A 56,110-nucleotide genomic window follows, 5' to 3' on the forward strand; every position below is an offset into this window, starting at 1 on the left:
CAGCAGTAACGCAGTGCTTTGCCCCCGTTGTGTAGCGGCCTAGCACGCCGCCCTCTCAAGGCGGTAGCGCCGGTTCGAATCCGGTCGGGGGTACAGATCCTTCCCGCAAGACCTCCACTGGGTAGCTCCCGGACGTCTTGATGCAGGATCGCTAGGGCCCCCGTTGTGTAGCGGCCTAGCACGCCGCCCTCTCAAGGCGGTAGCGCCGGTTCGAATCCGGTCGGGGGTACTATGTCTAGCTTGGTCTAGACCACTATGGGCTATAGTGTAATTGGCAACACGAGGGTTTCTGGTTCCCTTATTCTAGGTTCGAGTCCTGGTAGCCCAGCGCAGTGCAGCAGTAACGCAGTGCTTTGCCCCCGTTGTGTAGCGGCCTAGCACGCCGCCCTCTCAAGGCGGTAGCGCCGGTTCGAATCCGGTCGGGGGTACATGTGGGAGAGGCCCTCCGCGATCATCGCGGAGGGCCTCTTCGTCATGTCCGGGCCGAGCGGCGGGGCCGGCGCGCGGGCAGAAGTGCGGGCCCGGAGGCGCGTGTTCGGACGTGTGCGGCGTCGTACGCGCCCCCGGGCCCGGAAGGGAAGGGGGAAGGGCGGGGCGGGGTCAGCCGGTGCGGCGCAGGGCCTCGCTCAGCCGGCCGGCGGCGTCGATGACCGCCTGGGCGTGCATCCGTCCGGGATGCCGGGTCAGCCGCTCGATCGGGCCGGAGACCGACACGGCGGCCACCACCCGGTTCGACGGTCCGCGCACCGGCGCCGAGACGGAGGCCACGCCGGGCTCCCGCTCGCCGATCGACTGGGCCCAGCCGCGGCGCCGTACGCCCGACAGGGCGGTCGCCGTGAAGCGCGCACCCTGGAGCCCGCGGTGGAGCCGCTCGGGCTCCTCCCAGGCCATCAGGATCTGCGCGGCCGAGCCGGCCTTCATCGGGAGCGTGGAGCCCACCGGGACGGTGTCCCGCAGACCCGACAGCCGCTCGGCCGCGGCCACGCAGATGCGCATGTCGCCTTGACGCCGGTAGAGCTGCGCGCTCTCGCCCGTCACGTCGCGGAGGTGGGTGAGCACCGGTCCGGCCGTGGCCAGCAGGCGGTCCTCGCCGGCCGCGGCGGCAAGTTCTGCCAGCCGCGGGCCGAGGATGAACCGGCCCTGCATGTCCCTCGCCACCATCCGGTGGTGTTCCAGTGCCACGGCAAGGCGATGTGCCGTGGGTCGTGCGAGCCCTGTCGCCGCGACCAGCCCGGCGAGGGTGGCCGGACCGGACTCCAGTGCGCTCAGTACCAGAGCTGCCTTGTCGAGAACGCCGACGCCGCTAGAGTTGTCCATGAAACGATATTCACGTCTCACACTGTGAAACGCAAGTTCAATTTTTCCAAGAACGAGCGAGTCTGTATGTGCGGGTCCACGAACCACTGGGTCCGAGCCGTCGTCCGGGACGTGGGGTACGGGCGATACAGGCGCACGAAATCTCTATGAAGCGCCGGCACAACCGGCCGGCCGGAGGGAAAGCGATGGGTAGGACACTCGCGGAGAAGGTCTGGGACGACCATGTCGTCCGGCGCGCCGAGGGCGAGCCCGATCTCCTCTTCATCGATCTGCACCTGCTGCACGAGGTGACCAGCCCCCAGGCCTTCGAGGGTCTGCGCCAGGCCGGCCGCAAGGTCCGCCGCCTGGACCTCACCATCGCGACCGAGGACCACAACACCCCCACCATCGACATCGACAAGCCGATCGCGGACCCGGTCTCCCGGGCCCAGCTGGAGACGCTGCGCAGCAACTGCGCCGAGTTCGGGGTCCGCCTGCACTCGCTGGGCGACGTCGAGCAGGGTGTCGTCCACGTGGTGGGACCGCAGCTGGGACTGACCCAGCCCGGCACCACCGTGGTCTGCGGCGACTCGCACACCTCCACGCACGGCGCCTTCGGCGCGCTGGCCTTCGGCATCGGCACCAGCCAGGTCGAGCACGTGCTGGCCACCCAGACGCTGCCGCTGGCCCGCCCCAAGACGATGGCGATCACCGTCACCGGCGCGCTGGCCGAGGGCGTGACCGCCAAGGACCTCATCCTGGCGATCATTGCCAAGATCGGCACCGGCGGCGGCCAGGGCTACATCCTGGAATACCGCGGCGACGCCATCGAGAAGCTGTCGATGGAAGCGCGCATGACCATCTGCAACATGTCGATCGAGGCCGGCGCCCGCGCGGGCATGATCGCCCCCGACCAGACCACCTTCGACTACCTCCAGGGCCGCGACCACGCCCCCGAGGGCGAGGACTGGGACGCGGCGGTCGCCTACTGGAAGACGCTGCGCACCGACGACGACGCCGTCTTCGACGCCGAGGTCGTCATCGACGGCGCCGCGCTGTCCCCGTTCGTCACCTGGGGCACCAACCCGGGCCAGGGCGCGCCGCTGTCGGCCAGCGTCCCCGACCCGGCTTCGTACGAGGACGCTTCGGAGCGCCTGGCCGCAGAAAAGGCCCTGGAGTACATGGGGTTGACGGCCGGGCAGCCGCTGCGCGACATCAAGGTCGACACCGTCTTCGTAGGTTCCTGCACCAACGGCCGGATCGAGGACCTGCGCGCCGTGGCGGGCATCGTCGAGGGCCGCAAAGTCGCCGACGGCGTACGGATGCTGGTCGTCCCCGGTTCCGTCCGGGTCGCGCTCCAGGCCGTGGAGGAGGGCCTGGACAAGGTCTTCAAGGAGGCCGGGGCCGAATGGCGGCACGCGGGCTGCTCGATGTGCCTGGGCATGAACCCCGACCAACTGGCCCCCGGTGAGCGCTCCGCGTCCACCTCCAACCGCAACTTCGAGGGCCGTCAGGGCAAGGGCGGGCGCACCCACCTGGTCTCCCCGCAGGTGGCCGCCGCGACCGCGGTCCTGGGCCACCTGGCCTCGCCCACCGACCTGTCCGACGTCACCGCCCCCGCCGGAGTCTGAATCATGGAAGCTTTCACCACCCACACCGGCCGGGCCGTCCCGCTGCGCCGCAGCAACGTCGACACCGACCAGATCATCCCGGCCCACTGGCTGAAGAAGATCACCCGCGACGGATTCGAGGACGGGCTCTTCGAGGCCTGGCGCAAGGACCCGGAGTTCGTCACCAACCGTCCGGAGCGGGCCGGCGCGACCGTGCTGGTCGCCGGCCCCGACTTCGGCACCGGCTCCTCGCGCGAGCACGCCGTCTGGGCCCTGCAGAACTTCGGCTTCAAGACCGTCATCTCCTCGCGCTTCGCCGACATCTTCCGCGGCAACTCGCTGAAGAACGGTCTGCTGACCGTCGTGCTGCCGCAGGAGACCGTGGAGCGGCTGTGGCAGCTGACCGAGGCGGACCCCACGGCCGAGATCACGGTCGACCTGGTGGACCGCAAGGTCCGAGCAGAAGGCGTCGAGGCTGAGTTCGAACTCGACGACAACGCCCGCTGGCGTCTCCTGGAGGGCCTGGACGACATCTCCCTCACCCTTCAGAACGAAGCGGACATCGCCACGTACGAAAGCACCCGGCCCACCTTCAAGCCGCGCACGATTCGGCTGTGATTCCAGCCTGATCAGCGCTTATCCGCCCACGGGTGATCACGTCGCCCACACTGTGCCCTCCGCCTTCCGGCGGGGGGCACAGCCGTGTGTTGAGGCCCCGTGAGGCGACAACTCGCCCCAGATGGCACAATCTGTGCATGGAACGCGACAGTCAACTTGAGCTCTACGAAGTGGTCGCGAACCGATTGAAAGAAGCACACGCAAGAGTGCGCACGCTGCAAGTCCCGGAGGGCGTAAGGATGGCGCTGTCCCGGAAGCTGTTGGTCGTCACGGCCGCGGCGAAGCATGATCTCGCCGATGCGGCAAGGCGCCTGGACAGGTTGATGAAGGACCTCGACGAGGGTCGATTCCCTGAAGGCGACTGATGCGAAGGAACTCCGTAACGGCTTACAACGTTGCGGCACTAGGGTGATTAGCCCGTTTCGTGTTTGATTTGCGGTATATATCCGCCTAACGTGCGAAATAAGCTTGAACACATTCGTTCTGGCGAAGTCTCCGAAGGGGAAGACGTGAACAAGGCGCAGCTCGTAGAAGCGATTGCCGACAAGCTCGGCGGCCGCCAGCAGGCCGCGGACGCGGTCGACGCGGTACTGGACGCCATGGTCCGCGCGGTCGTCGCGGGCGACCGGGTCTCGGTCACCGGCTTCGGCTCGTTCGAGAAGGTCGACCGTCCGGCCCGCTACGCCCGTAACCCGCAGACGGGTGAGCGCGTCCGGGTCAAGAAGACCTCGGTTCCCCGGTTCCGTGCGGGCCAGGGCTTCAAGGACCTGGTCAGCGGCACCAAGAAGCTCCCCAAGGGCGGAGAGGTCGCCGTCAAGAAGGCGCCCAAGGGCAGCCTTTCGGGCCCGCCGCCCACCATCGCCAAGGCCGTCGGCAAGAAGGCCACCGCGAAGAAGACGGCGGCCAAGTCGACCTCCGCGCGCAAGACCACCACCGCCGCCGCCACCAAGAAGGCCGTCAGCAAGAAGACGACCGCGGCCGCCAAGAAGACCACCCCCGCGAAGAAGACGGCGGCGGGTCCCTCCACCTCCGCGGCGAAGAAGACCACCGCCAAGAAGGCCACGTCCACGGCCAAGAAGACGGCTCCGGCGGCCAAGAAGACCACCGCGAAGACCACCGCGCCCGCCAAGAAGACGACGGCGCGCAAGACCACCGCGAAGAAGACCACCGCCCGCAAGAAGTAATCGGGGCGCGAGTCACACACGCCGGGCCGGCTTCCCCACGGCGGGGAAGCCGGCCCGCGGTGCGTTCACGCGGCGGATCCCCGCAGGTGGGGGCGGTGCACAGGCCGCACCGACCCCGTCAGAAGGTCTGCAGGGTGACCAGGGTGATGCGCAGGTCCGCGCCCGAACCCTCCGTCTCGATCCGCACGCGCTGCCCGGGACGCAGCAGCCGCAGGCCGCCCGCGTCGAACGCCGCGGCCTCGAAGGGCACCGGGGTGCCGTCGTCCAGCAGCACACTGCCGCTGCGGGTCCGGGAGTCGTACGTGTACGCGGTCGCCTGCATACCGGCACTGTATCGGGCCGTGTGACGGCCCACCCCGAGCGCGAGCGCCGTGCGCAGATCGGCGCCCGTGTCCACGTCCCGGCGGACGCTGTCGACGCCGGTCAGGGCGATTTCCACCGCCCCGGACGCCGAATGCCTGGCCCGCGACGGGCCGCCGAACGAGGGCGCCAATTCCATGTCCGGACCAGCGGAAAGCAGGGTCGTCCCGATTCCCGCCGCATCGGCCAGAAAAGCCCGCGGAAATACCGAAGCGGTATCGAGCACGCGTAGCAATTCGGGCGGCCGCAGTGCGGGCAGGTCCGCGTTCAGCGCGGCCACCGCCGACCCGGGCCGACCCGACCGTACGGCCCGCGCACCGTGGGCCAGCGCCGCGTTGAGGCCCGCGCCCGGCGCGTCCGGAACGATCCGTGCCCCCAGCCGCGCCAGTTCCGCACCCGCCACGGCGTCGTCCGTGACGACCACCACATCCGCCACCGCCGCGCAGGCCAGCGCCCCCGCCACGGTGTCCTGGGCGAAGGCCAGCGCGAGCCCCGGGCGGGAGCCGCCGACGGCCGCGGCCAGCCGGCTCTTGGCCAGTGCCAGCGGCTTCAACGGGATCACCAGCGTCCAGACGGCGTTCGTCGCGGCCCCCTTCCCTCCGGTGCGCCCCCGCACGCGTTCGGGCCGTGGTCAGGTCACGGCCCGGTCGTCAGTGGGCCCATTGTCCCCTCCGCCCGGGCACGGGTGGGTCCCGCGGTCTGAGCGGGGCGTACGGTGTTCTCGACAGAGACCGGACCTGGGGCGACACTTGTCCGGCCCACGAGGCGCCCACGCCGTGCCCCCGGTCCTAGAGGAAGGTGTCCGAGTGTCCCGCCGCAGAATCGGCTTCTGGTACCGCCTGGCGGCGGTCATCGCGAAACCGCCGCTGGTAGTGCTCTTCAAGCGGGACTGGCGGGGAATGCACCACATTCCGGCCGACGGCGGGTTTATCACCGCCGTCAATCACAACTCGTATCTGGACCCGCTGTCCTACGCGCACTTCCAGTACAACACCGGCCGGGTCCCGCGGCTGCTCGCGAAGGCAGGCCTGTTCAAGGTGCCTTTCGTCGGCATGATCCTGCGCGGTTCGGGACAGATCCCCGTCTACCGGGAGACCACCAACGCCCTGGACGCGTTCCGGGCGGCCGTCGCCGCCATCGAACGCGGGGAATGCGTGGCCTTTTACCCGGAGGGCACCCTCACCCGGGACCCGGGGATGTGGCCCATGGCCGGCAAGACCGGCGTGGCCAGGGTGGCGCTGGTCACCAAGGCGCCCGTCATCCCGGTGGCCCAGTGGGGCGCGAACCTCGCGATGCCGCCCTACGCCAAGGAGAACAAGGTCAGCCTGTTCCCCCGCAAGACCCTCCAGGTGCTCGCCGGACCGCCCGTGGACCTCTCCGAGTTCTACGACCGGGAACCCACCCCCGAGGTGCTCAAGGCGGCCACCGAGACCATCATGGCGGCCGTCACCGGGCTGCTGGAGGAGCTGCGCGGCGAGAAGGCGCCCGAGCAGCCGTACGACCACCGCAAGGCCAGGGCGGAACAGCGGCGCAAGGCCGCGGGGGAGGGCATGAAGTGACACGTCCCGTGAAGGCGGCCGTCTACGGAACCGGCTCCTGGGGCACGGCGTTCGCCATGGTCCTCGCCGACGCCGGCTGCGAGGTGACCCTCTGGGGCCGCCGCAAGGAGCTGGCCGACGCCGTCAACAGCGGCCGGACCAACCCGGACTACCTGCCCGGCGTCGAACTCCCCGCGAACGTCCGGGCCACCACGGACGCGGCCGAAGCCGCCGAGGGGGCCGACTTCACGGTCCTCGCCGTCCCCTCCCAGACCCTGCGCGGCAACCTGGCGGCCTGGGCGCCCCTGCTGGCCCCCGACACCGTGCTCGTCTCCTTGATGAAGGGCATCGAACTCGGCACCGCCAAGCGGATGAGCGAGGTCATCGAGGAAGTCGCCGGCGTCCCGGCCGAGCGCGTCGCCGTCGTCACCGGCCCCAACCTGGCCCGTGAGATCGCCGCCCGCCAGCCCGCCGCCTCCGTGGTCGCCTGCGTGGACGAGGGCGTCGCCCAGCGCCTCCAGGCCGCCTGCCACACCCCGTACTTCCGCCCGTACACCAACACCGACGTCGTCGGCTGCGAGCTCGGCGGAGCCGTCAAGAACGTCATCGGCCTCGCCGTGGGCATCGCGGACGGCATGGGCCTGGGCGACAACACCAAGGGCTCGCTCATCACCCGCGGCCTCGCCGAGACCACCCGCCTCGGCCTCGCCATGGGCGCGGACCCGCTCACCTTCTCCGGCCTCGCGGGCCTCGGCGACCTGGTCGCCACCTGCTCCTCGCCGCTCTCCCGGAACCACACCTTCGGCACGAACCTCGGCCGCGGGATGACCCTGGAGGAGACCATCGCGGTCACCAAGCAGACCGCGGAAGGGGTCAAGTCCTGCCAGTCGGTGGCAGATCTGGCCCACCGGCACGGAGTGGACATGCCGATCACCGAGACGGTCGTCGACATCGTGCACCACGGCAAGCCCACGCTGGTCGCATTGAAGGAACTGATGAGCCGCAGCGCCAAACCGGAACGCCGCTGAGTCCTTTCCGGACGTCCGAGCGGGTACTCTCGTGGCGATATGAGCAGCGAGAACCTCCCCCAGACCCCTGAGCAGCAGGGCCGCAAGCCCCGCGTGGCCGTCGTGTTCGGCGGCCGCAGCTCGGAACACGCCATCTCGGTCGTCACCGCGGGCGCCGTGCTGCGCTCCATCGACCGGTCCAAGTACGAGGTGCTGCCCATCGGCATCACCACGGACGGCCGGTGGGCGCTGACCGCCGACGAGCCCGCCCGGATGGCCATCGCCGACCGGAAGCTCCCGAACGTCGACGAGCTCGCGGACTCCGAGGAGGGCGCCGTCGTCCTCTCCGTCGACCCCGCCAACCGCGAGGTGGTCTACACCGAGCCGGGCGCCGTTCCCAAGGCCCTGGGCGAGGTCGACGTCGTCTTCCCCGTGCTGCACGGCCCGTACGGCGAGGACGGCACCCTCCAGGGGCTGCTGGAACTCGCCGGCGTCCCGTACGTCGGTTCGGGCGTCCTCGCCTCGGCCGTCGGCCAGGACAAGGACTACATGAAGCGGGTGTTCACCTCCTTCGGGCTGAACGTCGGCCCGTACGTGACCGTCCGGCCCCGCGAGTGGGCCGACCCGGACGCCGCCCGCGGGAAGATCCTGGACTTCGCCGCCGAACACGGCTGGCCGCTGTTCATCAAGCCCGCCCGGGCCGGCTCCTCCATCGGCATCACCAAGGTCGACGACGCCTCCGCCCTGGACGCGGCCGTCGCCGAGGCCCAGCGCCACGACCCGAAGATCATCGTGGAGGCGCTGCTGCGCGGCCGCGAGATCGAGTGCGGCGTGCTGGAATTCGAGGACGGCCCCCGCGCGAGCGCCCCGGCCGAGATCCCGCCGGTATCCAGCCACGACTTCTACGACTTCGAGGCGAAGTACATCGACTCGGCCTCCGGGATCGTGCCCGCCCCGCTCACCCCCGAGCAGACCGCCGAGGTGCAGCGGCTCGCCGTCGAGGCCTTCGAGGCCGCTTCGTGCGAGGGCCTGGTGCGCGCCGACTTCTTCCTCACCGAGGACGGCACCTTCGTCATCAACGAGATCAACACCATGCCGGGCTTCACCCCCATCTCCATGTACCCGCGCATGTGGCAGGAGTCGGGCGTCGAGTACCCGGAGCTGGTCGACCTGCTGATCCAGGCCGCCCTGCGCCGCTCCACCGGGCTGCGCTGAGCCCGACGGGGCCGCACACACGAAAGGACCGCCCGCCGGAACTCCGGCGGGCGGTCCTCGTGGAAACGGGGGCCGGGCGGCCCCTCAGTAGGAGGAGATGCCCTCGGGCACGGTCTTGGCGACCGCCGCGGACAGCCCGACCAGCATCTGCGCGTCGGTGGCGTGCTCCTTGTCCACCCGGACCTCGGTGTACGCCAGCCGCAGCCCGGTCGTGAACCGGTAGCCGCCGCCCTCGCCGTCGGGCACCCGCTCCACCAGCCAGCCCACCCCGTTGACGTCGACGCCGTCCGCCTTCGGATCGGACATCTTCGGGGGCTTGGGGATACCGCACCGCAGTACGATCGCCGAGCCGCCCCACGCGGCGGTCAGCGGCGACTCGGGTGTGGTGCCGGTCCGCTCCAGGCCGGCCACCGTGTCGGGGAGCTCCTCGTGCAGTGCCGCACAGAGTCCCGCGACGTCGGCGGGCGGCGTGGGCGGTGGGTCCAGCCGGGCCCGGGAACCGTCCGGGGCGCAGCCCGCGAGGGCCAGCAGGGCGGTACAGGCGGACAGGGCCAGCAGACGCAGCGGCCGGTGGTGGACAGACATCACCGGCCAAGACTAGACGGGGCTACAGATGGACCACCGGGCAGGTCAAGGTGCGGGTGATCCCCTCCACCTGCTGGACCTTGGCGACCACCATGCGGCCGAGATCGTCGACGGTGTCGGCCTGGGCGCGCACGATCACGTCGTACGGGCCCGTGACGTCCTCGGCTTGGATCACCCCCGCGATCTGGCCGATGGACTCGGCGACGGACGACGCCTTGCCCACCTCGGTCTGGATAAGGATGTACGCCTGTACCACGGAACCTCCAGGGCGGCCACGAGGATCATTTCCCCTAACCTTCGGTTGGGCCCTGGAACTGCGGGTGGGCCCGGGGAAGAAGGGACGCCACGGTACCGCGTCGCCGAGCGCCGCGGGGAGACCCGCGAGCCCGGCACCGCGCACGGCGGGGCGCACATGGAGCAGAAGTTGACGTATCTGTTGACGGTACCCAGAGCTGTGACGGCTCGCGACCGCAAGCGGACTGGGCAAGAAGGGGCACAGCGATGAAGGGCACTGTGGGCGAGCTGGGGGAGTTCGGGCTCATTCGGGAGCTCACCTCACGGCTCACCACCACCCCGGCGGTCCGGCTCGGACCCGGGGACGACGCCGCGGTGGTGTCGGCCCCCGACCGGCGGGTCGTGGCGAGTACGGACATCCTGCTGGAGGGCCGGCACTTCCGGCGCGACTGGTCCACGGCGTACGACGTCGGCCGCAAGGCCGCCGCCCAGAACCTCGCCGACATCGCCGCCATGGGCGCGGTGCCGACCGCGCTCCTGCTGGGCCTCGTCGTACCGGCGGAACTGCCGGTGACCTGGCCCACCGAGCTGATGGACGGCATCCGCGACGAGTGCCAGGTCGCCGGCGCGGCCGTGGTCGGCGGCGACGTCGTACGCGGTGACACCATCACCGTCGCCATCACCGCCCTGGGTGACCTGCGCAACCACGAACCGGTGCTGCGCTCCGGCGCCCGGCCCGGCGACGTGGTGGCCGTCACCGGCTGGCTGGGCTGGTCCGCGGCCGGTTTCGCCGTGCTCTCGCGCGGCTTCCGCTCCCCGCGGGCCTTCGTGGAGGCACACCGTCGCCCCGAACCGCCCTACCACGCGGGCCCCGCCGCGGCCGGACTCGGCGCCACCGCCATGACCGACGTCAGCGACGGCCTCGTCGCCGACCTCGGGCACATCGCCGAGGCCAGCAAGGTACGGATCGACCTGCGCTCGGCGGCCGTCGACATCCCGAGCCAGATGTACGACATCGGCCAGGCCGTCGGAGTGGACCCGCTCCAGTGGGTGCTCACCGGCGGCGAGGACCACGCCATCGTGGCGACCTTCCCGCCCGACGTGAAGCTGCCCGCCCGCTGGAAGGTCATCGGCGAGGTGCAGAACCGCTCCGCGCTGCCCCAGGTGACCGTCGACGGCGCCCCCTGGACCAGCACCGGCGGCTGGGACCACTTCGGCACCGACCCGACCGCCGAGGAGCCCTCGCGGTGAGCCGTCCGCCGCTGTGCCTGACCGTCGCCGGATCAGACTCCGGGGGCGGCGCCGGCATCCAGGCCGACCTCAAGACGATGCTGGCCCTCGGCGTGCACGGGATGAGCGTCGTCACGGCCGTGACCGCGCAGAACTCGCTCGGCGTGCAGGGAGCCTGGGAACTGCCCGCCGAAGCCGTCAGGGCCCAGTACCGGGCCGTGGTGGACGACATCGGGGTGCAGGCGGTCAAGACCGGAATGCTGTCCTCGGCGGTCCTCGTGGAGACGGTGGCCGAACTCCTCGCCGGCACCGCGGCCCCGGCGGTCGTCGACCCGGTGGGCGTCTCCAAACACGGCGACGCGCTGCTCGCCGTCTCCGCGCTGGACGCCGTACGCGAGGAGCTGCTGCCCCGGGCCACGGTGGCGACCCCGAACCTCGACGAGGTGGCGCAGCTCACCGGGGTCGTGGTCGGGAGCGAGGACGACATGCGGCGGGCCGCCGACGCGGTCCTCGGCTTCGGGCCCCGCTGGGCCCTGATCAAGGGCGGCCACCTGGCGGCGTCCGGCGACCAAGCCGTGGACCTGCTGACCGACGGCGCCGCGGAACACTGGCTGCGCGCGCCCCGCTACGACAACCGGCACACCCACGGCACGGGATGCACCCTGGCCAGCGCCGTCGCGGCGGGCCTCGCCGGGGGCCTGGACGTGCCCGCCGCCGTCACGGCGGCCAAGGAGTACGTCACCGGTGCCATCGCGGCCGGCTTCGCCCTCGGCGCGGGCATCGGCCCCGTGGACCACGCCTGGCGGTGGCGGGCCTAGGACCGGGCCCGCATACGGGTAAGGGGGCGGGGCCGGTGACCGCACCGGCGCCGCCCCCTTACCGCGGGGCAAGGCAAAAGGCCGGTCCACGAGGTGGACCGGCCTTCTTGGCAACCGGAAAGGGCTGCGCTACGACGACGAGAGGCGTCAGCGCGAGACCTTGCCGGCCTTGATGCACGAGGTGCAGGCGTTGAGGCGCTTCGGCGTCCCATTGACCACGGCACGGACGCGCTGGATGTTCGGGTTCCAGCGACGCGAGGTGCGGCGGTGCGAGTGGGAGATGTTGTTGCCGAAGCTCGGCCCCTTGGCGCAAACGTCGCAGTTGGCAGCCACAGGTCACTCCAAAGACTTCAGGTGCACTTACAGTGAATCCGGCGCACCGGAATCAGAGATCCGAAGTGGTTTGCCGGGGGAAATGGCCCGACTCTCATCGGGCAACCGGAGCAGCATACAACGACTGCGCCCGTCCAAGAAAACTACCATGGGCTCCGCCGGCCCCGCCCCGGGCGGCCGGCCTTCGTTACCCTGCGGTGAACCCTGGCCCGCACAAGGAGGAACGCCCGGTGCCGCACGAGCCCCAGCCGCAGCCCGCCGACGAGCTCGACGCCGAAGCGGTGCGCACCTGGAGTTCGCTGGCCCTGGCCGCCCTGGACCGGGCCCGCGAGGACATCGACGCCATCAACGTCTACCCCGTCGCGGACGCCGACACCGGCACCAACCTCTACCTCACCGCCGAGTCGGCCGACCGCGAGCTGGCCGCGGCCTTCGAGGACGTGACCCCGGCCGCGCCCGCCCCCTCGCTCCCCGAAGCCGTACGGGCCTACGCGCACGGCGCCCTCATAGGCGCCCGGGGCAACTCCGGGACGATCCTCGCGCAGCTGCTGCGCGGGGTGGCCGACGTACTCGGCACCGAACCGGGGGGACGGGCACCCGGCCCGATGCTCGCGCAGGCCCTGACCCGGGCCGCGGAAGAGGCGTACCAGGCCGTCGCGCACCCCGTCGAGGGCACCATGCTCACCGTCGCCACCGCCGCGGCGCGGGCGGCCGGGGCCGCCGCGGGGACCGCCGCGGACGTGGCCCGGGCCGCCTACGACGGGGCCCGCGCCGCCCTGGCCGAGACCCCGGGACAGCTGGCGGCGCTCGGCCGGGCCGGGGTGGTCGACGCCGGGGGCTGCGGGGTGGTCGCCGTACTCGGGGCGCTGTGGCAGGCGCTGTCCGGCCAGGAGCCGGCCCCGGAGCCGGTCCGGGGCCGGGCCGTGCCCGTACCGCAGTCGCCGCAGCCCTGCGACGCGACGGAGCTGGGCGGGCCCGGGTACGAGGTGATCTACCTGCTGGAGGCCACCGAAGCCGCGGTGGCGACCCTGCGGGCCCGGCTCGACGGACTCGGCGACTCGCTGGTCGTGGTCGGCGGCGAGGGGCTCTGGAACGTCCACGTCCACGTCGACGACCCCGGGGCGGCCGTGGAGGCCGGAGTGGTCGCCGGGCGGCCCTACCGCATCCGCATCACCCACTTCGGCGACGAGCGGCGCCGCGCGCGGACCGAGCGCGCCCAGCGGGCCGTGGTCGCCGTGGTCCCCGGCGAGGGGCTGGCCGGCCTCTGCGCGGACGCGGGCGCGACCACCGTCCTGGCCCGGCCCGGGGAGACACCGGCGGTCGCCGAACTCGCCGACGCGATCCGGCGGGCCCACGCCCGCGAGGTGGTGGTGCTGCCCAGCGGCACCGAGTGGCGCGCGGCGGCCGCCGCGGCCGCCGAGGAGGCCAGGGCCGATGGCGTGCGCGTGGCCGTGATCCCCGCCCGCTCGGCGGTCCAGGGCCTGGCCGCCCTCGCCGTGCACGACCCGGACGCCACCTTCGACGAGGACGTGGTGGCCATGACGGCGGCCGCGGGCGCCACCCGCTACGGGGAACTGGCCGTCGCCGAACGGCAGTCCTTCACCTCCGCCGGCATCTGCCAGGCCGGGGACGTCCTCGGCCTGATCGACGGCGACATCGCCGTCATCGGAACCGGTCTGCCGGAGACCGCGGAGGCCGTCCTGGCGCGGATGCTCGGCTCCGGTGGCGAACTCGTCACCCTCGTCCTCGGACCGGAGGTCCCCGACGCGCTCGCCGCGCGCCTGGAGGCGTACGTCCAGCACGGACACCTGGCCGTCGACACCGTCACCTACCGCGGCGGCCGCTACTCGGCGCCGCTGCTCATCGGGGTCGAATAGCCGCGTTGTCGGCGCCATGGTGTGCAATGGAACACGTGCCCGCGCTCGACGAAGACCTCAAGAAGACCCTCGGCCCCGCCACCGCCAAGGTGCTGGCCGAGCAGCTCGGCCTGCACACGGCCCTGGACCTGCTCCACCACTACCCGCGGCGGTACGCGGAGCGCGGGGAGCTCACGCCCCTCGCCGGCCTCGCCGACCAGCTCGACGAGCACGTGACGGTCGTCGCGCAGGTCGCGGACGCGAGACTCCTCACCTACCAGGGCAGCCGGGGCGGCGGGAAGCGCCTCGAAGTCACCATCACCGACGGCAGCGGCCGGCTCCAGCTGGTCTTCTTCGGCTCGGGTGTCCACAAACCGCACAAGGACCTGCTGCCCGGCAGCCGCGCCATGTTCGCGGGCAAGGTCTCCAAGTTCAACCACAAGCTCCAGCTCGCCCACCCCGCGTACGAGCCGCTCGGCAAGGAGGCGGAGGACGCCGGCGGGGCCGCGGCCGCCTTCGCGAACCAGCTCATCCCGATCTACCCGGCCTGCAAGCAGCTGGAGTCGTGGAAGATCGCCAAATGCGTGGACGCGGTGCTGCCCAGGGTCCGGGAGACCGTGGACCCGCTGCCCCCCGCGCTGCGCGAGGGGCGCGGGCTGATCCCGCTCCCCGAAGCACTGGTGAAGATCCACCGGCCGGCCGCCAAGGCCGACATCGAGGACGCCCGCCAACGCCTCAAGTGGGACGAGGCCTTCGTCCTCCAAGTCGCCCTCGCCCGGCGCCGGCACGCCGACTCCCAGCTCCCGGCCGTCCCCCGCCGCCCCGCCCCGGGCGGCCTGCTCGACGCCTTCGACGGGAAGCTGCCCTTCACCCTCACCGAGGGCCAGCAGACCGTCTCGAAGGAGATCTTCGACGACCTCGCCACCGAACACCCCATGCACCGCCTGCTCCAGGGCGAGGTCGGCTCCGGCAAGACGATGGTCGCGCTGCGGGCCATGCTCGCCGTCGTGGACTGCGGCGGGCAGGCCGCGATGCTCGCGCCCACCGAGGTGCTCGCCCAGCAGCACCACCGCTCCATCACCGAGATGATGGGCGAGCTGGCCGAGGGCGGGATGCTCGGCGGCTCCGACCGGGGTACCAAGGTCGTACTGCTCACCGGCTCCATGGGGATGCCCGCGCGGCGCCAGGCGCTCCTGGACCTGGTCACCGGCGAGGCCGGCATCGTCATCGGCACGCACGCCCTGATCGAGGACAAGGTGCGCTTCCACGACCTCGGCCTGGTCGTGGTCGACGAACAGCACCGCTTCGGCGTCGAACAGCGCGACGCGCTGCGCTCCAAGGGCAAACAGCCGCCCCACCTGCTGGTCATGACCGCCACCCCGATCCCGCGCACCGTCGCCATGACCGTCTTCGGCGACCTGGAGACCTCCGTCCTCGACCAGCTGCCCGCCGGCCGCTCCCCGATCGCGACGCACGTGGTCCCCGCGAAGGACAAGCCGCACTTCCTCGCCCGCGCCTGGGAGCGGGTCCGCGAGGAAGTCGGGAACGGCCACCAGGCGTACGTGGTCTGCCCGCGCATCGGTGACGCGGAGGACGACGCCAAGAAGAAGTCCGCCGAGGACGAGAGCGAGAAGCGGCCGCCGCTGGCCGTCCTGGAGATCGCCGAACAGCTGGTCAAGGGGCCGCTCGCCGGGCTGTCGGTCGAGGTGCTGCACGGCCGGATGGACCCCGCCGACAAGGACGACGTCATGCGGCGCTTCGCCGCGGGCGAGGTCGAGGTGCTCGTGGCCACCACCGTCATCGAGGTCGGGGTGAACGTGCCGAACTCCACCGTGATGGTGATCATGGATGCCGACCGGTTCGGCGTCTCCCAGCTGCACCAGCTGCGCGGCCGCGTCGGCCGCGGCTCCGCGCCCGGACTGTGCCTGCTGGTCAGCGAGATGCACGAGGCCAGCCCCGCCCGCGCCCGGCTCGCCGCCGTCGCCGCCACCCTGGACGGCTTCGAGCTGTCCCGGATCGACCTGGAGCAGCGCCGCGAGGGCGACGTGCTCGGCCAGGCCCAGTCGGGCGTGCGCTCCTCGCTGCGGATGCTCGCGGTCATCGAGGACGAGGAGGTCATCGCCCAGGCCCGCGAGGAAGCCACCCGCGTGGTCGCCGAGGACCCCGAGCTGACCCGGCTGCCCGGACTGCGTACGGCGCTGGACGCCCTGCTGGACACCGAGCGCGAGCAGTACCTGGAGAAGGGCTGACCGGTACGACATATCGTTGGAGCCCCCGAGCACCCCCGCCCTCTCCACCGCCCCCTGCACCCCGAAGGACCCAGATGACCCGCGTGATCGCCGGCAGCGCCGGCGGGCGACGGCTGGCCGTGCCGCCCGGCACCGGCACCCGCCCGACCTCGGACCGGATGCGCGAAGGGCTCTTCTCCACCTGGGAGTCCCTGCACGGCGTGCCGGGCTCCCGCGTGCTGGACCTGTACGCCGGCTCCGGCGCGGTCGGTCTGGAGGCGCTCTCGCGCGGCGCGGACCACGCCCTGCTGGTCGAGCCCGACGCGAAGGCCGCCAAGGCGATCCGCGACAACATCAAGGCGGTCGGTCTGCCGGGCGCCGAATTCCGGGCCGGGAAAGCGGAACAGATCGTCGCGGCCGCCGCGCACGCGGAGCCGTACGACATCGTGTTCCTGGACCCGCCGTACGCCGTCGGACACGACGATCTTGGAGAGATCCTGCTCACACTCCGGTCCAATGGCTGGCTCACGGACGACGCACTGGTCACCGTGGAACGCAGCACCAGGAGCGGTGCCTTCCCCTGGCCCGACGGGTTCGAGCCGCTCCGGTCGCGGAAGTACGGCGAAGGCACCCTTTGGTACGGTCGCGCCGCCTTCACCAGCGAAGAATCATGATGCCCGCACCGGAGAGCGAGGGACTTCACTTGCGCCGCGCCGTCTGTCCCGGGTCGTTCGACCCCATCACCAACGGACACCTCGACATCATCGGCCGGGCCTCCCGGCTCTACGACGTCGTCCACGTGGCCGTGATGATCAACCAGTCCAAGAAGGGACTGTTCACCGTCGAGGAGCGGATCGAGCTGATCCGCGAGGCGACGGCCGACTACGGCAACGTGGAGGTCGAGTCCTTCCACGGGCTGCTCGTCGACTTCTGCAAGCAGCGGGACATCCCGGCGATCGTCAAGGGCCTGCGCGCCGTCAGCGACTTCGACTACGAACTCCAGATGGCCCAGATGAACATGGGCCTCTCCGGCGTCGAAACGCTGTTCGTGCCGACCAATCCCACCTACAGCTTCCTGTCGTCCTCCCTGGTCAAGGAGGTCGCGGCCTGGGGCGGTGACGTCGCCCACCTGCTGCCCGCCCACGTGCACGCGGCGCTCCTCGCCCGGCTCGCGGAGCGCTGACCGCCGGGCGTTGCGACAGCCGGTCCCGCGCGGTCACCCGGCGGCCTTACAGTCGTCCCGTCCGACTCGGGAACCGCCCGAGGCCGAGAGAGTGCGAGCCCCCATGGACGTGCAGAAGAAGCTCGACGAGACCGTCGCGGCCGTCAGCGGCGCCCGGTCCATGCCCATGTCGGCCTCCTGCGTGATCAACCGCGCGGAGCTGCTCGCCGGGCTGGAAGAGGTCCGCAAGGCGCTCCCCGGCTCGCTCGCGCAGGCACAGGAGCTCATCGGCGGCCGGGACCAGATGGTCGAGGAGGCCCGCCGGGAGGCGGACCGCATCATCGAGTCCGCGCACGCCCAGCGCGGTTCGCTCATCTCCGACACCGAGATCGCCCGGCGCGCGCAGGCCGAGGCCGACCGGATCCTGGCGGACGCCCGCCGGGAGGCCGGGGAGATCCGGGCCGAGGCGGACGACTACGTCGACAGCAAGCTCGCGAACTTCGAGGTCGTGCTCAGCAAGACCATCGGCTCCGTGGACCGGGGCCGCGAGAAACTGCTGGGGCGCGGCCCGGGGCTGGACGAGCACGGGTACCCCGAGACGGACGCCCCCGAGCGCAGCGGCGACCCGCAGACGCAGCGCGAGCAGGCGGACGCGTACGTGGACACCAAGCTGGCCACCTTCGAAGCGGTGCTCTCCAAGACCCTGGAGGCCGTCGGCCGGGGCCGCCAGAAGCTGTTGGGCCGGGCGCCGACGGACGACCTCGGCGCGCACATGGCCGCCCAGGACGCGGCGGGCTCCTCGCAGTCCCGCTCGGCGAGCGACGCGGACTTCCTGGCGGGCCTCGCCGAACCCGCGCCCGAGATGGTCCCGGTGTCCGTCCCGGCCCAGGCCCGGCAGGAACCGGTCTACGACGCGTACGCCTACGGGCAGCAGCCGCAGGCGCAGCAGGAGCCGCAGCACGATCCGTACCCCGGTTACCAGGACCCGTACGGCTACCAGCAGCAGGGCCAGCAGCCGGACCCGTACGGCATGCCCTACCAGCAGCAGCCGGACCCCTACGCGGCCTACCACCAGCCCCAGGCGCCCCAGCAGCCCGCGCTCGACGAGACCAGCTTCTTCGACACGAGCATGATCAACCTGGACCAGCTGCGGCAGTATGAGCAGGGACGCTAGACCGGATTGGGCGCTGGGCGCGGCGCCGGGTATCCTGGCTGTTCGGTCGCGCGTATGCACCGCGATCCATGCTGCCCTTGAGCGGCTCAGCCTCTTGAGTGCAGCGGGTTTGACCTTCAGCGATCTGTGAAAGCAGGAACCGGCCCTGAGCACCCACCTTGACCACCGCAACCCCCTCGTGTTCGACACGCACGAGCTGGGTCGGCGTCCTGGTGCCATGCAGCGGCTGTCCCGCGAGGTCGCGGCGCCGGCGGACCTCGGTCTCGCCGACGTCATCGGAGTGCCGGAAGGCGCCCCGCTGAAGCTCAGCCTCCGCATGGAATCGGTCATGGAAGGGGTGCTTGTCACAGGCACCGCTCGTGGCCGGGCCGTGGGGGAGTGCGTAAGGTGTCTGGAGTCCGTCGAGCGCGAGCTCAAGGCGGACTTCCAGGAGATGTTCTCGTACCCTGACGCCGACGACCGGAGCCGCTCCAAGGCGGAGCCGGCCGACGACGCCGAGGACGACGAGGACACGCTCCACCTTGAGGACGGCTTGTTCGACCTCGAACCCGTGCTGCGCGACGTGGTGGTGCTCGCACTGCCGCTGCAGCCGGTGTGCCGGGAGGACTGTCTCGGACTGTGCCCGGAATGCGGGCTCAATCTGAACGAGGACCCGGACCACCACCATGACGCCGTCGACATCCGTTGGGCGGCTCTGCAGGAACTCGTCGTGACCGATCAGGACGACGAGAAGGACAACATGAGCGGCACTGCATCTGACGGAGTTCAGAGCGCCGCCGAGAAGCAGGAGAAGTAGCCGTGGCTGTTCCGAAGCGGAAGATGTCGCGCAGCAACACGCGCCACCGCCGGTCGCAGTGGAAGGCTGCGGTCCCCACCCTGGTTTCGTGTGAGCGTTGCCAGGAGCCGAAGCTCCAGCACATTGCGTGCCCGAGCTGCGGCACCTACAACAAGCGCCAGGTCCTCGAGGTCTGAGCGGCTGGTGAGAGGCGCAATGTCTGAGCTGTCCAACGCTGAGAAGCAGGCAGACAGTAACAACGCGGCCTCGTCCCACGTGCTTCTGGAAGGGCGGCTCGGGTACCAACTCGAGTCCGCCCTTCTGGTGCGTGCGCTGACCCACCGCTCGTACGCGTACGAGAACGGCGGTCTGCCCACCAACGAGCGCCTGGAGTTCCTCGGGGACTCCGTGCTCGGCCTGGTGGTCACGGACACGCTGTACACGACCCACCCCGACCTGCCGGAAGGCCAGCTGGCCAAACTGCGGGCCGCGGTGGTCAACTCGCGCGCACTGGCGGAGGTCGGGCGCGGCCTCGACCTGGGCTCCTTCATCCGGCTCGGCCGGGGCGAAGAGGGCACGGGTGGCCGGGACAAGGCCTCCATCCTCGCCGACACCCTTGAAGCGGTGATCGGCGCGGTCTACCTCGACAAGGGTCTCGACGCGGCCTCGGAGCTGGTGCACCGGCTCTTCGACCCGCTCATCGAGAAGTCCTCCAACCTCGGGGCCGGCCTGGACTGGAAGACCAGTCTCCAGGAGCTCACGGCGGCCGAAGGGCTCGGTGTACCGGAATACCTGGTCACCGAGACCGGACCGGACCACGAGAAGACCTTCACAGCTGCCGCTCGCGTCGGTGGTGTCTCGTACGGCACCGGCACCGGCCGCAGCAAGAAGGAAGCGGAACAGCAGGCGGCGGAGTCCGCGTGGCGCGGGATCCGCGCCGCGGCGGACGAGCGGATCGCGGCGGCAGCCGCGGCCGCCGCCGCTCCGGCGGCGGTCCCGGCCTCGGCCGAGCCCGACGCCGCGGCCGTGGACGGCGGGGCGCCGACGCCCGCCGGTCCGGCGCCGAGCGCCTGACGCTTCCTTCGGGATCACCGCCCGCCCCTGCCTCGCAGGGGCGGGCGTCCTGTTTCCCGGGCCGCTCGGGGCGGTCTGTCGGTGGTGGCCGGTAGGCTCGCGAGTGAGCGCCGCAGAACCGTACCCGTCGGAGGAACACCGTGCCCGAGCTGCCCGAAGTCGAAGTGGTGCGGCGGGGGTTGGAGCGCTGGGTGGCCGGGCGGACGGTCGCCGGCGTCGAGGTGCTGCACCCCCGGGCCGTACGCCGCCATCCCGGCGGCGGGGCCGATTTCGTCGCCCGGCTGACCGGCCAGACCTTCGGGGTGCCGATGCGGCGCGGCAAGTACCTGTGGCTGCCCCTGGAGGGCCGGGACCTCTCGGTGCTCGGGCACCTCGGGATGAGCGGGCAGCTGCTGGTGCAGCCGGCCAGGACGCCGGACGAGAAGCACCTGCGGATCCGGGTGCGCTTCGCGGACGACGCCGGGACCGAGCTGCGCTTCGTCGACCAGCGCACCTTCGGCGGGCTCTCGCTGCACGAGACCGTTCCCGAGAGCGCCGAGGGGCTGCCCGACGTCATCGCGCACATCGCGCGCGACCCGCTGGATCCCCTGTTCGACGAGGCCTCCTACCACCTCGCCCTGCGAGCCAAGCGGACCACCCTCAAGCGGGCGCTGCTGGACCAGTCGCTGATCAGCGGCGTCGGCAACATCTACGCGGACGAGGCGCTGTGGCGCGCGCGGCTGCACTACGAGCGGCCCACCGCCACGCTCACGCGCCCCCGGAGCGTGGAACTCCTCACGCACGTCCGGGACGTCATGAACGCCGCCCTCGCCGTCGGCGGGACCAGCTTCGACAGCCTCTACGTCAACGTGAACGGCGAGTCCGGCTACTTCGACCGGTCGCTCGACGCGTACGGGCGCGAGGACGAGCCCTGTCGGCGCTGCGGCACGCCGATGCGGCGCCGGCCGTGGATGAACCGGTCGAGCTACTTCTGCCCGCGCTGTCAGCGGCTGCCGCGGCTGCCGTCGTAGGTCTGCCGCGAGGACAGGACCTCGGGCATGCTGCCCTCCAGGAAGTGGATGAGCGACAGCAGCCGGTCGGCGACCTCGCGGCCGAGGGGCGTCAGCTCGTAGTCCACGCGGGGCGGGTTGGTCGGCTGGGCGTCACGGGTGACGATGCCGTCCCGCTCCAGCGCGTGCAGGGTCTGCGAGAGCATCTTCTCGCTCACGCCGTCGACCCGGCGGCGCAGCTCGTTGAAGCGGCAGGGGCCTTCGCGCAGGGCGCCCACCGTGAGGCTGCCCCAGCGGCCGGTGACGTGCTCCAGGGTTTCCCGCGACGGGCAGGTGCGCGCGAACACGTCGAACGGGAGGTCCGTGTACGTCGTCTCGGGGCAGAGGGGTTTCTCCATAGCGCAAGCGTACTCCTCCACAGCGCTAACCGGATGCTTGCGCTATCCAAAAGTTAGTGCTTCTCTTGTGTTCGTCGCCCCGCCGCTCCGCGGGGCGGCCACCACGAGCACTCCTGAGGAGAACCGCCATGTCCGCCGTTGCCCACACCCCCGTCGTCTCCATCGCCTACCACTCCGGATACGGACACACCGCGGTCCTCGCCGAGGCCGTCCGGGCGGGCGCCGTCGAAGCCGGCGCCACGGTTCACCTGATCAAGGTCGACGAGATCGACGACGCGCAGTGGGACCTCCTCGACGCGTCCGACGCGATCGTCTTCGGTTCGCCGACCTACATGGGCACCGCCTCGGGCGCCTTCCACGCCTTCGCCGAGGCCACCTCGAAGCGCTGGTTCGGCGATGTCTGGCAGGACAAGGTCGCCGCCGGGTTCACGAACTCCGGTTCGAAGAGCGGCGACAAGTCGGGCACGCTGGGCTACTTCCAGACGCTGGCCGCGCAGCACTCCATGAGCTGGGTCAACCTCGGTCTCAAGCCGGGCTGGAACACCAGCACCGCCTCGGAGAACGACCTCAACCGGCTGGGCTTCTTCTCCGGCGCGGCCGCCCAGACCCACACCGACCACGGCGTGGAGGACGTGCACAAGGCCGACATAGCCACCGCCGAGCACCTCGGCCGCCGGGTCGCGGAGCACACCCGCGTGCTCGTGGCCGGCCGTGCCGTGCTGGCCGCCTGAGGCGCTTCCGCTCAGAAACCGAAGTCCTGGGTCCACCACGGGCCGCCGGCGGCGAAGTAGGCGCCGACGCCCAGGGTGCGGAACTCGCAGTTGAGGATGTTCGCCTTGTGCCCCGGGCTGTTCATCCAGGCCTTCATCACCGATGCGGCGTCACCCTGGCCCCGGGCTATGTTCTCGCCGCCGAGGCCGGAGATGCCTGCGGCCTGGGCCCGGTCCCAAGGGGTCCGGCCGTCGGGGTCGGTGTGGTCGAAGAAGCCCCGTACCGCCATGTCCTTGCTGAACGCCGCCGCCAGTGAGGCGAGCGGCGGGTTGGCCCGGACCGGGCCGCATCCCGCCTGGGCGCGCTCCTGGTTCACCAGGGTGAGGACGGCCGCCTCCTCGGCGGAGTGGCCGTCGCCCGCTGCGGGCACCGGAGCCGCGGGCACGGGCACGGGCACGGGGGCGGGGGGCTTGGGCGCCGCGGGCTTGGGGGGCTTCGGGGCGGCGGGCTTCGGGGCGGCCGTGGTCTTCGTCGGCTCCGGTGTCTTGGTCGACGCCGCGGGTGTGGGCGTGGGCGACGGTGAGGGGGAGGCGGAAGCGGAGGGGGAAGGCGACGCGGAGGGGGTGGGCGAGGCGCTGCTCGCCGCGGAGGAGGGAACGGCCCGGCCGGGGAGCCCGGTGAGGCCGCCCTGCTGCTGGAGGGAGCGCCCGGCGTCGGGGCTGGCCGACGCCTTGGCCTCGGTCTTGGAGCCGGAGTCCGTACCCACGTAGGGGAAGGAACTGCCGACCGGCACGAGTCCGGTGGTGACGGCCGCCGTGCCGAGGGCCACGGCCACCGAAACGCCCAGCAGACCGTTGCGCACGACGGTGCGGCGCTCGCCGCCACGGGGCGGTGCGGCGTGGAGTCGGTGGCGTCCCATCCGGCTGGCCTTTCTTACAAGATCATCCCTAACTCCCCCAAATGGGTGAGTTCATTGGTGCGCGACTGTACGCCATGGGCCCAGGGGGGTGATGTGCCTGGAAAGTGATCGTCCGGTTAGCGTTCACGCATGAACGAAGACGTCCGGCTGACCGCATGGGTGCGCGGCCGTGTACAGGGAGTGGGCTTCCGCTGGTTCACCAGGGCCAATGCGCTGGAGATCGGCGGGCTGGTCGGCTTCGCGCTGAACCTGGACGACGGTCGAGTACAGGTGGTGGCCGAGGGTCAACGTGAGAATTGCCACCGGCTGCTGGACTGGCTCCGCTCGTCCGACACGCCCGGGCGGGTGGACGGAGTGACAGAGATCTGGGGCACACCGCGCGGTGGCTACGACGGGTTCGGGATCCGGTGACAGATCGGCCGATGATGCGCTGATCCGATCCCCGGCCGGTCCGCAGGCCTGGGAACTGCGGATTCCCCGCGGCGGCGTTGCCGCGCGCGCCGAATCGTGGAAGGCTCGGAGGCGAGGATGATCTCCGCCCCCCGTGCGAGGGCCGGGCTGCCCGCCGATACAGGGCGTGATCGTGTTGACCGTCAAACTTTTTGGTGAGACGCTGGAAGCCCCGCGCACCTGAGCTGTTTGGCAGCGCTGACAGTAGTAAGCGCAGTGACTGACAGTCGCTGCCGGACCGCCGCGGGTGCGATTCCCTCACGACCCACACCGCTTCGGTCGGTCACTCAGTGTGGAGGACCATCCATCATGGCAAAGGCGCTTCTCGGTTACGTCGGCGGTTCTGACCCGCGACTCCTCGCCGAGATGCGACGGCTTCAGCAGCGCGTCCAGGACCTTGAGTCCGAACTCGGACGAATTCAGTCCGAGAACGACGCGCTGAATGCAGCCGCCGCTCAGCACGGAGACACGTTGCTGGACACCCTCGACGTATCCCAGGCGGAGCCTGCGCTCACCTGATCCGCGCTCTCGCGTCGACGCTAGACTCCAGCCAGCATGATCTGCAAGGGACGCTTCGGCGTCCCTTCTTTCTTTCCCCTCCGCCCTTCCTGCCGTCGGCCGCCGCCCGCCACCCCGCCCGCCACGGGTACGGATGCGCCGTTGGAGGGCGTTGGGCCAGTTGGGGACTGTTTCCTTTGGCGTCTGATCTGCCCGGGACCTTCAAGGGCGAAACCGAACGTGAAAGGTAGAGTCCGGCGGCGTGCACCTCAAGTCCCTGACCCTGCGTGGCTTCAAGTCCTTCGCTTCCGCCACCACCCTGCGGTTCGAACCCGGGATCACCTGCGTCGTGGGGCCGAACGGGTCGGGCAAGTCGAACGTGGTGGACGCGCTGTCCTGGGTCATGGGGGAGCAGGGGGCGAAGTCCCTGCGCGGCGGGAAGATGGAGGACGTCATCTTCGCGGGCACGACGGGCCGCCCCCCGCTCGGCCGCGCCGAGGTGTCCCTGACGATCGACAACTCCGACGGCGCCCTGCCCATCGAGTACGCAGAGGTCACCCTCACCCGGATCATGTTCCGCGGCGGCAGCAGCGAGTACCAGATCAACGGGGACACCTGCCGGCTGCTCGACATCCAGGAGCTGCTCTCCGACTCCGGCATCGGCCGGGAGATGCACGTCATCGTCGGTCAGGGCCAGCTGGACTCCGTCCTGCACGCCGACCCGATGGGCCGCCGCGCCTTCATCGAGGAGGCGGCCGGTGTGCTCAAGCACCGCAAGCGCAAGGAAAAGGCGCTGCGGAAGCTGGACGCGATGCAGGCCAACCTCGCCCGCGTGCAGGACCTGGGAGACGAGCTGCGGCGCCAGTTGAAGCCGCTCGGACGGCAGGCGGCGGTGGCCCGCCGGGCGGCGGTGATCCAGGCGGACCTGCGCGACGCGCGGCTGCGGCTGCTCGCCGACGACCTGGTCACGCTGCGGGGCGCGCTGGAAGCGGAGATCGCTGACGAGGCGGCCCTCAAGGAGCGCAAGGAGTCGGCGGAGCGCGAACTCGCGGGCGCCCTGCGGCGCGAGGCCGAGCTGGAGGAAGCGGTACGGGACCTCGCGCCGCGCCTGCACCGGGCGCAGCAGACCTGGTACGAGCTGTCGCAGCTCGCCGAGCGGGTCCGGGGAACGGCGTCCCTCGCCGAGGCGCGGGTCAAGTCGGCCTCGGCCCCGGCGGAGGAGGAGCGGCGTGGCCGCGACCCCGAGGAACTGGAACGGGAGGCCGAGCGGATCCGCGAGCAGGAGGCGGAGCTGACGGCCGCTCTGGAGGCGGCGTCGCGGGCGTTGGAGGACACCGTCGAGCACCGGGCGGAGCTGGAGCGGGCGCTGGCCGAGGAGGAACGCCGGCTCCGTGACGCGGCGCGGGCCATCGCCGACCGGCGCGAGGGGCTGGCCCGGCTGACCGGGCGGCTCGGCGCCGCGCGGTCCAGGGCGGGCGCGGCGCAGGCGGAGATCGACCGGCTGATCGCGGCGCGGGACGAGGCGGGGGCCCGGGCCGAGGCCGCGCAGGCGGAGTACGAGGCGCTGGCGGAGGAGGTCGGCGGCCTCGACGAACCGTCGGCGCAGGGGGAGTACGAGGCGGCGCGGGCCCGGCTGGAGCAGGCGGAGGCGGCGCTGGCAGGTGCGCGCGAGGCGCTGACCGCGGCGGAGCGGTCGCGGGCGGCGGTGTCGGCGCGGCGCGATGCGCTGGCGCTGGGCCTGCGGCGCAAGGACGGCACCGGGGCGCTGCTGGCGGCGGACGCCCGGGACCGGCCGGGCGGGCTGCTGGGGCCCGCGGCCGAGCGGGTCCGGGTGGCGGCGGGATACGAGGTCGCGGTGGCGGCGGCGCTGGGCGCGGCGGCCGACGCGGTGGCGGTCGCGTCGCCGGGAGAGGCGGCCGAGGCGCTCCGCCACCTCCGCGAGGCGGATGCGGGCCGCGCGACCCTGCTGATCACCCCTCCGGACCCCGCGCCCCCCTTCCCCAACCAGGCCAACACCCCCGGCGCTGCCCTGCCCGAGCGCGACACCCAGCACGGGACCGGCCCGCAGGCCGACGCCCCCGGCGGGGCCCTGCCCCAGCCCGCTCAGCAGCGGGGCACCCCGGACGGGACCGGTCCCCGGGGCGTCACCCCCGGCGGAATCCCGGCGCAGTGCGACACCCCAGAGGGGGCCGGTACGCGGGCCGCCGCCCCCGGCGGGGCCCCGGCCCAGGGTGGGGCGGCCGCTCATGGCGCAGTCGGCGTTGCCCCGTACGCACCCGGCCCGCAGGCCACGGCCGCCGGGACGCTGCCCGTGCCGTCGGCCGACGTCCAGGGCGGGCCCGCCGCCCGGCCGGAGGCCTGCGGCGGGGACCTGGCGCAGCCCACGCTGCCGGCCGGCCCCCCGTGCGCCTCCGGCCCGCAGGCCACAGCCTTCGGCGGGGCCCCGCTGCAATCGGCGCATGGCGCGGTCGGCCCGCAGGCCGCCGCCTCGGCGCGGTCCGCGCCGCGAACCGGTGTCACCGCCGACGGCGCAGCCGACGGGTTCCGCAGCGGAGCCGGCCGGGGGGACGCCCGCCTCGGCGGGGGCTCCGCGCCGCAGGATGCCCCGGACGGCGGCACCGGCGGCCCTGCGGTGGTGTCCGCACCGCAGGCCGCGGCCGTCGTACGGCAGGTTGCCGTGGACGTGGAGCGGGCGGTGCCAGCCGCCGCGTTGGTGGAGGGGGACCCGGCGGTCGTGCGGGCCGTGGGGTGGGTGCTGCGGGACTACGTCGTCGTCGGGACCCTGGCGCAGGCCGAGGCCGTCGTCGCCGAGCACCCCGACCTCGTCGCCGTGACCCGCGACGGCGACGTGCTCGGCACCCACATCGCCCACGGCGGCTCCGCCGGCGTGCCCAGCCTCCTCGAAGTGCGGGCCGCCGTCGACGAGGCCGACGCCGAGCTCACCCGTCTGGAGGCGGAGTGCGCGGAACTCGGCGCCGCCCAGGCCGCTGCCCAGGACGGCCGCCGGGCCGCGGCGGCCCTCGTGGAAGAACTGGGCGAGCGCCGCCGGGCCGGGGAACAGGCCCGGGCCCAGTTCGCCCAGCAGCTCGGCCGGCTTGCCGGGCAGGCCAAGGGGGCCGCGGGCGAGGCCGAGCGCAGCGCCGCCGCCGCGGCCCGGGCCCAGGCCGCGCTGGACGAGGCCCGGCTGGAGGTCGAGGAGTGCGCCGAGCGGCTCGCGATCGCCGAGGAGATGCCCGTAGCGGAAGAGCCCGACACCTCAGCCCGGGACCGGCTCGCCGCCGACGGCGCCAATGCCCGGCAGACCGAGATGGAGGCCCGGCTCCAGCTCAGGACGCACGAGGAGCGGGTCAAGGGCCTGGCCGGCCGCGCCGACTCGCTCGACCGGGCGGCCCGCGCCGAGCGCGAGGCCCGCGTCCGGGCGGAGCGCCGCCGCGAGCGGCTGCGCCACGAGGCGGAGGTCGGCCGGGCGGTGGCCGACGGCGCCCGGCAGCTCCTCGCCCACCTGGAGGTGTCGATCGGCCGGGCCGAGCTGGAGCGGTCCCTCGCCGAGCGGGCCAAGGGCTTGCGGGAACGGGAGCTGGCCGACGCCCGCGCCCGGGGGCGGGACCTCAAGGGGGAGCTGGACAAGCTCACCGACTCCGTGCACCGGGGCGAGGTGCTCGGCGCCGAGAAGCGGCTGCGGATCGAGCAGGTCGAGGGCCGCGCCCTGGAGGAGTTCGGGGTGGAGGCGGCCGGGCTGGTGGCCGAGTACGGACCGGACCAGCCGGTGCCGCCGTCCCCGCCCGCCGAGGGGGAGGAACTCCCGGCGGACCCGGAGCACCCGCGCAACCGTCCCGGCCCCTTCGACCGGGCCCGGCAGGAGAAGCGCCTCAAGGCGGCCGAACGGGCGTACCAGCAGCTCGGCAAGGTCAATCCGCTCGCGCTGGAGGAGTTCGCGGCTTTGGAGGAGCGCCACAAGTTCCTCAGCGAACAGCTGGAGGACCTGCGCAAGACGCGGGCCGATCTCCTTCAAGTCGTGAAGGAGGTCGACCAGCGGGTGGAGCAGGTCTTCACCGAGGCGTACCGGGACACGGCACGGGAGTTCGAGGGCGTGTTCGCGCGTTTGTTCCCCGGCGGCGAGGGCAGGCTGGTCCTCACCGATCCGGACGACATGCTGTCCACCGGGGTGGATGTGGAGGCCCGGCCGCCGGGCAAGAAGGTCAAGCGGCTCTCCCTCCTGTCCGGTGGGGAGCGGTCGCTGACGGCCGTGGCCCTGCTGGTCTCCATCTTCAAGGCCCGGCCCAGCCCGTTCTACGTGATGGACGAAGTGGAGGCTGCCCTTGACGACACCAACCTGCAGCGGCTCATCCGCATCATGGCGGAGCTCCAGGAGAGCTCGCAGCTGATCGTCATCACGCACCAGAAGCGGACGATGGAGATCGCGGACGCCCTCTACGGCGTCTCGATGCAGGGCGACGGCGTGTCGAAGGTCATCAGTCAGCGGCTGCGCTGAGGGGGCCGTCGCACCCGAACGCTGTTCATTAAAGAAGTGAAGCTCAGTTCTTCGTTACGGAACTCTGCCGAAGTGTTGACTTCACAAACTGAACACATAGGCTCTGCTCCGCTGCCTTTTCCTTTCGGGTGGTGCCGGTCCCTCACCTGTGCGCCACTGGAAGGCACCACACCCACCCGCCACCGCAGCCGGGCACGCAGGAGCAGACCTTGACCAGCAGCACAGAGCAGGCGTCGGCCTCGGGCGGCGGACGCGCGCCCCACCCCGACCACCTCGGGCACGTCATCTTCATCACCGCGGCCGCGGCCATGGGCGGTTTCCTCTTCGGATACGACAGCTCGGTCATCAACGGCGCCGTCGTCGCGATCCGGGACCGCTTCGACGTCGGCCCCGGGACCCTTGCGCAAGTGATCGCGGCAGCCCTGATCGGCTGCGCGATCGGCGCGGCCACCGCCGGCCGGATCGCCGACCGGATCGGCCGTATCCGCTGCATGCAGATCGCCGCCGCCCTGTTCACCGTGAGCGCCATCGGCTCCGCCCTGCCGTTCGCCCTCTGGGACCTCGCCATGTGGCGCGTCATCGGCGGCTTCGGCATCGGCATGGCCTCGGTCATCGGCCCGGCCTACATCGCCGAGGTCTCGCCGCCCGCCTACCGCGGCCGGCTCGCCTCGTTCCAGCAGGCGGCCATCGTCACCGGCATCGCCGTCTCGCAGCTGGTCAACTGGGGCATCCTGAACCTCGCCGACGGCGATCAGCGCGGTGAGATCGGCGGCCTCGAAGCCTGGCAGTGGATGCTCGGAGTCATGGTCGTCCCCGCCGTCCTCTACGGGCTGATGTCCTTCGTCATCCCCGAGTCCCCGCGCTTCCTGATCTCGATCGGCCGTACCGACGAGGCCAAGAAGGTGCTGGGCGAGGTCGAGGGTTCCGGCGTCGACCTCGACGCGCGGGCCGCCGAGATCGAGCACGCGATGCGTTCCGAGCACAAGTCCACCTTCCGGGACCTGCTGGGCAGCCGCTTCGCCTTCCTGCCCATCGTCTGGATCGGCATCGGCCTCTCCGTCTTCCAGCAGCTCGTCGGCATCAACGTGATCTTCTACTACAGCTCCGCGCTGTGGCAGTCCGTCGGCATCGACCCGACCAGCTCGTTCCTGTACTCCTTCACCACCTCGATCATCAACATCATCGGCACGGTGATCGCGATGATCTTCGTGGACCGGCTCGGCCGCAAGCCGCTCGCCCTCATCGGCTCCGTCGGCATGGCGATCTCCCTCGGCTTCGCCGCGTGGGCGTTCTCGTACAAGGAGGGCACCGGCGACAACATCTCCATGCCCGACACCCAGGGCACGGTCGCGCTGGTCGCCGCGCACTCCTTCGTCCTCTTCTTCGCCCTGTCCTGGGGCGTGGTGGTCTGGGTGCTGCTCGGCGAGATGTTCCCCAACCGCATCCGCGCCGCCGCGCTCGGCGTCGCCGCCGCCGCCCAGTGGATCGCCAACTGGGTCATCACCGTCACGTTCCCGTCGCTGGCCGACTGGAGCCTGTCGGGCGCGTACGTCATCTACGCGGTCTTCGCCGCGCTCTCGATCCCGTTCATCCTCAAGTGGGTGCCGGAGACCAAGGGCAAGGCGTTGGAGGAGATGGGGTAACCATCCCCGCCACCACCCCCTCTCCTCTTACGACAGGCACTGCCCCGGCTCAGTCCTTGAGCCGGGGCAGTACCTGTTCGCACAGCAGTTGCAGGCTGCGCCACCCCTCGTCGACGGGCATTCCGCCGCACAGCGGGTGCAGCACCAGGTTCCCCGCCCCGCCCGCGCCGCGGGCGTACGCCACCGCCTGCTCCGGGGTCAGCACCCGGTACACGCCCTCCGCCCGCAGCTCCGCCACCGACCGTGCGGCCGAGCGCACCGCGCTGCGGATCTCCTTGGACTGCCAGGACGCGTACGTCCCCGCCTCGTGCAGGAAGCACTCGCCGTGCTCGGCCCAGACCCGGTCCGGGTCCTGCGCGATGTGCAGCAGCGGGGTCTCGGCGGCGGGCATCATGCAGAAGCCCTCCGTGCCGTACTCCGCCAGCTTCCCCCGGTAGTACGCCTCCAGCTCCGGGAGGTGCGCGCTGGGGAAGAACGGCAGCCCCAGCCGGGCCGCGCGCCGGGCCGCCGCCTCGGAGCTGCCGCCGACCAGCAGCAGCGGGTGCGGCCGGGTGAACGGCCGCGGGGTGACCCGTACCGTGCGGCCGCGGAAGACGAAGGGCTCGCCGGTCCACGCCTTGAGCAGGGTCTCCAGCAGTTCGTCCTGGAGCTTGCCGCGCCGGCCCCACTCCACCCCCTGCTGCTCGTACTCCTGCGGCCGGTAGCCGATGCCCGCGACGGTCACCAGCCGGCCGCCGCTCAGCAGGTCGAGGACGGCGATGTCCTCCGCCGCCTTCAGCGGGTCGTAGAGCGGTCCGATGATCGCCGAGACGGTGACCGCGATCCGGCGCGTGGCCCCGAACACGGCGCCCGCGAAGGCGAAGGGTGAGGGCAGCCAGTTGTTGCCGGTGCCGTGGTGCTCCTCCGTCTGGATGGTGTCGACCCCGCGGTCGTCCGCGTAATGGGCCATTTCCAGCGCGGCCCGGTAGCGGTCGCGCAGGCTGTCGGGGGTGCCGTTCGGGTCGACCAGATTGAACCGGGCCACGGTGATGGGCATGGCGCAGTCCCCCTTCGCCGGGTGGTTGGGCGGGCGAAGGGGGACGTTAGCTGACGTAGCGTCAGTTGGACAGGGATCCGGCGAGCGCCGGCTCCTGCGCCCCGGCCGCGCCGTCGACCGGCGCGGTGCGCGGCAGTGCGGCGTACAGCGCGCCGGAGGTGAGGACGCCGATCGCCCAGCCCAGCCCGTTCTGCCCGATCCAGCTCCCGGACAGCGGTCCGGCGAACCAGTCCACCTTCGTGAACAGCAGGCCCACCACCAGCGCCGCGCCCCAGGCCGTCATGGCCTGCCAGGCGAAACCGCCGCGGTACCAGTAGACGCTGCCCGGCGTCGTGTCCAGCAGCGCGGGGCCGTCGTAGGACGTGCGCCGCAGCATGTCCACGCCGAAGACGCCGATCCAGGCCGAGAAGGCCACGGCCAGCAGCGTCAGGAAGGAGATGAACGAGCCGAAGAAGCTCTTCGCGACCACCATCAGCAGGAAGCCGAACACCAGGCTGATGACGGCGTTGACGCTGACGGCCCAGGCGCGCGGCACCTTGATGCCCAGGGTCTGCGCGGTGAAGCCGGCCGAGTACATGGACATCGAGTTGATCAGCAGCATGCCGACGAGGGCGATCAGCAGGTACGGGACCGCCAGCCAGACCGGCAGCAGCTCGCCGATGAAGGAGACCGGGTCCGCGGCGGTGGCCAGGTCGGGGGTGCCGACCGCCATCACCGCGCCCATCAGCACCATGGGCAGGACGACGATCCCCGCGCCGCCGATCGTCGCGCCGACCATGCCCCTGGCGGAGGCGGTGCGCGGCAGGTAGCGGGTGAAGTCCGGGCCGGACGGTACCCAGCTGATGCCGCCGGCCGCGATCGTGCCGATGCCCGCGATCATCATGGCCGTGGAGCCGGCCGGCTTGTCGAAGACGGCGGCCCAGTCGGTCGTGAGGACCAGGTAGCCGAGCACCAGCACGCTGAACGCGCCGAAGAGGTACGTCGACCACTTGGAGCAGACCCGTAGCGCGTTGATGCCGAGCCCCGAGACCACGAACGTGCAGCTGACGAAGAACAGCAGCGTGACGACGATCAGCGGGGTGTTGGCCCGCACGCCGAAGAGGAGGTCGAGGACCGTCAGGACGGCGTAGGCGCCGCTCACCGCGTTGATGGTCTCCCAACCCCAGCGGGCCACCCAGATCAGCGCGCCGGGGAAGAGGTTGCCGCGCTGCCCGAACACGGCCCGTGAGAGCGCCATGCCGGGGGCGCCGCCGCGCTTGCCCGCGATCGAGATCAGCCCGACCATGCCGTACGAGACGACGGGTGCGGCGAGAGCGACGACGAGCACCTGCCAGATGTTCAGCTTGTTAGAGATCACCAGCCCCGCGCCCATGGTCAGCAGCAGCACGCTGATGTTGGCGGCGACCCAGGTGGGGACGAGTTCGCGGACGCGGCCGCCGCGCTCGCTGTCGGGAACGGGCTCCAGACCACGGGTCTCGACCGCGGACTCTGCGGGCTCGGCAGGCATGCACTACTCCGGGGGATGTGAGGGGAGTCGTACATCATCGTATTTTCGCCCGGAAAAGCACAAATTGAGGATTCGCGCCCCGGGCACAGCTCCGGCACGCGGGACCCGGAAGACCTCACGCCATACTGGGTGGGTTATGGAAATCCTCATTCTCGCTGTAGTCATCGCCCTGGTCGCGGTCGGCGCGATCAGCGGGCTCGTGGTCAGCAGCCGCAAGAAGAAGCAGCTGCCGCCCACGGCGCCGTCGAGCACGCCGACCATCACTGCCCCGCCCGCCGAACCGCAGGTGGGGGAGGACGCCGCACCGACGGCGGAAGAGCCGCGCCGCACGATCGAGGAGGTCGAGCTCCCCGACGCGCAGACCGCCGTCGAGTCGCCGGTCGCCGTCGAGGACCCCGTGGTCGGGCTGGCGCCCGCCCCCGAGATCGAGGTGCCAGAGCCCACCGCCGGCCGCCTGGTCCGGCTGCGCGCACGGCTCGCCCGTTCGCAGAACTCGCTCGGCAAGGGCCTGCTCACGCTGCTCTCCCGCGAGCACCTCGACGAGGACACCTGGGAGGAGATCGAGGAGACCCTCCTCATCGCCGACGTCGGTGTCGTACCGACCCAGGAGCTGGTCGACCGGCTCCGTGAGCGGGTCCGGGTGCTCGGTACCCGTACCCCCGCCGAGCTGCGCACCCTGCTGAAGGAGGAGCTGCTGACCCTGGTCGGCACGGACTTCGACCGCGCGGTGAAGACCGAGAGCGGTGTCGACACCCCCGGTGTCGTGATGGTCGTCGGCGTCAACGGCACCGGCAAGACCACGACGACCGGCAAGCTGGCCCGGGTCCTGGTCGCCGACGGCCGCAGCGTCGTGCTCGGCGCGGCCGACACCTTCCGCGCGGCCGCCGCCGACCAGCTGCAGACCTGGGGCGACCGGGTCGGCGCGCGCACCATCCGCGGCCCCGAGGGCGGCGACCCCGCGTCGATCGCCTACGACGCGGTCAAGGAGGGCATCGCCGAAGGCGCGGACGTCGTGCTCATCGACACCGCCGGCCGGCTGCACACCAAGACCGGGTTGATGGACGAGCTCGGCAAGGTCAAGCGCGTCGTGGAGAAGCACGGTCCGCTGGACGAGGTGCTGCTGGTCCTGGACGCGACGACCGGGCAGAACGGCCTGACCCAGGCGCGCGTCTTCGCCGAGGTCGTGGACATCACCGGCATCGTGCTGACCAAGCTCGACGGCACGGCCAAGGGCGGCATCGTCGTCGCCGTCCAGCGCGAGCTGGGCGTCCCGGTCAAGCTCATCGGCCTCGGCGAGGGCCCGGACGACCTGGCCCCCTTCGAGCCGGAGGCGTTCGTCGACGCCCTGATCGGCGACTGAGGCCCGCTCCCGCGCCGCCGTACGCGCGCCAGTGCCCCCGCATCCGGACCGGACGCGGGGGCACTGGCGTACGCGGGGGGTTCAGCGGCGGAAGCGGTGGCAGATGTACGCCAGCGTCCCCAGCAGCAGCCGGGCCTGCGGCGGCCCGCCCACGCAGTCGAGCGCGGGCGGGCGCAGCCAGCCGGCCGGGCCGAGGCCCGCGTGGTCGGAGGGCGGGGCGGTCAGGAAGGCGCCGCTGCCCAGGGCGCGCAGGTCAAGATCGGCGTCGTCCCAGCCCATCCGGTACAGCAGCTGCGGCAGCCCGGCCGCCGCGCCCGGAGCAACGAAGAACTGCGCCCGGCCGTCCGGGGTCACCGTGACCGGCCCGAGCGGCAGGCCCATCCGCTCCAGCCGGACCAGCGCGCGCCGGCCGGCTTCCTCGGACACCTCGATGACGTCGAAGACGCGGCCGACGGGGAGCAGGATCGCGGCGCCCGGGTACCCGTCCCAGATCTCGGCGACCTCGTCCAGGGTCGCTCCCGCGGGCACGGTGGGCGCGAAGTCCAGCGGGTGCGCCCCCGGCGTGCGGCAATTCGTATGACCGCAGGAGCAGTCGCGGCCGGGTGCCGCGGCGCGGGCGCCCGGGACCGCGTCCCAGCCCCACAGCCCGGTGTACTCGGCCACCGCCGTGCTCTCCGAGGACCGTCCGCGCCGCCGCGAGCCGGAACGGAACTCCTTGGTGCTGCGGCTGCCGCCGATCGTGAAGCCCATGCCCATGCCCCCTCCAACGGGTCGGACGCGCCGGTGGTTACGACGCCGGCGAGACCTGCTGTCCGGTGGGGCGGAGTGCGGCTTCCGGCGGGGCTGCCCGGCGCACTCCTCGCCGCGCGCGCCCCGGCCGCACTCCCGTCCAACCATTCCGTTTCGCCTTCCTGTCAAGTGAATCGCGCCTGGCCGGTGGCGAGTTCATTCGAAGGGGTGGCGAATGGTGGCGTTTCCACGGCCGGTCTCGCCCGAGGGGTGATCGTAGGATTACTTTCGGTGCACGAACCCCCGTGGCGAGCCCATCCGTGCGTATGCCGGAGGCAATGCGTGAAGGACTTGTGAAGTCCCTGGCGGTGGGCGCCGTTCCGGTCAGGGTTTGTGCGGAAGAGGCTTAACGGATGGGGGCGTTCCAGTGAGCGGCAACGACGCAAGCGGAACGAACGGGCAGTCGCCCGCGACTTCGGAGGCGTCCGCAGAGACCGTCCGCAACGAACAGCTGACCTCCTGGTTCGTGCGCAGCGGCTGGTCCAAGGGCGAACTCGCCCGCCAGGTCAACCGCCGGGCCCGCCAGATGGGCGCCCACCACATCAGCACCGACACCTCGCGGGTGCGCCGCTGGCTCGACGGGGAACAGCCCCGCGAACCCGTCCCGCGCATCCTGTCCGAGCTGTTCTCCGAACGCTTCGGCTCCGTCGTCGCCATCGAACAGCTCGGCCTGCGCACCGCGCACCAGACCCCCTCCGTCTCCGGGGTCGACCTGCCCTGGGCCGGACCGCAGACGGTCGAGCTGCTCAGCGAGTTCTCCCGCAGCGACCTGATGCTGGCCCGCCGCGGCTTCCTGGGGACCTCGCTCGCCCTCTCCGCCGGCCCCGCCCTCATCGAGCCCATGCAGCGCTGGCTCGTCCCGGTCCCGGCCGCCGACCCCGGACCGCGCGCCGAGGGCGGGCCGACGGCGCCCACCGCGAGCTACCGGCCGGCCGGGCTCTCCGATCCGGAACTCGACCTGCTCGAAGCCACCACCGTCATGTTCCGCCAGTGGGACGCCCAGTGCGGCGGCGGACTGCGGCGCAAAGCGGTCGTCGGACAGCTCCACGAAGTCACCGACCTGCTCCAGGAGAGCCACCCGGCGCCCGTCATGAAGCGCCTGTTCAAGGTCGCCGCCGAGCTCGCCGAACTGGCCGGCTGGATGAGCTACGACATCGGACTGCACCCCACCGCGCAGAAGTACTTCGTCCTCGCGCTGCACGCCGCCAAGGAGGGCGGCGACAAGCCGCTCGGTTCCTACATCCTCTCCAACATGGGCCGCCAGATGATCCACCTTGGGCGCCCCGAGGACGCCCTGGAACTCATCCACCTCGCCCAGTACGGAAGCCGCGACTGCGCCGGGCCCCGCACCCAGGCCATGCTGTATGCGATGGAGGCCCGCGCGTACGCCAACATGGGCCAGCCCAGCCGCTGCAAGCGCGCCGTGCGGATGGCCGAGGACACCTTCGGCGACGTCGGCCTCGGCGGCGAGCCCGAGCCCGACTGGATCCGCTTCTTCTCCGAGGCCGAGCTCAACGGCGAGAACTCCCACTCCTTCCGGGACCTGGCCTACGTGGCCGGCCGAAGCCCGACCTACGCCTCCCTCGCCGAGCCCGTCATGGAACGCGCCGTCGAGCTGTTCGCCAAGGACCCCGAGCACCAGCGCTCGTACGCCCTGAACCTCATCGGCATGGCCACGGTCCACCTCCTCCAGCGCGAGCCCGAGCAGGCGACCGTTCTCGTCGACCAGGCCCTCGACGTGGCGCGAAAAGTACGGTCCGAACGGGTGAACACCCGCCTGCGCAAGACCGTCGACACCGCGGCCCGTGAGTACGGCGACGTCGCCGACGTGGTCCGGCTGACCGATCACCTCGCCTCCCGGCTCCCCGAAGCGGCGGAGGCCGTCTGACGGCCCTGGCAGCCGTCCATCCGAGCCCCGGCCGCGGCGGCCGACCCCGTGAAGCCCGATCAGGCTCCCCCAGCCAGGCCACCCGGGTCGCCGCCGCGGCCGGTCCCTTCCTCTCGCGCCTGACCGTCGGCGCGTTCACCGCGCCGTAACAGGCACGACCCCTTCGTCACCGGTGCGAAACATCGAGCGGCGGCGCCGGAAACCGGGCTGCGCGAATCTCAGGGGCATTAACCGGCCAGCCTCTAGGCCCACACCAGCAGGCCTTATGCCCCGCGCCGCTTAGGTAGCCACGATCGCCCGCACGCGAACGTACCGACGACGAGGAGACGCCGATGGCATCAGCCATCACGACCCTCGCGGCAGACGCCCCGACCCTCTCTGCCGCGAACACCGGGTTCATGCTCATCTGCTCCGCCCTGGTCATGCTGATGACCCCGGGACTCGCCTTCTTCTACGGAGGCATGGTCCGCGTCAAGAGCAGCCTCAACATGCTCATGATGAGCTTCATCAGCCTCGGGATCGTCACGATCCTGTGGGTCCTCTACGGCTTCAGCCTCGCCTTCGGGACGGACGCGGGCTCGCTGATCGGCTGGAACTCCGACTACGTCGGACTCAGCGGCATCGGCATCACCGAGCTCTGGGACGGCTACACCATCCCGGTCTACGTCTTCGCCGTCTTCCAGCTGATGTTCGCCGTCATCACCCCGGCCCTGATCAGCGGCGCACTCGCCGACCGCGTCAAGTTCAGCGCCTGGGCCCTGTTCACCGCCCTGTGGGTGAGCCTCGTCTACTTCCCCGTCGCCCACTGGGTCTGGGGCACGGGAGGCTGGCTCTTCGAACTCGGCGTCATCGACTTCGCGGGCGGCACCGCCGTCCACATCAACGCCGGCGCCGCCGCCCTCGGGGTGATCCTCGTCATCGGCAAGCGCGTCGGCTTCAAGAAGGACCTGATGCGCCCGCACAGCCTTCCGCTGGTCATGCTGGGCGCCGGTCTCCTCTGGTTCGGCTGGTTCGGCTTCAACGCCGGCTCCTGGCTCGGCAACGACGACGGCGTCGGCGCCGTCATGTTCGTCAACACCCAGGTCGCCACCGCCGCCGCCATGCTGGCCTGGCTCGGCTACGAGAAGCTGCGCCACGGCTCCTTCACCACCCTCGGCGCCGCCTCCGGCGCGGTCGCGGGCCTCGTCGCGATCACCCCCTCCGGCGGCTCCTGCTCCCCGCTCGGCGCGATCGCCATCGGCGCCATCGCCGGCGTCGTCTGTGCCATGGCGGTCGGCCTGAAGTACCGGTTCAACTTCGACGACTCCCTCGACGTGGTCGGCGTCCACCTCGTCGGCGGGGTCATCGGCTCCCTCCTCGTCGGCCTCTTCGCCACCGGCGGCGTCCAGTCCGACGTGGCCGGCCTCTTCTACGGCGGCGGTTTCACGCAGCTCGGCAAGCAGGCCATCGGTGTCTTCGCCGTCCTCGCCTACTCTCTCCTCGCGTCCGCGATCCTCGCCTTCCTGCTCGACAAGACGATCGGGATGCGGGTCACCGAGGACGCCGAGGTCTCCGGCATCGACCAGGTCGAGCACGCCGAGACCGCGTACGACTTCAGCGGGGCAGGCGGCGGCGCCTCCTCCCGGAGCACCGTCGCACCCGCCCACGTTGCCGCCGCGACCAAGAAGGTTGACGCATGAAGCTGATCACCGCGATCGTCAAGCCGCACCGGCTCGACGAGATCAAGGACGCCCTCCAGCGGTTCGGCGTCCAGGGACTCACGGTCTCCGAGGCCAGCGGCTACGGCCGCCAGCGCGGACACACCGAGGTCTACCGGGGCGCCGAGTACACCGTGGACCTCGTCCCGAAGATCCGCATCGAGGTGGTCGTCGAGGACGACTCGGCCGACGACGTGATGAACGTGCTGGTCACCGCGGCCCACACCGGCAAGATCGGTGACGGCAAGGTGTGGAGCGTGCCGGTGGACTCGATCATCAGGGTCCGCACCGGCGAGCGCGGCGCTGACGCGCTCTAGGCGACGGGAGCCCCGGGTGACGAGTGTGGAGCACACGACCGCCGAGCCGTCCGATCCGGACGGCCCGGGACCCGGCGGCTACGCCGCGGCCCGGCTGCGACTCCTCCAGGAGGAGTCGCGGTCCGGGCCCTCCCGGCGTTCCGCCCTGTCCGCAGTGACCGACGACTGGCTGAACGCCCTGTTCGCGCGGGCCGTACGGGAGACCGGTGTCCGCGGCGCGGCGCTCGTCGCCGTCGGCGGCTACGGCCGCGCCGAACTCTCCCCCCGCAGCGACCTCGACCTGCTGCTCCTGCACGACGGCAAGGCGGACACCAAGGCGCTGAGCGCCCTCGCCGACCGCCTCTGGTACCCGGTGTGGGACCTGGGAGTGGCCCTGGACCACTCGGTACGCACCCCCGGCGAGGCCCGCAAGACCGCCGCCGAGGACCTCAAGGTGCAGCTCGGGCTGCTCGACGCGCGGCCCGTCGCCGGTGACGCGGGACTCCTCGCCGGGCTGCGCACCTCCGTCCTGGCGGACTGGCGCAACCAGGCCGGCAAACGGCTCCCGCAGCTGCACGCCCTGTGCCGGGAGCGGGCCGAGAAGGCCGGGGAGCTGCGCTTCCTGCTGGAGCCCGACCTCAAGGAGGCCCGCGGCGGGCTCCGCGACGCCGCCGCCCTGCGGGCCGTCGCCGCGTCGTGGCTGGCCGACGCCCCGCGCGAGGGGCTGGCCGAGGCCCGGCGGCGGCTGCTCGACGCCCGCGACGCCCTGCACCTGGTGACGGGCCGGGCCACCGACCGGCTCGCCCTCCAGGAGCAGGACCAGGTCGCCGGCCGGCTGGGGCTGCTGGACGCGGACGCGCTGCTGCGCGAGGTGTACGAGGCCGCGCGGGTCATCTCGTACGCCGCGGACGTCACCTGGCGGGAGGTCGGCCGGGTACTGCGCTCCCGGGCGGCCCGGCCGAGGTTGCGCGGACTGCTGCTGGGCGCCCGCGGGCCCGCCGTGGAGCGGGCACCGCTGGCCGAGGGCGTCGTGGAGTCCGACGGGGAGGCCGTCCTGGCCCTCGCCGCCCGGCCCGACCGGGACCCGGTGCTGGCGCTGCGCTTCGGGGCGGCCGCCGCGCAGGCGGGCCTGCCCGTCTCGCTGCACTCCGTACGCCGCCTCGCCGCCCAGGGCAAGGCGCTGCCCGTGCCCTGGCCGGCCGAGGCGCGGGAACAGCTGGTCACGCTGCTCGGGGCGGGCGAGCCGACGGTCGGGGTGTGGGAGGCGCTCGAAGCCGAGGGGCTGATCACCCGGCTGCTGCCCGACTGGGAGCGGGTGCGCTGCCGGCCGCAGCGCAACCCCGTGCACACCTGGACGGTGGACCGGCACCTGGTGGAGACGGCGGTCCGGGCCGCCGCCCTCACCCGCCGCGTCAGCCGCCCCGACCTGCTCCTGATGGCCGCCCTGCTCCACGACATCGGCAAGGGGTGGCCCGGCGACCACTCGGTGGCGGGGGAGACCATCGCCCGGGACATGGCCGCCCGCGTCGGCTTCGACGCTGAGGACGTGGCGGTGCTCGGCGCCCTCGTACGCCACCACCTGCTGCTCATCGACACCGCCACCCGGCGCGACCTGGACGACCCGGCCACCGTGCGCACCGTCGCCGAGGCAGTCGGCTCGGCGGGCACCCTGGAACTCCTGCACGCCCTGACCGAGGCCGACGCGCTGGCCACCGGCCCGGCGGCCTGGAGCGCCTGGCGGGGCTCCCTCGTGGCGGACCTGGTGTCCCGGGTCGGGGCGGTCCTCCAGGGCGCGGCCCCCGCCGCCACCGAGCTGGGCATCCCGGTCACCGACCAGGAACGCCTGGCGGTGGAGGCGCTGCGCACCGGAGAGCCGGTCCTGGCCCTGGAGGCGCGCCACGAGGAGGACGCGGTCGGGGTGGACCTGGTCGTCGCCGTCCCCGACCAGCCCGGGGTGCTGCCCGCCCTGGCCGGGGTGCTGGCGCTGCACCGGCTGACGGTCCGGGCGGCCGACCTGCGGTCGCTGGAGCTGCCGGACCGGCTGGGGGAGGTGCTGGTGTTCCGCTGGCGGGTCGCCGCCGAGTACGGGGCCCTGCCGGAGGCGGCCCGGCTGCGCACCGACCTGGTCCGGGCGCTGGACGGTTCGCTGGACGTCCCGGCGAAGCTGGCCGACCGCGAGGCGGCGTACCCGCGGCGGCGCGGGGTGGTCCCGCCGCCGCCCCGGGTGGCGGTGATGCCGGACGCGTCCTCGCTGGCCACCGTCCTGGAGGTGCGGGCCCCCGACGCCGTGGGGCTGTTGCACCGGATCGGCCGGGCGCTGGACGCGGGCGGCGTCCGGGTCCGCAGCGCACACGTCTCGACCCTCGGCGCGAACGCGGTGGACACCCTGTACGTGGTCGACCCGGACGGCAAACCCCTGCCGCCCCGCGCCGCCGGCGCCCTGGCGGCGGCGATCGAGGCGGCCCTGCGCTGAGCCCGCCCCGGGGGCAGGCCCCGGACCGGAGCCGGACCGCAGGGCCCACCACCGGGAAAGGGCCGATACCCTGGGGGACGACCACACGCCCCCGACCCGAGGAATCGCGACCACCGTGTTCGATACGCTTTCCGACCGCCTCAGCGCGACCTTCAAGTCCCTCCGGGGCAAAGGCCGCCTCTCCGAGCAGGACATCGACGCTGCGGCGCGGGAAATCCGTATCGCCCTCCTCGAGGCCGACGTCGCGCTCCCCGTCGTCCGTTCCTTCATCGCCAACGTCAAGGAACGCGCCCGCGGCGAAGAGGTCAGCAAGGCGCTGAACCCCGGCCAGCAGGTGCTCAAGATCGTCAACGACGAGCTCGTGTCGATCCTCGGCGGCGAGACCCGCCGCCTGCGCTTCGCCAAGACCGCGCCGACCGTCATCATGCTCGCCGGTCTCCAGGGTGCCGGTAAGACCACCCTCGCCGGAAAGCTCGGCCTCTGGCTCAAGGGGCAGGGCCACGCCCCGCTCCTCGTCGCGTGTGACCTCCAGCGCCCCAACGCCGTCAACCAGCTCAGCGTCGTCGCCGAGCGCGCCGGCGTCGCGGTCTACGCGCCGCAGCCCGGCAACGGCGTCGGTGACCCGGTCCAGGTCGCCAAGGACTCCATCGAGTACGCCCGTACGAAGCAGTACGACATCGTCATCGTCGACACCGCCGGCCGCCTCGGTATCGACCAGGAGCTGATGCAGCAGGCCGCGGACATCCGTGACGCCGTCAGCCCCGACGAGATCCTCTTCGTCGTCGACGCCATGATCGGCCAGGACGCGGTCAACACCGCCGAGGCCTTCCGCGACGGCGTCGGCTTCGACGGCGTCGTGCTCTCCAAGCTCGACGGCGACGCCCGGGGCGGTGCCGCGCTCTCCATCGCGCACGTCACCGGCAAGCAGATCATGTTCGCCTCGAACGGCGAGAAGCTCGACGAGTTCGACGCCTTCCACCCCGACCGCATGGCGGGCCGGATCCTCGACATGGGTGACATGCTCACCCTCATCGAGCAGGCCGAGAAGACCTTCTCGCAGGCCGAGGCCGAGAAGATGGCGGCCAAGCTGGCGAAGGGCCCGAAGGAGTTCACGCTCGACGACTTCCTGGCCCAGATGGAGCAGGTCCGCAAGATGGGCTCCATCTCCAAGCTGCTCGGCATGCTGCCGGGCATGGGGCAGATCAAGGACCAGATCAACAACATCGACGAGCGCGACGTCGACCGCACCGCCGCGATCATCAAGTCGATGACCCCGGCGGAGCGCCAGGACCCGCACATCATCAACGGCTCCCGCCGCGCCCGTATCGCCAAGGGTTCCGGCGTCGAGGTCAGCGCCGTCAAGAACCTCGTCGAGCGGTTCTTCGACGCGCGCAAGATGATGTCCCGCATGGCCCAGGGCGGCGGGATGCCGGGCATGCCCGGCATCCCGGGGATGGGCGGCGGCCCCGGCCGGCAGAAGAAGCAGGTCAAGCAGGCCAAGGGCAAGCGCAAGAGCGGCAACCCGATGAAGCGCAAGGAAGAGGAGGCCGCGGCAGCGGCCCGGCGCGAGCAGGGGCCGCAGGCCGTCGAGCCGGCCGTCGGCGGCAACCCGTTCGGGCTGCCCGCGGGCGGGGCCCAGCCGGGCCAGGACTTCGACCTTCCGGACGAGTTCAAGAAGTTCATGAAGTAACGGCGGCGCGGCGCGCGCGGCGTCGTACGCAAGGGCCCTGGCCGGCCCGGGAGTGACCAGCCGGCCGGGGCCCCGCGTCGTTCCGGGCTGCGGCTCCCCGGGGGCAATCGTCCGGTATCTCCCTTATGGTCGGCCGGGAGGACGGCAGAAGGAGGCCCCGTGCCCAGCCCCACCCCCGCACCGCCCCGCGACCGGGCCGACACTCCCTGGCGTTCCGAGGGCGCGCCGCCCACCCCACCGCCGAGGAAGCGGATGGCCGGCGGATGGCGCGGGCTGATCCTCGTGGCCCTGATCGTCTTCCTGATCACCAACCTGGTGCTGTCGTTCTTCAACGAGGGTGACGAGCCGACCGTCTCCTACACCGAGTTCAGCAAGCAGGTCGCGAACGGCAACGTCTCGAAGATCTACTCCAAGGGCGACGCCATCCAGGGGCAGCTCAAGGCCAAGGCGCCGATGCCGGACGGCGGCGAGGGCCACTACACCAAGTTCGTCACCCAGCGCCCGGCCTTCGCCGACGACGACCTGTGGGCCAACCTCACCAAGCACCAGGTGACGGTGACCGCCTCGCCCGTCGTCGTCCAGCGCAGCTTCCTCGCCAACCTCCTGCTCTCGCTCGCGCCGATGCTGCTGCTGGTCGTGCTGTGGGTGCTCATCGCCCGCCGGATGGGCTCCACCATGGGCGGCGGCCTCGGCGGGCTGGGCCGCAAGACGCCGCCCAAACCGGTGGAGCTGGAGGCGGGCGCCAAACGCACCACCTTCGAGGACGTCGCGGGCATCGACGAGGTCCAGGGCGAGCTCCACGACGTCGTCGACTTCCTCAAGAACCCGCAGGCGTACCGGAAGATGGGCGCCCGCATGCCCGGCGGGGTGCTCCTCGCCGGTCTCCCCGGCACCGGCAAGACCCTCCTCGCCCGGGCCGTCGCCGGAGAGGCCGGGGTCCCCTTCTTCTCGGCCTCCGCCTCCGAGTTCATCGAGATGATCGTCGGCGTCGGTGCGTCGCGCGTCCGCGAACTCTTCACCGAGGCGCGCAAGGTCGCCCCCGCGATCATCTTCATCGACGAGATCGACACCATCGGGCGCGTGCGCGGCGCGGGCGGCGGACTCGGCGGCCACGACGAACGCGAACAGACGCTGAACCAGATCCTCACCGAGATGGACGGCTTCTCCGGCTCCGAGGGGGTGGTCGTCCTCGCCGCCACCAACCGCGCCGACGTGCTGGACCCGGCACTGACCCGGCCCGGCCGCTTCGACCGGCTGGTGCAGGTCTCGCCGCCCGACAAGAGCGGCCGCGAGGCCATCCTGCGCATCCACACCCGCGACATCCCGCTTGCCGACGGAGTGGACCTCGGCCGGGTCGCCAGTACGACACCCGGCATGACCGGCGCCGAGCTGGCCAACCTCGCCAACGAGGCCGCCCTGCTGGCCGTCAAGCGCAAGCAGTCGCAGGTCACCCAGGCCGACCTGTCCGAGGCCCTGGAGAAGGTGCAGCTCGGCGCCGAACGCCCGCTCGTCATGCCGCTGGAGGAACGGCGCCGCACGGCCTACCACGAGAGCGGCCACGCCCTGCTGGGCATGCTCCAGCCGGGCGCCGACCCCGTCCGCAAGATCACCATCGTCCCGCGCGGCCGGGCCCTGGGCGTCACCCTCTCCACTCCGGACGCCGACCGCTACGCCTATACGGAGCCCTACCTGCGCGGGCGCATCATCGGCGCCCTCGGCGGCATGGCCGCCGAACAGGTCGTCTACGACGTGATCACCACGGGCGCCGAGAACGACCTCGAACAGGTCACCGGCCTCGTGCGCGGCATGGTCGGCCGGTGGGGCATGAGCGAACGGGTGGGCCGGCTGACCGCCATCCCCTCCGACGCACAGAGCGCGTACGGGCTCTCGGCCGCGCCCGCGACGCTGGATGCCGTCGACGCCGAGATGCGGCGGATCGTCGACGAGTGCTACGTCGAGGCCTGCCGCCTGCTGCGGGAGCACCGCTCGCAGCTCGACGACCTCGCCGAGGCGCTGCTCGCGGCCGAGACCCTGGACGAACCCGCCGCCTACGCCGCCGCGGGCATCCCCCGCCTGTCGAAGTAGCCGCCCCCGGAACCCGCGGGGCGCCCGGCTAACGGACCCGGGCGATCACGTAGCGGAAGATGTTCGGCAGCCACACGGCGCCGTCCGGCCGCTCGTACGGGTGAAGCGCCTCGGTCAGCTCCTTCTCCACCTGCGCCGGGTCGCAGGCGCACTCGTACAGCCCCGTCGACAGCAGCCCGCGTACCGCGCTGTCCACATCCGCGTAGCCGAACGGGCAGAACACCCGCCCCGAGCCGTCCGGCACCAGCCCGGCGCCCGCCGCCACCGCGTCCAGGTCCCGCGGCGACGGGCCGCCGCCCAGCACCGCCGGAACGGTGCACCGCTCCGCCGGCCCCCAGCCGGCCAGGACCACCGCCCCGCCCCGGCGGACCGCCGGCAGGGCCGCGGCCAGCGCCTCGGGGCCCGGCGAGAACGCCAGCAGCACGTCGTACGGCCGCGCGGCGGACGGCGGATCCGCCCGCACCTCCAGCAGCCGCTCCCGGGCCAGCGCACGGCGCGCCGCGTCCGCTTCCACGCCCGTGACGGCGGCGCCGCGCCGCTGCGCCAGCAGGAGGGCCAGCCCGGCCCCGCACCCCAGGCCGAGCAGCCGGGCCCCGGGCCCGACCTCCAGCCGGTCGTAGACCGCCTCGTACAGCGGTACCAGCATCCGTTCCTGGATCTCCGCCCAGTCCCGGGCGACGAGCGTCGTCGTCGGCATCGGTGTCATCGAAAGAGCGCTCCTGATTCCATGTCGCCCCCTACGGGTTTCCCCGAGCCCCCGTTGCCAGGGAACTCCCCATCGGCCCCCGCGTCCAGAGGAGTGCGCCACCCGATTCACGCATCGAGGGCCCGGCGCCGTACCATTCGCGCCATGGCAAAGGCACCCGTTCTCACCCCGCAGGCGGAGGATTTCCCCCGCTGGTACCAGGATCTGATCAACAAGGCCGAGCTGGCCGACAACGGTCCGGTACGCGGCACCATGGTCATCCGGCCGTACGGCTACGGGCTGTGGGAGCGGATGCAGCAGGAGATGGACGCGCGCATCAAGGACGCGGGCGCCCAGAACGCGTACTTCCCGCTGTTCATCCCGCAGTCGTACCTGACGAAGGAAGCCGAGCACGTCGAGGGCTTCGCCCCCGAGCTCGCGGTCGTCACGCACGGCGGCGGCAAGGAGCTGGAGGAGCCGGTCGTCGTCCGGCCCACCTCCGAGACGATCATCAACGACTACTTCTCCAAGTGGGTCCAGAGCTACCGGGACCTGCCCCTGCTGATCAACCAGTGGGCCAACGTGGTCCGCTGGGAGATGCGCCCGCGCGTGTTCCTCCGTACGAGCGAGTTCCTCTGGCAGGAGGGCCACACCGCCCACGCCACGTACGAGGACGCCCGTGAGTACGCGGCGCGCATCCACCGGGACGTGTACGGCGACTTCATGACGAACGTGCTCGGCATCGACGTCGTGCTCGGCCGCAAGACGGCCAAGGAGCGCTTCGCCGGCGCCATCAACACCCTCACGCTGGAGGGGATGATGGGCGACGGCAAGGCGCTCCAGCTGGGCACGAGCCACGAACTGGGCACCAACTTCGCCAAGGCCTTCAACACCCAGTACCTGTCGAAGGAAGGCAAGCAGGAGCTCGTCTGGCAGACCTCGTGGGGCGTCTCGACCCGCATGGTCGGCGGCCTGATCATGTCCCACGGCGACGACAACGGCCTGCGGGTGCCGCCGCGCCTCGCGCACGTCCAGGTCGTCGTCATGGCGATCAAGGGCGACGAGGCCGTGGCCAAGGTCCGTGAGCTGGGGGCGCAGCTGAAGGCCGCCGGGATCCGGGTCCAGGTCGACGACCGCGTGGACACGCCCTTCGGGCGCCGCGCCGTGGACTGGGAGCTCAAGGGCGTACCGGTGCGCGTCGAGATCGGCCCGCGCGACCTGGAGAACGGCACCGCGATGCTGGCCCGCCGGATCCCCGGCGGCAAGGAGGCCGTGCAGATCTCCGCGCTGGCCGACCTGCTGCCCAAGGTGCTGGAGGAGGACCAGGCGCAGTTGCTGCGCGAGTCCCGCGAGCGCCGGGAGGCCCGTACCTCGGACGTCGCGACGATCGAGGAGGCCGCAGAGGCCGCCGTCGCCGGCGGCTGGGCCCGCATGCCGTGGGCGGACCTGGGCCCCGAGGGCGAGGCGAAGCTGGCCGAGCAGGCCGTGTCAGTGCGCTGCCTGATCGCCGAGGACGGCTCGGTTCCGGAGGCGGACGACGCCCCGGGCACCCTGGCCATCGTGGCGCGCTCGTACTGATCGCCCGTTGTTCGCTCCTGCGCCCCCGGCGTGCGGTTTCCTCTGCGCGCCGGGGGCGTAGCCGTCATTACGTACCGACTCCTCCGGGGATATGCGCACCCGTCCTCGTCGCGACGCATCAGACTGAACTGACTGGTACGTGCAAAAAATTTGGAATGGCCCGGAATCGGAACACCGGGGCACCCCGGCTCGTTGTCACGACGTGAGCACGACACCACCTGTTCTCGCCGCAGAGCTGGCGCAGGCGTGGGCCGATATTCAGCGGTACCACCCCGAGCTGCCTGACCTTGCCGCGCCCGAGTCCCTGATCGGAGAGTCGTCGTCCGCATGTGGCGCCGAGCTCTCCTTCGAGCGACTGCTGCACGAGGCAGTCCACGGCATCGCAGCCGCCCGTGGAGTCCGCGACACCTCGCGGGCCGGCCGCTACCACAACCGCAGATTCCTCGCGATCGCCGAGGAGATGGGGCTGGACCACTCCGAAGAGCCGCACGCCAGCAGCGGCTTCTCACTGGTCTCGCTCAGCCCCGAGGCGAAGAAGCGCTACCGCCCCACCATGGAGCGGCTGCAGCGGGCCCTCAAGGCGCACACGGTCGCCACGGCCGCCGACACCAAGCGCAGCTTCCGCGGACCGGCCGCCCGGCACGGCTCCTCCGGCGGCGGTGTCCGGGTCAAGGCCGTCTGCGACTGCGGGCGCAACGTGCGGGTCGTCCCGTCGGTGCTGGCCCAGGCGCCCATCGTCTGCGGTGGCTGCATGAAGCCCTTCCGCATCCCCGAGGTGGCCGTCTCGGCCGCCGCCTCCTGAGCCGGAGGAGCGGTCGCGGCGGGCTGCCGTGCGGGCGGTCGCCCCGCCGGGCCGGTGTGCCCGCGCCCGTCCGGCCGCGGGCGGGCTCCGTGGTGTCCGGCCCCCCGCTTCCGCCGGGCCCCTGTCGGCCGAGCCCGCCGCAGGCATGTGGCACAATGGCTAGCTGTACTCGACAGTCGCACAGGACCCCTCTCTCCTCCGGCTGACGCGTCCATCGGGCACCCGAGTACCGCAACCCCACGTGGCATCTCATGTGCCCAACCACGTCAAGTTCAGGAGACACCACTCCAGTGGCAGTCAAGATCAAGCTCAAGCGCCTCGGCAAGATTCGCCAGCCGCACTACCGCATCATCGTCGCCGACGCCCGCACCCGCCGGGACGGTCGCGCGATCGAGGAGATCGGTATCTACCAGCCGACCTACAACCCGTCGCGCATCGAGGTCAACGCCGAGCGTGCGCAGTACTGGCTGTCCGTCGGCGCCCAGCCCACCGAGGCTGTGCTCGCCATCCTGAAGCTGACCGGTGACTGGCAGGCCCACAAGGGTCTCCCCGCCCCCGCGCCGCTCCTGCAGCCGGAGACGAAGGAGAGCAAGCGTCGCTCCTTCGACGAGTTCGCCAAGGCCCTCGAGGGCATCGGCGAGGGCAAGGGAGAGGCCATCACCCAGAAGGCCAAGAAGGCCGACAAGAAGGCGGACGAGGCTGAGGCCGCCGCCGAGTCGACCGAGGCCTGATCATGCTCGAGGAGGCTCTTGAGCACCTCGTGAAGGGCATTGTGGACAACCCCGACGAAGTGCAGGTCGCCTCGCGCAACCTGCGCCGCGGACAGGTGCTCGAGGTCCGGGTCCACCCGGACGACCTCGGGAAGGTGATCGGCCGCAACGGCCGCACCGCACGTGCGCTGCGTACCGTCGTGGGCGCCATCGGCGGCCGGGGGATCCGGGTCGACCTCGTCGACGTGGACCAGGTCCGCTGAACAGTTGAACCACCGGCACGGGCCGGGGAGGGGCGCATGCGCCCTTTCCCGGCCCGAGTCGTTTCCGCCCGGGTGCGAGAGCGACCATGGACGGGGCAACCACGACGGAGAGGTGCCACCCCGCGAGAGCGGCGGCGGTACGGCCGCAAGAGGGAGAGACAAGACAGTGCAGCTGGTAGTCGCGCGGATCGGCCGCGCCCACGGGATCAAGGGTGAGGTCACCGTCGAGGTGCGGACCGACGAGCCCGAACTGCGGCTCGCGCCGGGCGCGGTGCTCCAGACCGAGCCGGCGGCCACGGGCCCGCTGACCATCGAGACGGGCCGGGTGCACAGCGGGCGGCTGCTGCTGCGCTTCGAGGGCGTGAAGGACCGCACCGGTGCCGAGGCGCTGCGCAACACCCTGCTCATCGCCGACGTGGACCCCGCGGAGCTGCCCGAGGAGCCCGACGAGTACTACGACCACCAGCTGATGGACCTGGACGTGGTGCTGGAGGACGGTACGGAGATCGGCCGGATCACCGAGATCTCGCACCTGCCCTCCCAGGACCTGTTCATCGTGGAGCGGCCCGACGGCACCGAGGTGATGATCCCCTTCGTCGAGGAGATCGTCGCCGAGATCGACCTGGAGGAGCAGCGCTGCGTCATCACGCCGCCGCCCGGGCTGATCGACGACCGCGCCGAGGTCGTGTCCAGCCGGGACGCCGGGGCCGAGGACGACGGAGCCGCCGGGGACGACGCCTGATGCGTCTCGACGTCGTCACGATCTTTCCCGAGTACCTGGAGCCGCTGAACGTCTCCCTCGTCGGCAAGGCGCGGGCGCGCGGCCAGCTCGACGTCCACGTGCACGACCTGCGGGACTGGACGTACGACCGCCACAACACGGTCGACGACACCCCCTACGGCGGCGGTCCCGGCATGGTCATGAAGACCGAGCCGTGGGGCGAGGCCCTGGACGCGGCACTGGCCGACGGGTACGAGGCCGGCGCCCACGGCCCGGTCCTGGTCGTCCCCACCCCCAGCGGGCGTCCGTTCACCCAGGAACTGGCCGTCGAGCTGTCCGAGCGGCCGTGGCTGATCTTCACTCCGGCCCGGTACGAGGGCATCGACCGCCGCGTGATGGACGAGTACGCGACGCGGATGCCGGTGTACGAGGTCTCCATCGGCGACTACGTCCTGGCGGGCGGCGAGGCGGCCGTCCTCGTCATCACCGAGGCCGTGGCCCGGCTGCTGCCCGGGGTGCTCGGCAACGCCGAATCGCACCGGGACGACTCGTTCGCGCCCGGTGAGATGGCGAACCTGCTGGAGGGGCCCGTCTACACCAAGCCCCCGCAGTGGCGCGGCCGGGGCATCCCCGACGTCCTGCTGAGCGGCCACCACGGGAAGATCGCCCGGTGGCGGCGGGACGAGGCCTTCCGCAGGACCGCCCGCAACCGCCCCGACCTGATCGAGCGCTGCGAGGCCTCCGCCTTCGACAAGAAGGACCGGGAGACCCTGAGTCTGCTGGGCTGGGAGCCGACCGTCGACGGCCGGTTTTGGCGTAGGCCGCAGACCGTGGAAGAATAGGCGGCTGTTGTGTGCTCGCGTACGCCCCTGCCACAGGGGGACCGTCGTCCGCGAGCGGCGCAGCTCCCGAATTCTCTACGGAAATCCGCACCGGCGGCCTGTGGCGTCGTGCGAAGAAAGCAGACGAAGAACATGTCTCACCTGCTCGATGGCGTCAACGCCGCCTCGGTCCGCTCCGACGTCCCGGCCTTCCGCCCGGGTGACACGATCAACGTGCACGTCCGCGTCATCGAGGGCAACCGCTCCCGCATCCAGCAGTTCAAGGGTGTTGTCATCCGTCGCCAGGGCTCTGGCGTCTCCGAGACCTTCACCGTTCGCAAGGTCTCCTTCAGCGTCGGTGTCGAGCGCACCTTCCCGGTGAACTCCCCGATCTTCGAGAAGATCGAGGTCGTCACCCGCGGTGACGTGCGTCGCGCCAAGCTGTACTTCCTCCGTGAGCTCCGCGGCAAGGCCGCGAAGATCAAGGAGAAGCGCGACCGCTGATCTCCCCTCCGGGTCCCGGGGGCGGCCGGATAGGCTCCCCCCGATGGACACCGAAGCAGAGCTCACACAGCGCGGCCGCTCTTCCCCCGACGAGGGGGAGGGGCGGCCGCGCCGTGCGTTGGCCCCGGGCGGGCTGACCTGGCGCCGGGCCGGGCTGCTGGGGCTGGTCTGCACGGTCTTCGTGCTGCTGCTCGGCAACTTCGTCGTGCAGCCGTTCCTGATCCCGAGCCGGTCGATGGAGCCGACGCTCCGGGTCGGGGACCGGGTCCTGGTCAACAAGCTGGCGTACCGTTTCGGCGACCTGCCGAAGCGCGGGGACGTGGTGGTCTTCGACGGCACGGGTTCCTTCGTCCCGGAGGGGCCGCAGGGCAATCCGGTCGGCGCGGCCCTGCACGGCGCGGCCTCGGTGCTCGGACTCGCGGAGCCCTCCGACACCGACTTCGTGAAGCGGGTCGTGGGGGTCGGCGGCGACGACGTGGCGTGCGACGAGAACGGCCGGATGAAGGTCAACGGGGTGCCGGTGGAGGAGCCGTACCTCTACCCCGGCGACACCTCCTCGAAGGTGCCCTTCCGGATCGTCGTACCCCTTGGGACCCTGTGGGTCATGGGCGATCACCGGTCTCAGTCGCGGGACTCCCGCGACCACCTGGGCGAGCCCGGCGGGGGGATGGTGCCGGTGGACAAGGTGATCGGGCGGGCCGACTGGATCGGCTGGCCCCTCTCGCGCTGGGGCGCGGCGGGAAGCGCGGGGAGCGGACATGGGTAGCCGTGGGCGGCCGAAGGGCCGGCCGGACCCCGAGCCGGAGCCGGAAGCGGCCGCGGGTGCGCCGTCCCGCACCCAGTCCCAGCCCGAGGGCGGCCGGGCCGAGCGGCGCCGGCTGGCGCGCCGGGTCCGCCGGCGCAGACGGACCCGCAGGGCGGGGGAGCTGCCCCTGCTGGTGGTGGTCGCGCTGTGCATCGCCCTGCTCCTCAAGACCTTCCTGGTGCAGGCCTTCTTCATTCCTTCGGGCTCGATGGAGCAGACGATCCGGATCGGCGACCGGGTCCTGGTCGACAAGCTCACGCCCTGGTTCGGCTCCAAGGTGGAGCGGGGCGACGTCGTGGTGTTCAAGGATCCGGGCGGCTGGCTCAGGGGCGAGGCGGCCCGGCCGGCCGAGGACCCGGTCGTGGTCAAGCAGATCAAGCAGACCATGACGTTCATCGGCCTGCTGCCCTCGGCGGACGAGCAGAACCTGATCAAGCGCGTCATCGGCGTGGGCGGGGACACCGTCACGTGCTGTGACGCGCGCGGGCGGATCACCGTCAACGGGACGCCGCTGGACGAGCCGTACGTCAATCCGGGCAACGCCCCGTCGGAGATCCGGTTCGAGGTGAAGGTGCCGCAGGGGCGGCTGTTCGTGATGGGGGACCACCGGGCCAACTCGGCCGACTCGCGCTACCACCTCGACGAGGGGTTCCAGGGCACGATCGACGAGAACGGAGTGGTGGGACGGGCCGTGGTGATCGCCTGGCCCTACGGCCACTGGCGCGAGCTGGAACAGCCGGCGACCTTCCTCACGGTGCCCGATGAGGCACGGCGCGGGCGGCGCGGACGTGGTGGACGGCGTCGGGGCGCGCGGTTCGCATAGTGTGTCCTCGGTCTCCCGAGCCTTAGGGAACTCCCGCTCGTTAAGGGAGGGGAGGGCCCGTGTCCGTACCGGCGCGGGCGGCGAATCCGATTGAGGGAGTGGATGTGGGGGATGTGGCGGTAGGCGCGCGGTCCGGACGCGACGAGGGTGACGAGCGGCCGGAGGAGGGCGTCGAGAGCGAGACCGAGAAGGGCGGTGCCGGGGCGCGCCCCCAGCGCTCGTTCTGGAAGGAGCTGCCGCTCCTCATCGGCATCGCCCTGCTGCTGGCCCTGCTGATCAAGACCTTCCTGGTGCAGGCGTTCTCGATCCCGTCGGAGTCGATGCAGAACACCCTCCAGCGCGGCGACCGGGTGTTGGTGGACAAGCTGACCCCGTGGTTCGGATCGGAGCCCGCGCGCGGTGAGGTCGTCGTCTTCCACGACCCCGCCAACTGGCTCGCGGGCGAGGCCACTCCGGAGCCCAACATCGCGCAGAAGGCCCTCAGCTGGATCGGCCTGATGCCGTCGGCCGAGGAGAAGGACCTGATCAAGCGGACCATCGCCATCGGGGGCGACACGGTCGAGTGCAAGCGGGGCGGACCGGTCGTCGTCAACGGCAAGGAGCTGGACGAGCCGTACATCTACCCCGGCAACACCCCTTGTGACGACGCCCCCTTCGGTCCGATCACCGTTCCCAAGGGCAAGATCTGGGTGATGGGCGACCACCGGCAGAACTCCCAGGACTCCCGTTACCACATGCAGGACTCGACGCAGGGCTTCGTGCCGGTCAAGGACGTCGTCGGCCGGGCCGTGGTGGTGGCGTGGCCGGTCACCCGCTGGGCCACCCTCCCGGTTCCGGACACCTTCGACCAGCCGGGCATCGGACACCAGGCCAAGGCCGCCGCCCTCGGTCTCGACGCCTCGGGACTGGCCCCGGTGGGCCTCGGGCCGGCCGCCCTGGGGTTTGCGGGTGCCGTCCCGGTCGTCCTGTGGCGCAGGCGGAGGCTGACCACCGGCCGTACCGCCGGGTAGGGTGCCGCCCAGGTCGACGATCCCGGAGTGTGGGGGCGCTGCAATGGGCGGAACACGAACAAGCGGTACGCAGGTCATACGCAGTGGCAGTGGCCGCGGCGGTCTCGGCAACGTCTTGTCGGGAATCGCCGTGGCCATCGGCTTTGTGCTCTTCCTCGGCGGTTTCGGCTGGGGCGCCCTGACGTACCAGCCGTACACGGTGCCGACCGACTCGATGGTGCCGACCGTGCGGCCCGGCGACCGGGTCCTCGCACAGCGGATCGACGGCGACCAGGTGCGCCGCGGCGACGTGGTCATCTTCACCGATTCCGTGTGGAGCAACTCGCCCATGGTCAAGCGGGTGGTCGCGATCGGCGGCGACACCGTGAAGTGCTGCGGCGCGGGCGGGAAGCTCACGGTGAACGGCAAGGCGCTGGACGAGCCCTACCTCGACGACTCCCGCCTCACCCCGCTGGACCCGGCGACCGTCCCGGTGCCCGGGGGCGCCTCCGACACTACCTTCGAGGTGAGGGTGCCCGAGGGCAACCTCTTCCTGCTCGGTGACCACCGCGCGGGCTCGCTGGACTCCCGGGCCCACCTCCAGGAGAGCGGGCAGGGGACCGTGGCCCGCTCGGCCGTCAGCGCCCGGGTGGACGCGCTGGCCTGGCCGTCGATGTCGATGGTGGGGCGGCCCGAGACGTACGCCGCCCTGCCCGGCGGGACGTCCCGGCCCGGGCCGCTGCGGCTCCAGCTGGCCGCGGTGGTGGCCGGGGCCGCCCTGGTGCTGCTGGGGGCAGCCTACGGACCCGTCGCGCGGGCCCTGGGGCGCGGGCGACGGCGGGAGCGCGGCGATGCCCGCTGACCCGGTCCGCAAGGTGTCCCGGGTCGTCCTCCTGGACCCGCAGGACCGGATCCTGCTGCTGCACGGCTTCGAGCCGGACGACCCGGCGAAGGACTGGTGGTTCACCCCGGGCGGCGGGGTCGAGGGCGCCGAGACGCGTGCGCAGGCCGCGCTGCGGGAACTCGCGGAGGAGACGGGCATCACCGAAGTGGAGCTGGGGCCGGTGCTGTGGCAGCGGTACTGCGCCTTCCCCTTCGACGGGCGGCGCTGGGAGCAGGACGAGTGGTACTTCCTCGCCCGGACGACCCGGACCGAGACGGTGACGACCGGCTTCACGGACCTGGAGCGGCGCACCGTCACGGGAGCGAGGTGGTGGACTTCCGAGGAACTTCTCTCGGCACATGAGACGGTGTACCCGACCAGACTCGCCGGGCTGCTCCGTACGCTGCTCGACGACGGTCCTCCGGGTGCGCCGGTGGTCTTGGCCCCGGAAATCGTTTAGGGGCGCGGGGCTCTGGCGCACAATAGGGGGACGCACGGCTGAAGGGGAACATGCCATGAGTGCCGAGGACCTCGAGAAGTACGAGACCGAGATGGAGCTGAAGCTCTATCGGGAGTACCGCGACGTCGTCGGTCTGTTCAAGTACGTCATCGAGACGGAACGCCGTTTCTACCTCACCAACGACTACGAGATGCAGGTGCACTCGGTCCAGGGAGAGGTCTTCTTCGAGGTCACCATGGCCGACGCCTGGGTCTGGGACATGTACCGCCCGGCCCGGTTCGTGAAGCAGGTGCGGGTGCTGACCTTCAAGGACGTGAACATCGAGGAGCTCAACAAGAGCGACCTCGAACTTCCCGGGAGCTGATCCGCCCGGCGTAGGCCCTGCGGCTCGGGGTCGTCCGCAGGGGTGACGGGGTTGTCCACAACGCTGCGGTTGTCCACCAAGATCCACAAGGGGGACGGGGACGCGGGATCGTCGGTGCCGGAGGTGGTGCCGGATGAACGCGAAGAGCGTGGCGCAGCAGGCATTGGGCCGGTACGGCGAGGAACTCGCGGTGCGGCGGCTCACCGAGTCCGGGATGACGGTGATCGCCCGGAACTGGCGGTGCCGCAGCGGGGAGATCGACATCGTCGCACGGGACGGCGATTGCGTCGTCGTGTGCGAGGTGAAGACGCGCAGGGCGGGGCGGCCCGGGCACGGGGTGTTCGAGCACCCGATGGCCGCCGTCCGGCCCGGCAAGACGGAGCGGCTGCGCCGGCTCGCCGGGCGCTGGCTCGCCGACCACGGCGGGCCGCCGCCGGGCGGGGTGCGGATCGACCTCGTCGGAATCCTGCTGCCGCGGCGCGGT

General features: G+C 71.8%; 54 protein-coding genes, 4 tRNA genes and 1 pseudogene (1 of these 59 cut by a window edge). 48 read left to right on the top strand and 11 right to left on the bottom strand.

What is annotated here, in order from left to right; all coding sequences use genetic code 11:
* Positions 1–20 precede the first annotated feature (20 nt).
* The 4 genes from ACWGH1_RS06860 (at position 21) to ACWGH1_RS06875 (ending at position 428) form a co-directional block, all read left to right on the top strand.
* A tRNA-Glu gene (locus ACWGH1_RS06860) sits at positions 21–93 on the top strand.
* A 63-nt stretch (positions 94–156) separates the two neighbouring features.
* Positions 157–229 (top strand) — tRNA-Glu (locus ACWGH1_RS06865).
* A gap of 27 nt (positions 230–256) precedes the next feature.
* A tRNA-Gln gene (locus ACWGH1_RS06870) sits at positions 257–328 on the top strand.
* A gap of 27 nt (positions 329–355) precedes the next feature.
* A tRNA-Glu gene (locus ACWGH1_RS06875) sits at positions 356–428 on the top strand.
* Positions 429–600: 172 nt separating this feature from the next.
* Here the strand turns inward: ACWGH1_RS06875 and ndgR are convergent.
* Entirely contained in the window at positions 601–1,317 is a 717-nt protein-coding gene (gene ndgR / locus ACWGH1_RS06880) for an IclR family transcriptional regulator NdgR (RefSeq protein WP_453356536.1), read from the bottom strand.
* Between the two features lie 185 nt (positions 1,318–1,502).
* Here ndgR and leuC point away from each other — a divergent pair, with 185 nt between their 5' ends.
* The 4 genes from leuC to ACWGH1_RS06900 all read left to right on the top strand — a co-directional run bounded on the left by leuC (position 1,503) and on the right by ACWGH1_RS06900 (position 4,708).
* On the top strand, positions 1,503–2,927 hold the full coding sequence (gene leuC, locus ACWGH1_RS06885) for a 3-isopropylmalate dehydratase large subunit (RefSeq protein ID WP_453356535.1): 1,425 nt from the start codon (positions 1,503–1,505) through the stop codon (positions 2,925–2,927).
* A gap of 3 nt (positions 2,928–2,930) precedes the next feature.
* Positions 2,931–3,524, top strand: a complete 594-nt coding sequence (gene leuD / locus ACWGH1_RS06890) for a 3-isopropylmalate dehydratase small subunit (protein WP_453356534.1) — start codon at positions 2,931–2,933, stop codon at positions 3,522–3,524.
* A gap of 137 nt (positions 3,525–3,661) precedes the next feature.
* A complete protein-coding gene (locus ACWGH1_RS06895; RefSeq protein WP_136213320.1) occupies positions 3,662–3,889 on the top strand; it encodes an SCO5555 family protein in 228 nt (75 codons plus the stop codon).
* Between the two features lie 144 nt (positions 3,890–4,033).
* Positions 4,034–4,708: an HU family DNA-binding protein gene (locus ACWGH1_RS06900; protein WP_453408489.1), complete on the top strand. Its 675-nt coding sequence runs from the start codon at positions 4,034–4,036 to the stop codon at positions 4,706–4,708.
* A gap of 319 nt (positions 4,709–5,027) precedes the next feature.
* On the opposite strand, the pseudogene cofC reads toward ACWGH1_RS06900, so the two are convergent.
* Positions 5,028–5,684, bottom strand: a pseudogene (cofC, locus tag ACWGH1_RS06905) (2-phospho-L-lactate guanylyltransferase); the annotation flags it as partial.
* Positions 5,685–5,874: 190 nt separating this feature from the next.
* Here cofC and ACWGH1_RS06910 point away from each other — a divergent pair.
* The 3 genes from ACWGH1_RS06910 to ACWGH1_RS06920 are packed head-to-tail and all read left to right on the top strand — an operon-like array spanning position 5,875 to position 8,828.
* Positions 5,875–6,627 (top strand): lysophospholipid acyltransferase family protein, encoded by a 753-nt coding sequence (locus tag ACWGH1_RS06910; RefSeq protein ID WP_453356491.1) that lies wholly within the window; start codon positions 5,875–5,877, stop codon positions 6,625–6,627.
* Positions 6,624–7,634: an NAD(P)H-dependent glycerol-3-phosphate dehydrogenase gene (locus ACWGH1_RS06915; protein WP_453356492.1), complete on the top strand. Its 1,011-nt coding sequence runs from the start codon at positions 6,624–6,626 to the stop codon at positions 7,632–7,634. The genes ACWGH1_RS06910 and ACWGH1_RS06915 overlap by 4 nt, the downstream gene beginning before the upstream one ends.
* A gap of 39 nt (positions 7,635–7,673) precedes the next feature.
* Positions 7,674–8,828, top strand: a complete 1,155-nt coding sequence (locus ACWGH1_RS06920) for a D-alanine--D-alanine ligase family protein (RefSeq protein ID WP_453356493.1) — start codon at positions 7,674–7,676, stop codon at positions 8,826–8,828.
* A gap of 84 nt (positions 8,829–8,912) precedes the next feature.
* On the opposite strand, the gene ACWGH1_RS06925 is transcribed toward ACWGH1_RS06920, so the two are convergent.
* Together ACWGH1_RS06925 and ACWGH1_RS06930 are read right to left on the bottom strand one after the other, a co-directional pair.
* Positions 8,913–9,413, bottom strand: a complete 501-nt coding sequence (locus ACWGH1_RS06925) for a DUF3515 domain-containing protein (protein ID WP_453357188.1) — start codon at positions 9,411–9,413, stop codon at positions 8,913–8,915.
* Positions 9,414–9,435: 22 nt separating this feature from the next.
* Complete coding sequence (locus ACWGH1_RS06930; RefSeq protein WP_453357185.1) at positions 9,436–9,669, bottom strand: Lrp/AsnC ligand binding domain-containing protein; 234 nt, start codon at positions 9,667–9,669, stop codon at positions 9,436–9,438.
* Between the two features lie 245 nt (positions 9,670–9,914).
* Between ACWGH1_RS06930 and ACWGH1_RS06935 the strand changes: the two genes are divergently transcribed.
* Complete coding sequence (locus ACWGH1_RS06935; RefSeq protein ID WP_453408490.1) at positions 9,915–10,898, top strand: thiamine-phosphate kinase; 984 nt, start codon at positions 9,915–9,917, stop codon at positions 10,896–10,898.
* Positions 10,895–11,695, top strand: a complete 801-nt coding sequence (thiD, locus tag ACWGH1_RS06940) for a bifunctional hydroxymethylpyrimidine kinase/phosphomethylpyrimidine kinase (RefSeq protein ID WP_453357187.1) — start codon at positions 10,895–10,897, stop codon at positions 11,693–11,695. Before ACWGH1_RS06935 ends, thiD begins: the two co-directional genes overlap by 4 nt.
* Before the next feature lie 147 nt (positions 11,696–11,842).
* Here thiD and rpmB read toward each other — a convergent pair whose 3' ends face one another.
* Positions 11,843–12,028 (bottom strand): 50S ribosomal protein L28, encoded by a 186-nt coding sequence (gene rpmB / locus ACWGH1_RS06945; RefSeq protein WP_007266795.1) that lies wholly within the window; start codon positions 12,026–12,028, stop codon positions 11,843–11,845.
* 230 nt (positions 12,029–12,258) lie between these two features.
* On the opposite strand from rpmB, the gene ACWGH1_RS06950 reads away from it, so the two are divergent.
* The 9 genes from ACWGH1_RS06950 to mutM all read left to right on the top strand — a co-directional run bounded on the left by ACWGH1_RS06950 (position 12,259) and on the right by mutM (position 21,307).
* Positions 12,259–13,905, top strand: a complete 1,647-nt coding sequence (locus tag ACWGH1_RS06950) for a DAK2 domain-containing protein (RefSeq protein ID WP_453408491.1) — start codon at positions 12,259–12,261, stop codon at positions 13,903–13,905.
* 26 nt (positions 13,906–13,931) lie between these two features.
* On the top strand, positions 13,932–16,133 hold the full coding sequence (gene recG, locus ACWGH1_RS06955; RefSeq protein WP_453355017.1) for an ATP-dependent DNA helicase RecG: 2,202 nt from the start codon (positions 13,932–13,934) through the stop codon (positions 16,131–16,133).
* Positions 16,134–16,207: 74 nt separating this feature from the next.
* Positions 16,208–16,786: a 16S rRNA (guanine(966)-N(2))-methyltransferase RsmD gene (gene rsmD, locus ACWGH1_RS06960; RefSeq protein ID WP_453355018.1), complete on the top strand. Its 579-nt coding sequence runs from the start codon at positions 16,208–16,210 to the stop codon at positions 16,784–16,786.
* Between the two features lie 29 nt (positions 16,787–16,815).
* Positions 16,816–17,295, top strand: a complete 480-nt coding sequence (coaD, locus tag ACWGH1_RS06965) for a pantetheine-phosphate adenylyltransferase (protein ID WP_453355021.1) — start codon at positions 16,816–16,818, stop codon at positions 17,293–17,295.
* A 103-nt stretch (positions 17,296–17,398) separates the two neighbouring features.
* Positions 17,399–18,448, top strand: a complete 1,050-nt coding sequence (locus tag ACWGH1_RS06970) for an ATP synthase F0 subunit B (RefSeq protein WP_453355019.1) — start codon at positions 17,399–17,401, stop codon at positions 18,446–18,448.
* Between the two features lie 145 nt (positions 18,449–18,593).
* On the top strand, positions 18,594–19,244 hold the full coding sequence (locus tag ACWGH1_RS06975; RefSeq protein ID WP_361310236.1) for a YceD family protein: 651 nt from the start codon (positions 18,594–18,596) through the stop codon (positions 19,242–19,244).
* Between the two features lie 2 nt (positions 19,245–19,246).
* Entirely contained in the window at positions 19,247–19,420 is a 174-nt protein-coding gene (gene rpmF / locus ACWGH1_RS06980; RefSeq protein ID WP_003965982.1) for a 50S ribosomal protein L32, read from the top strand.
* Positions 19,421–19,439: 19 nt separating this feature from the next.
* Positions 19,440–20,297 carry a ribonuclease III gene (gene rnc / locus ACWGH1_RS06985; protein WP_453408492.1) on the top strand — a complete coding sequence of 286 codons (858 nt, stop codon included), beginning with the start codon at positions 19,440–19,442 and terminating at the stop codon, positions 20,295–20,297.
* A 140-nt stretch (positions 20,298–20,437) separates the two neighbouring features.
* On the top strand, positions 20,438–21,307 hold the full coding sequence (mutM, locus tag ACWGH1_RS06990) for a bifunctional DNA-formamidopyrimidine glycosylase/DNA-(apurinic or apyrimidinic site) lyase (protein WP_453355299.1): 870 nt from the start codon (positions 20,438–20,440) through the stop codon (positions 21,305–21,307).
* On the opposite strand, the gene ACWGH1_RS06995 is transcribed toward mutM, so the two are convergent.
* Positions 21,280–21,684, bottom strand: a complete 405-nt coding sequence (locus ACWGH1_RS06995; RefSeq protein ID WP_453355300.1) for a winged helix-turn-helix transcriptional regulator — start codon at positions 21,682–21,684, stop codon at positions 21,280–21,282. The two genes, mutM and ACWGH1_RS06995, sit on opposite strands and share 28 nt — an antisense overlap.
* Positions 21,685–21,812: 128 nt before the next feature.
* Here ACWGH1_RS06995 and ACWGH1_RS07000 point away from each other — a divergent pair, with 128 nt between their 5' ends.
* A complete protein-coding gene (locus tag ACWGH1_RS07000; protein WP_453355301.1) occupies positions 21,813–22,415 on the top strand; it encodes a flavodoxin family protein in 603 nt (200 codons plus the stop codon).
* Positions 22,416–22,426: 11 nt separating this feature from the next.
* Here the strand turns inward: ACWGH1_RS07000 and ACWGH1_RS07005 are convergent, their stop codons facing one another.
* Entirely contained in the window at positions 22,427–23,314 is an 888-nt protein-coding gene (locus tag ACWGH1_RS07005) for a CAP domain-containing protein (RefSeq protein WP_453355302.1), read from the bottom strand.
* A gap of 129 nt (positions 23,315–23,443) precedes the next feature.
* On the opposite strand from ACWGH1_RS07005, the gene ACWGH1_RS07010 reads away from it, so the two are divergent.
* The 4 genes from ACWGH1_RS07010 (at position 23,444) to ACWGH1_RS07025 (ending at position 30,397) form a co-directional block, all read left to right on the top strand.
* Positions 23,444–23,725 (top strand): acylphosphatase, encoded by a 282-nt coding sequence (locus ACWGH1_RS07010; protein ID WP_453355303.1) that lies wholly within the window; start codon positions 23,444–23,446, stop codon positions 23,723–23,725.
* Between the two features lie 348 nt (positions 23,726–24,073).
* The gene (locus ACWGH1_RS07015; RefSeq protein WP_136213338.1) at positions 24,074–24,283 is read left to right on the top strand and encodes a hypothetical protein; all 210 of its coding nucleotides are present in this window, start codon (positions 24,074–24,076) and stop codon (positions 24,281–24,283) included.
* Between the two features lie 241 nt (positions 24,284–24,524).
* Positions 24,525–28,754, top strand: a complete 4,230-nt coding sequence (locus ACWGH1_RS07020) for an AAA family ATPase (RefSeq protein WP_453408493.1) — start codon at positions 24,525–24,527, stop codon at positions 28,752–28,754.
* Positions 28,755–28,963: 209 nt separating this feature from the next.
* The gene (locus ACWGH1_RS07025; protein ID WP_453408494.1) at positions 28,964–30,397 is read left to right on the top strand and encodes a sugar porter family MFS transporter; all 1,434 of its coding nucleotides are present in this window, start codon (positions 28,964–28,966) and stop codon (positions 30,395–30,397) included.
* A 49-nt stretch (positions 30,398–30,446) separates the two neighbouring features.
* Here ACWGH1_RS07025 and ACWGH1_RS07030 read toward each other — a convergent pair whose 3' ends face one another.
* Together ACWGH1_RS07030 and ACWGH1_RS07035 are read right to left on the bottom strand one after the other, a co-directional pair.
* Positions 30,447–31,433 carry an LLM class flavin-dependent oxidoreductase gene (locus tag ACWGH1_RS07030; RefSeq protein ID WP_453356052.1) on the bottom strand — a complete coding sequence of 329 codons (987 nt, stop codon included), beginning with the start codon at positions 31,431–31,433 and terminating at the stop codon, positions 30,447–30,449.
* A gap of 61 nt (positions 31,434–31,494) precedes the next feature.
* Positions 31,495–32,940 carry a cytosine permease gene (locus ACWGH1_RS07035; protein WP_453356051.1) on the bottom strand — a complete coding sequence of 482 codons (1,446 nt, stop codon included), beginning with the start codon at positions 32,938–32,940 and terminating at the stop codon, positions 31,495–31,497.
* Between the two features lie 136 nt (positions 32,941–33,076).
* Between ACWGH1_RS07035 and ftsY the strand changes: the two genes are divergently transcribed.
* Positions 33,077–34,300, top strand: coding sequence for a signal recognition particle-docking protein FtsY (gene ftsY / locus ACWGH1_RS07040; RefSeq protein ID WP_453356050.1), 1,224 nt, complete (start codon positions 33,077–33,079; stop codon positions 34,298–34,300).
* Positions 34,301–34,381: 81 nt separating this feature from the next.
* Here the strand turns inward: ftsY and ACWGH1_RS07045 are convergent, their stop codons facing one another.
* Positions 34,382–35,050: a bifunctional DNA primase/polymerase gene (locus tag ACWGH1_RS07045; RefSeq protein ID WP_453356166.1), complete on the bottom strand. Its 669-nt coding sequence runs from the start codon at positions 35,048–35,050 to the stop codon at positions 34,382–34,384.
* 406 nt (positions 35,051–35,456) lie between these two features.
* On the opposite strand from ACWGH1_RS07045, the gene nsdA reads away from it, so the two are divergent.
* The 6 genes from nsdA to ftsH all read left to right on the top strand — a co-directional run bounded on the left by nsdA (position 35,457) and on the right by ftsH (position 45,218).
* Positions 35,457–36,977, top strand: coding sequence for a transcriptional repressor NsdA (nsdA, locus tag ACWGH1_RS07050; RefSeq protein ID WP_453356167.1), 1,521 nt, complete (start codon positions 35,457–35,459; stop codon positions 36,975–36,977).
* Between the two features lie 332 nt (positions 36,978–37,309).
* Entirely contained in the window at positions 37,310–38,656 is a 1,347-nt protein-coding gene (locus ACWGH1_RS07055) for an ammonium transporter (protein WP_453356168.1), read from the top strand.
* The gene (locus tag ACWGH1_RS07060) at positions 38,653–38,991 is read left to right on the top strand and encodes a P-II family nitrogen regulator (protein WP_453356169.1); all 339 of its coding nucleotides are present in this window, start codon (positions 38,653–38,655) and stop codon (positions 38,989–38,991) included. Before ACWGH1_RS07055 ends, ACWGH1_RS07060 begins: the two co-directional genes overlap by 4 nt.
* A 16-nt stretch (positions 38,992–39,007) precedes the next feature.
* On the top strand, positions 39,008–41,443 hold the full coding sequence (locus ACWGH1_RS07065) for a [protein-PII] uridylyltransferase (protein ID WP_453408495.1): 2,436 nt from the start codon (positions 39,008–39,010) through the stop codon (positions 41,441–41,443).
* 115 nt (positions 41,444–41,558) lie between these two features.
* A complete protein-coding gene (ffh, locus tag ACWGH1_RS07070) occupies positions 41,559–43,133 on the top strand; it encodes a signal recognition particle protein (RefSeq protein ID WP_453408496.1) in 1,575 nt (524 codons plus the stop codon).
* A 159-nt stretch (positions 43,134–43,292) separates the two neighbouring features.
* Positions 43,293–45,218, top strand: coding sequence for an ATP-dependent zinc metalloprotease FtsH (gene ftsH, locus ACWGH1_RS07075; protein ID WP_453354469.1), 1,926 nt, complete (start codon positions 43,293–43,295; stop codon positions 45,216–45,218).
* A 28-nt stretch (positions 45,219–45,246) separates the two neighbouring features.
* On the opposite strand, the gene ACWGH1_RS07080 is transcribed toward ftsH, so the two are convergent.
* Entirely contained in the window at positions 45,247–45,915 is a 669-nt protein-coding gene (locus tag ACWGH1_RS07080; RefSeq protein ID WP_453354468.1) for a methyltransferase type 11, read from the bottom strand.
* A gap of 153 nt (positions 45,916–46,068) precedes the next feature.
* Here ACWGH1_RS07080 and proS point away from each other — a divergent pair, with 153 nt between their 5' ends.
* The 14 genes from proS to ACWGH1_RS07150 form a co-directional block, all read left to right on the top strand.
* Entirely contained in the window at positions 46,069–47,481 is a 1,413-nt protein-coding gene (gene proS / locus ACWGH1_RS07085) for a proline--tRNA ligase (RefSeq protein WP_453354467.1), read from the top strand.
* Between the two features lie 202 nt (positions 47,482–47,683).
* Positions 47,684–48,283 (top strand): hypothetical protein, encoded by a 600-nt coding sequence (locus tag ACWGH1_RS07090; protein ID WP_136213352.1) that lies wholly within the window; start codon positions 47,684–47,686, stop codon positions 48,281–48,283.
* A gap of 290 nt (positions 48,284–48,573) precedes the next feature.
* Complete coding sequence (gene rpsP / locus ACWGH1_RS07095; protein WP_136213353.1) at positions 48,574–49,014, top strand: 30S ribosomal protein S16; 441 nt, start codon at positions 48,574–48,576, stop codon at positions 49,012–49,014.
* Positions 49,015–49,016: 2 nt separating this feature from the next.
* Positions 49,017–49,256 carry an RNA-binding protein gene (locus ACWGH1_RS07100; protein WP_030011889.1) on the top strand — a complete coding sequence of 80 codons (240 nt, stop codon included), beginning with the start codon at positions 49,017–49,019 and terminating at the stop codon, positions 49,254–49,256.
* A 166-nt stretch (positions 49,257–49,422) separates the two neighbouring features.
* Complete coding sequence (gene rimM, locus ACWGH1_RS07105) at positions 49,423–49,998, top strand: ribosome maturation factor RimM (protein ID WP_453354466.1); 576 nt, start codon at positions 49,423–49,425, stop codon at positions 49,996–49,998.
* A complete protein-coding gene (trmD, locus tag ACWGH1_RS07110; RefSeq protein WP_453354465.1) occupies positions 49,998–50,819 on the top strand; it encodes a tRNA (guanosine(37)-N1)-methyltransferase TrmD in 822 nt (273 codons plus the stop codon). Before rimM ends, trmD begins: the two co-directional genes overlap by 1 nt.
* A 132-nt stretch (positions 50,820–50,951) precedes the next feature.
* Entirely contained in the window at positions 50,952–51,302 is a 351-nt protein-coding gene (gene rplS / locus ACWGH1_RS07115) for a 50S ribosomal protein L19 (RefSeq protein WP_361308905.1), read from the top strand.
* 43 nt (positions 51,303–51,345) lie between these two features.
* Positions 51,346–52,068 carry a signal peptidase I gene (gene lepB, locus ACWGH1_RS07120; RefSeq protein WP_453408497.1) on the top strand — a complete coding sequence of 241 codons (723 nt, stop codon included), beginning with the start codon at positions 51,346–51,348 and terminating at the stop codon, positions 52,066–52,068.
* On the top strand, positions 52,061–52,930 hold the full coding sequence (lepB, locus tag ACWGH1_RS07125) for a signal peptidase I (RefSeq protein WP_453353671.1): 870 nt from the start codon (positions 52,061–52,063) through the stop codon (positions 52,928–52,930). Before lepB (ACWGH1_RS07120) ends, lepB (ACWGH1_RS07125) begins: the two co-directional genes overlap by 8 nt.
* A 113-nt stretch (positions 52,931–53,043) precedes the next feature.
* Positions 53,044–53,940 carry a signal peptidase I gene (gene lepB, locus ACWGH1_RS07130; protein WP_453353673.1) on the top strand — a complete coding sequence of 299 codons (897 nt, stop codon included), beginning with the start codon at positions 53,044–53,046 and terminating at the stop codon, positions 53,938–53,940.
* Positions 53,941–53,983: 43 nt separating this feature from the next.
* Positions 53,984–54,781, top strand: coding sequence for a signal peptidase I (lepB, locus tag ACWGH1_RS07135; RefSeq protein ID WP_453353670.1), 798 nt, complete (start codon positions 53,984–53,986; stop codon positions 54,779–54,781).
* Entirely contained in the window at positions 54,771–55,262 is a 492-nt protein-coding gene (locus ACWGH1_RS07140) for an NUDIX hydrolase (RefSeq protein ID WP_453353669.1), read from the top strand. Before lepB (ACWGH1_RS07135) ends, ACWGH1_RS07140 begins: the two co-directional genes overlap by 11 nt.
* A 55-nt stretch (positions 55,263–55,317) precedes the next feature.
* Positions 55,318–55,626, top strand: coding sequence for a DUF2469 domain-containing protein (locus ACWGH1_RS07145; protein WP_006139554.1), 309 nt, complete (start codon positions 55,318–55,320; stop codon positions 55,624–55,626).
* Positions 55,627–55,759: 133 nt separating this feature from the next.
* Positions 55,760–56,110, top strand: the 5' portion of a protein-coding gene (locus ACWGH1_RS07150; protein ID WP_453353668.1) for a YraN family protein. 36 nt of this gene lie beyond the right edge of the window; 351 of the gene's 387 nt are visible here — the first part of the coding sequence; the start codon lies at positions 55,760–55,762; its stop codon lies beyond the right edge, outside the window.

Source organism: Streptomyces sp. NPDC054883 (assembly GCF_053610645.1).

Coding starts and splice junctions, on each gene's coding strand:
- ndgR (WP_453356536.1), bottom strand. CDS start 1,317: ATGGACAACTCTAGCGGCGTCGGCGTTCTCGACAAGGCAGCTCTGGTA.
- leuC (WP_453356535.1), top strand. CDS start 1,503: ATGGGTAGGACACTCGCGGAGAAGGTCTGGGACGACCATGTCGTCCGG.
- leuD (WP_453356534.1), top strand. CDS start 2,931: ATGGAAGCTTTCACCACCCACACCGGCCGGGCCGTCCCGCTGCGCCGC.
- ACWGH1_RS06895 (WP_136213320.1), top strand. CDS start 3,662: ATGGAACGCGACAGTCAACTTGAGCTCTACGAAGTGGTCGCGAACCGA.
- ACWGH1_RS06920 (WP_453356493.1), top strand. CDS start 7,674: ATGAGCAGCGAGAACCTCCCCCAGACCCCTGAGCAGCAGGGCCGCAAG.
- ACWGH1_RS06925 (WP_453357188.1), bottom strand. CDS start 9,413: ATGTCTGTCCACCACCGGCCGCTGCGTCTGCTGGCCCTGTCCGCCTGT.
- ACWGH1_RS06935 (WP_453408490.1), top strand. CDS start 9,915: ATGAAGGGCACTGTGGGCGAGCTGGGGGAGTTCGGGCTCATTCGGGAG.
- recG (WP_453355017.1), top strand. CDS start 13,932: ATGGAACACGTGCCCGCGCTCGACGAAGACCTCAAGAAGACCCTCGGC.
- rsmD (WP_453355018.1), top strand. CDS start 16,208: ATGACCCGCGTGATCGCCGGCAGCGCCGGCGGGCGACGGCTGGCCGTG.
- ACWGH1_RS06970 (WP_453355019.1), top strand. CDS start 17,399: ATGGACGTGCAGAAGAAGCTCGACGAGACCGTCGCGGCCGTCAGCGGC.
- rnc (WP_453408492.1), top strand. CDS start 19,440: ATGTCTGAGCTGTCCAACGCTGAGAAGCAGGCAGACAGTAACAACGCG.
- ACWGH1_RS06995 (WP_453355300.1), bottom strand. CDS start 21,684: ATGGAGAAACCCCTCTGCCCCGAGACGACGTACACGGACCTCCCGTTC.
- ACWGH1_RS07000 (WP_453355301.1), top strand. CDS start 21,813: ATGTCCGCCGTTGCCCACACCCCCGTCGTCTCCATCGCCTACCACTCC.
- ACWGH1_RS07005 (WP_453355302.1), bottom strand. CDS start 23,314: ATGGGACGCCACCGACTCCACGCCGCACCGCCCCGTGGCGGCGAGCGC.
- ACWGH1_RS07010 (WP_453355303.1), top strand. CDS start 23,444: ATGAACGAAGACGTCCGGCTGACCGCATGGGTGCGCGGCCGTGTACAG.
- ACWGH1_RS07015 (WP_136213338.1), top strand. CDS start 24,074: ATGGCAAAGGCGCTTCTCGGTTACGTCGGCGGTTCTGACCCGCGACTC.
- ACWGH1_RS07030 (WP_453356052.1), bottom strand. CDS start 31,433: ATGCCCATCACCGTGGCCCGGTTCAATCTGGTCGACCCGAACGGCACC.
- ACWGH1_RS07035 (WP_453356051.1), bottom strand. CDS start 32,940: ATGCCTGCCGAGCCCGCAGAGTCCGCGGTCGAGACCCGTGGTCTGGAG.
- ftsY (WP_453356050.1), top strand. CDS start 33,077: ATGGAAATCCTCATTCTCGCTGTAGTCATCGCCCTGGTCGCGGTCGGC.
- ACWGH1_RS07045 (WP_453356166.1), bottom strand. CDS start 35,050: ATGGGCTTCACGATCGGCGGCAGCCGCAGCACCAAGGAGTTCCGTTCC.
- ACWGH1_RS07055 (WP_453356168.1), top strand. CDS start 37,310: ATGGCATCAGCCATCACGACCCTCGCGGCAGACGCCCCGACCCTCTCT.
- ACWGH1_RS07060 (WP_453356169.1), top strand. CDS start 38,653: ATGAAGCTGATCACCGCGATCGTCAAGCCGCACCGGCTCGACGAGATC.
- ACWGH1_RS07080 (WP_453354468.1), bottom strand. CDS start 45,915: ATGCCGACGACGACGCTCGTCGCCCGGGACTGGGCGGAGATCCAGGAA.
- proS (WP_453354467.1), top strand. CDS start 46,069: ATGGCAAAGGCACCCGTTCTCACCCCGCAGGCGGAGGATTTCCCCCGC.
- ACWGH1_RS07100 (WP_030011889.1), top strand. CDS start 49,017: ATGCTCGAGGAGGCTCTTGAGCACCTCGTGAAGGGCATTGTGGACAAC.
- trmD (WP_453354465.1), top strand. CDS start 49,998: ATGCGTCTCGACGTCGTCACGATCTTTCCCGAGTACCTGGAGCCGCTG.
- rplS (WP_361308905.1), top strand. CDS start 50,952: ATGTCTCACCTGCTCGATGGCGTCAACGCCGCCTCGGTCCGCTCCGAC.
- lepB (WP_453408497.1), top strand. CDS start 51,346: ATGGACACCGAAGCAGAGCTCACACAGCGCGGCCGCTCTTCCCCCGAC.
- lepB (WP_453353671.1), top strand. CDS start 52,061: ATGGGTAGCCGTGGGCGGCCGAAGGGCCGGCCGGACCCCGAGCCGGAG.
- lepB (WP_453353670.1), top strand. CDS start 53,984: ATGGGCGGAACACGAACAAGCGGTACGCAGGTCATACGCAGTGGCAGT.
- ACWGH1_RS07140 (WP_453353669.1), top strand. CDS start 54,771: ATGCCCGCTGACCCGGTCCGCAAGGTGTCCCGGGTCGTCCTCCTGGAC.
- ACWGH1_RS07145 (WP_006139554.1), top strand. CDS start 55,318: ATGAGTGCCGAGGACCTCGAGAAGTACGAGACCGAGATGGAGCTGAAG.